The sequence below is a fragment of the Pseudomonas sp. UMAB-40 genome (assembly GCF_900095275.1).
GTDB lineage: Bacteria > Pseudomonadota > Gammaproteobacteria > Pseudomonadales > Pseudomonadaceae > Aquipseudomonas > Aquipseudomonas mandelii_B.
Genome location: NZ_LT607559.1, coordinates 23,136 through 78,106 on the forward strand (window position 1 = coordinate 23,136; position 54,971 = coordinate 78,106).

The following is a 54,971-nucleotide window of genomic DNA, read 5'->3' on the forward strand; positions in this document are numbered from 1 at the left end:
TGTGTCGAACTTCGAAGACAAGGACCTGCTCAAGCGCATGCCGCTGAAGATTGGCGAGCACACGGCGCCTTATGGGTCGTTCTTCAAGAAGATCGAATACCTGACGGACAACAAAGGGCTGATTTACTGGGGCAAGATCAAGGAGATCAAGGATTACACCCAGAGCTTTCGCATCGATTTCGAACAGAAGGTCTGGTTCAAGCAGGCGGATGAGGCGAAGAAGAAGCCGTATTCGGTCAACGTTTACCTGAGCAAGAAGCTGATCGAGAACTACCGCAAGCGCAAAGCGTTTCTGGAAGAGATCAAGCATGCCATCGACAGTGAGGCCGAGTTGTATTGCTTCTTTTATGGCGTCACGCCGGAGTTGAAGCAGGTGCCGAGCAAGAAAAACCCCGAACAGACGTTCGGGGTGTTCAGTGCGAATATTGAGAACCTGGATCACTTTATTATTCGTGAGGCGCCGGGGTTCAAGGGTTAAAAAACCGGGCTGCGGCGTTATCACCACAGCTCATTGCGCTTCGAGTTTAAGCTGCCTTTCGAACGCCCATATTTCCCGTTTTACTTCCATACGCCGCTCACGGGCTGCCTGAACCGTAGACTCATCCAGGCCGCCATAACGGCGCAACCAATGAACGATCATTTCCTCATCGGGGTAGTAATTGTCCTTGTGCACTTTGCTACTTCGTGGGGCGTCGTTCATATCGCCATCGAAGCGCGCGGCCGAGAACTCGTCCGAGGGCAACGTTCCCCATTCAGCGGCGTAATCCTCAAATACCCAGGAAATTTCATTGAGGTGTTTTTGCGCACCGCGATGACCGCGTTTGTAAAACACGTACTCACCGCAACTTTTCAGGAAACGCTCCATCATCGGCTCGTCATCGATCCAGCGAAGGATGTCGTGCTGCCCCGCATGGCGCATCAGCCCGTTTATCCAACGCTCGGCAAAACGATGAACAAAACCGTCGATATCCGCTTTTTTCGCGTCCGCGAAAATCATGCAATAACGGGTTTGCACGTGGATGACGAACAACACGTGTTTGCGTTGCACGGTGATGGCGTGGACCAGCCACTGTTCGGCGGATTGGACTGGCTCATCGTCCTCGATAACGGGCGATGGTGGTTTCTCCACTGGGCTGATTTTCTTGCCCTTGTGGACGCGACTGAAAAAGTTGCTGGCAGCTTCGGTGCAATTGAAGATCAACATCCCTAGTCCTGTGATTAATACTGCGTGTGATGGTCAGTCCCCTCGCACGGACATGACATCCTCCCGCGAAAAATGATGTCAGCGCAAAAATTCATTCTTGCGAAAAAAACTGCGGATACCAACCCTGAAATAGAGCGGTGATTTAGCTGGCCCACATACTCAGCATCACCAAAACCAGCAAACCGATATACACCCGCGCATGTGTTCGATCCGGTATCCGCCCGATCCAAGGCGTGGCCAACCGAATCCCCACCAACGATCCCATCGTCAACACCGCAAACGCCATCAGATCCACATACCCGATAAACCAAGCTTCCAGATCAAACTCGGTAACCCCCGCCATCGCCATGTAAGTCAGCGTCCCGACCAACGCCACCGGCAGGCTTAGCGGATTGGCCATGGACGTCGCTTGACTCATGCTCAATCCGCATCGACGCAATAACGGCACGGTCATGACACTGCCACCCACGCCGAGAAACGTCGCGATCGCGCCGATTCCTACGCCACCGCCAGACACTTCCGCCCTCCCCAATCGTCGTGGGATTGCGGTGTCGGATGCTGTCAGAAAACCGCGTCGGAACAGGCAATCGACGATGGTCACGCCCAGGTACGCGATGAAGGCATAACGAATCACCTCGCCACTCACCCACATCGCGGCGACCGCTCCGACGATTGCGCCCAGGCCGATGAACCCGCCCAGCGGCCACAGATAATGACGAATGAGATTACCGGCGCGACGGTGTTTGCCGGTGGCGATGAATGCGTTAACGATCATTACGCAGGTCGAAGTCGCCACGGCAATGTGCATTGCCGATTGGCTGACGGGGTCATCGGCACCATGGCTAGCCATGAGCATGCGATAGAGCAATGGCACCACAACGAAGCCGCCGCCGAAACCGAACAGCACCGCAGTGACGCCAGTCACGCACCCGAAAAATGCCAGCAGGAGATAGAACATCACGCGTCGTCCATTGATTGAGAGCGGTCGACAATAGAACGATGCGCCTTGGCCTGCTTCAGCAAGTCAGCCAATAATGTTCGCGTTTACGCCAACTGCTGGAAACCGCTCAATGCGCAATGTTTCGATCAATCTGCTGGATGACACGCCCCGCTCGGTGGTGGCGGTCGGTACGGATTATTCCCACGGCCATGTGTTGCCCCGTCATACGCATCGGCGAGCACAACTGCTGTACGGCGCGACGGGGGTGATGCAGGTCAGCACGCACGACGGCAATTGGGTGGTGCCGCCGCAGCGGGCGGTGTGGATTCCGGCGGGGGTGGCGCATGAGGTGCTGATGCTGGGGGTGAGCACGCGCAGTTTGTATATCGAACCCGGGGTGGTTGATCTGGGGGATCGTTGCCAGGTGATCAGTGTGTCGCCGTTGATGCGGCACTTGTTGATGGAGGCGGTGGAGATCCCGCTGGCGTATGACGAGGCCGGGCGCGATAGCGCGCTGATCGACTTGCTGCTGCATGAACTGGCGCGCAGTGCTCACTTGCCGTTGCACATTCCTTTACCGGTCGACGCGCGATTGCTGGGGTTGTGCCAAGGCTTTTTGCAGCGGCCGGATGCGCATCAATCGCCGCAGCAATGGGCCGATCATTTGCACATCAGCTTGCGCACGTTCAATCGGCTGTTCCGCCAGCAGACTGGCCTGAGTTTCAGCCAATGGCGCCAGCGGGCCTGTGTGGTGCTGGCCCTGGCGCGGTTGGCGGCGGGTACGCCGGTGACGCGTATTGCGCTGGATTTCGGTTATGACAGCCCGGCAGCATTCTCGACGATGTTTCGCCGCGTATTGGGACAGGCACCGTCCGTCTGGATGGAGGGGGCGACATAGCAAAAATCAAAAAATGAGTTTGATCCGGGCGCAAAACAACTGTACAAAACAACAGTACTTTTTGGATTAGCACTCTCGAGCCCGGAGAACACCATGGCCTCTCTTGCGATGAAAATCACCCTGGAACGTATCGCCCTTTTCCAATTCACCCCGGCCCACTGTGCCCAGGCCCGAGCGATGCTGGGTTGGAGCGTGGAAGAGCTCTCGCAGGAGTCCGGTGTCTCCGTGGACGCCATTGTTCGATTTGAGGATGAACGCGATGTGCTGGATGTCACCCGGCTGGCGTTGGCGTATCGGTTTGAATCCGAAGGCCTGGTGTTCTTCCCGGGATTTGCGCCGGGTCGGGGGATGAATGTGAGAGGGTCGACGCCTGATCCGGTGGGTCGGGCGGACTACGCGATGGTTGAGTGAGGAGTCAGCAGATGAATGGAATCAATGAATGCGACAGGCGCGGTGATCCGTCTTCGGGTGCTGCCGATGTGGGTGAGATGAGGGCCAAGGCCGAATACCTCATGAAGATAGGCATGCTGCTCGACACCGGTCAGTTGGGCAAGGTGGAAGCGGCGCAAAGGCTTGGGCTGTCAGCGGGGGAAATGGATGAAATTCTCGACGGAAACGTTCGCGACCTGACGGTGGCGAAGATCGCGGGCCGCTCCATGGCGAGCGGCCCGACGGCAGAGGATCAGGCGTTCTGAGTGGCAACCTGATCGCTTTCATTTTCCAGTCCGGACCACCAGGTTCTTCCCCGCTGCGGATACATGACGTTGAACGCCTCGCCCATTTGCGGCGTGGTGATCGACACATTGCGTTCCCAGGCCAATGCGAGAATCCGGTCGAAGGGCTCGAACCAGGCGTGCATCGACAAATCGAAGGTGCCGTTGTGAATCGGCAGTAACCAGCGCCCTTTGAGGTCGATGTGCGCTTGCAGGGTTTCCTCAGGCTGCATGTGAATGTGCGGCCACTCGACGTTGTAGGCGCCCGTTTCCATGAGGGTCAGGTCGAACGGGCCGTGCTGTTCGCCGATGCGTTTGAAGCCATCGAAATAGCCGCTGTCGCCGCTGAAGAAGATCCGCGTGTCGCCATCGATCATCACCCACGAGGCCCAGAGCGTGCTGTTGCCATCGAACAGACCGCGCCCGGAAAAGTGCTGCGACGGTGTGGCGATGAACTGGATGCCATGCACTTCCGTGCCCTGCCACCAATCGAGTTGGCGCACTTTGCTGGCATCGACGCCCCACTTGATCAGGGTGTCGCCCACGCCCAGTGGGGTCAGGAAGTAGTTGGCCTTATCCGCGAGTTTGAGCACCGTTTGATAATCAAGGTGGTCGTAGTGGTCGTGGGACAGGATCACCGCTTCAATCGGCGGCAGTTCTTCGAGGCTGATCGGTGGCTGGTGAAAACGCTTGGGGCCGGCCCACTGCACGGGTGAAGCGCGCTCGGCGAAGACCGGGTCGGTGATCCAGAATTTGTCCCGCAGTTTCAGCAGTACGGTGGAGTGGCCGAGGCGATAGACGCTGTGGTTGGGGGCCGCAATCAACGCGGCCTGGGTCAGGGCTTGCACCGGGACGGACGCCGTCGGGCGAGTGTTGCGCGGTTTGTGGAAAATCATGTTCCACATGATGCGCAGCATCTTTCGAAAGCCTTCACGTTGCACAGGCACATGATTTTGGAACAGCCCTTGTGCCTGACGGGAAGCTTCAGGCGTGGAGGCATTGTCCGCAGGGGAAATTGAATTGGCCATGACTGAGTGACTCCAGAAAACCGCAAAGCGGTATTTCACGGTGGGACGATAATTGGCCAAAGCACGCACGCATCAGCCGAAGATTCTATTGTTCACTGTGCAGGATTAACGAAACATTACACTGCACAGTGTAGTTTCTAGGTTGCATCAAAGCCGATCACAAGTAAACTGCCGAGTGTAATTCTTCTCTGCCCACTGCCGAAGCGTACTTATGACAGCTCCACAGCGCCTCACCGACCGAAAACGCGAAGCGATCATCCAGGCGGCGATTGCCGAATTCCGTGCCAACGGTTTCGACATCACCAGCATGGACAAGATCGCCGCCACTGCTGGCGTGTCGAAGCGCACGGTGTACAACCACTTCCCCAGCAAGGAAGAATTGTTCGCCGAAATCCTCAATCAACTGTGGGCGCGGGTGACGGCAGAGCAGGAAACGTCCTACCGCCCTGACCTGCCCCTGCGCGAGCAAATGCGCCTGATGTTGCAGGCGAAATTGCAGATGCTGGGCGATGACAATTTTCTCGACCTGGCGCGGGTGGCGATTGCTGCCACCATCCATTCTCCCGAGCGCGCGCAGAACATGGTGGCCCGAATGGGTGAGCGTGAAGAGGGTCTGACTGTGTGGATTCGCGCCGCCCAGGCGGACGGTCGATTGAAACCGGTCGACCCCGAATTTGCCGCGCAGCAGATCCAGGGAATGCTCAAATCCTTTGCGTTCTGGCCGCAGATTTCCATGGGGCTCCCGGCGCTGTCAGACGAAATGCAAAGCACCGTGGTGGAGTCGGCGCTGGACATGTTCCTGGCCTGTTATCAGCGCTGAATCGAGCTGCCATAAATGACAATCTCTGCCGAAAGATCAATCACGGGACGCGCTGAATAAACCGCAGCAATGTGTTTCAGAATGAAACTGGCGCTGGGGCTATAGTGAGCGTCAGTCCCAGCGCCATGCAGAGAGCATCATGACCACCCCGACCCACGAAACCAAACCCGCCGCTGCCGTCGATCACCTGCGCTTCCACCGCGCCCACGCTCACTTGGCGCCGACGTTCGGCAACGACAAATTTGCCCTGCGCGCCGAGGCCTTTGCACGGTTTTTCGGTACACCGACCTTTTTGGGCGCCCAGACGCTGATTGTGGTGCTCTGGGTCTGCCTCAATGTCTTTGGCGTGACCCACTTCGACGTTTACCCGTTCATCCTGCTCAACCTGGCGTTCAGCCTGCAATCGGCTTACGCCGCGCCCCTGATTCTGCTGGCCCAGACCCGTCAGGCCGCGCGGGACAAAGCCCAGTCCGACGCCGACGCCCTGCACCGCGAATCCCTCGCCGTGGCCAACAGCGAACGCCAGGCACAAGCGGCGCAGAACACCGCGCAACTGCTGGCGTTGCTTGAGCAAAACACCCGGCTCACCGAAATGACCAAGACCCTGACCGAACGCATCGAGAACCTGACCTCGGAAATGCATCAGCATTTAGTGAAAGATCATCCGAAGGATTAGCACCCGGTCACGGCAATCGAAGCGCCCGCCCCAACTCATCAAACAAGGTCACCACCGAACGCAACGCGCGGCAGTCCGGACGTGTCAGCAACCATAGGGCGGTGTCGTAGCCGTGCAACGGGCCGGTCAGCGGTTGCAGTTGGTCTCCGATCAAAAAGTCCGGCAACGCCGCGACGCCCAGCCCGGCACGCACCAACTCGGTCACCGACAACATGCTGTTGCAGCGATAACCGGGCGTGACGCCGGGCAATTGCTGGCGCCGCCACGCAACGGTGGGGTGGTCGGGTAGAAAGTCATCTGGCGCGATCCAGGTCAGCGAGGCCAGGTCTTCAGGATCGACCGATTTCAGGTACGCCGCGCTGGCACAGACCCGATAGGAAATATCCGCCAGTCGTCGGCCAACCAGATGCCCGGGCGGTGTGCGAGTCAGACGCAAGGCGATGTCGGCATCGCGGCGGCTGAGGTTGGCGAAGTCGTTGGAGGTGCTCAGTTCGAGGGTCAGCGCCGGGTAGGACGGCATGAACTGCGCCAGCGCCGGCAGCAGCAACCCTTGCAGAACGGAGTCGGTACAGGTCAGCCGCACCGTGCCGCTGATGACTTCACCGCCCTGCTCCACCCCAATGCGTGCCGCGTCCAGCGCTTGTTCCGCACGCTCGGCTTGCTCGGCCAGGGTCTGGGCGAGCGTGGTCGGCAGGTAACCGGCACGGCTTTTTTCGAACAGTTGCTGACCCAGCGCGGATTCCAGTCGGCGAACCGCGCGAAACACCGTCGACACGTCGACTTTCAACAGCGCCGATGCCCGGGCCAGAGAGCCGCCGCGCACCAAGGCGAGAATCAGCGCCAGGTCTGGGTAGTCGAGTCGATAGTGCGTCGCTGCATTGATCACTTGGGATAACGCCAATATTGAATGCGTGAACGCCAATCTATAGTGGGTGCCAGGAATCAACAAGCGTCGAGATCACTCATGGAAACCACCGCCATTCGCATCGCCCTGATCGGTGACTACGACCCACAGGTCACCGCCCACCAAGCCATTCCCGTGGCGCTCGGCATGGCTGCCGAACAGCTGAACGTGGAGGTGCAATTTCAGTGGCTGGCCACCGATCACATCAACGCCGCCACCCCGTTACACCACTTCGACGGTTTCTGGTGCGTGCCCGCCAGCCCTTACCGCGACATGGACGGCGCGTTGCGGGCGATCCGTTTTGCCCGAGAACAGCAGCGACCGTTCCTCGGCACCTGCGGCGGTTTTCAACACGCGGTGCTTGAGTTCGCCCGAAACGTGTTGGGTTGGGAAGACGCCGAACACGGCGAAACCCATCCCGATGCAGCACGCACGTTACTCACGCCGCTGACCTGTTCATTGGTGGAAGCAACGGACAACATTCATCTGGTCAAAGGCTCGTTGATCGCCAATGTGTACGAAAGCGCTGAGATCGTTGAGGGATACCGCTGCCGCTATGGCGTGAATCCGGCGTTCGAGCGTGAGTTATTGACCCAACAGTTGTGCGCCGTTGGCCATGACTCGACCGGCGACTTGCGGGCGGTGGAGCTCCAGGGTCATCCGTTTTTCGTCGCCACCCTGTTCCAACCCGAACGCGCCGCGCTCAAGGGCACGCTACCGCCGCTGGCACGGGCGTTGGTTGAAGCCTGCAAGCGGCAACAGCCATGATTGCCGATACGCCATCAGCGCCGTACTACGCGGTGATTTTTACCTCTCTGCGCACCGACGGCGATCAAGGCTACGCCGAGGCCGCCGAACGCATGGTGGAACTGGCCCGTGAGCAGCCGGGGTTTCTCGGTGTTGAGTCGGCTCGGGGCGAAGATGGGGTGGGGATTACGGTGTCGTACTGGGCCAGCGAGGCAGCGATTCTGGCGTGGAAACATCATCCTGAGCACAGTGAGATTCGTGATCGGGGGCGGTCGACGTGGTATTCGGCGTGTCATACGCGGGTGTGCAAGGTTGAGCGCGACTATCGGTTTCAGCAGTAACAGTTGTGCTGCCCTTTATGCCGCCCTCGCAGGCAAGCCAGCTCCCACGGGTTTTGTGTACGACACATAACCTGTGGGAGCGGGCTTGCCCGCGATAAGGCCAGCACAAACACCACAAAAGCCTCAGCCCTGAACAAGACTCCGCACCGCCGAAATCTCCGGCACTTCCCGCCGATTCATGTACACCCGCAACGGCTCGGTCACATTGATCCGGTCATCGATATTCTGGTCCAGCAACAATTGAATCAACTCACGCTTGAGCGTCATGGCCTGTTGCGGTCCCGATACCCAGACAAATTCACTGGTGGGAATAATCCCGTCATCCGCCACGTCCATGCCAAACGAGTCTTCGCTGAAACGCACAATGTAGTGGCCGGTCTTGCGATTGAGGCCGACGAAGCCTTTGAGTTGGTCGGCGGCCTGGCAGATAAGCTCGGAAGTGATGCGCATATAAACCTCACAAAAGGTCGTTAACGACCGGTGAACGATGGTTTACACGCAAGGACAAGCAATCGGATTTCCCTCTGCCGGGGAAACGCCGGGGCCAAGAGTACTGCAAAGAACTGCACAAAAGCGCTGAAAAAATCTGCTTTAAACACGTTTATGTCGGTCTGGCGATAGCGCTGGCGGCGCTCAGTTGTTAAAAGAGACGTCTTTGAAAACTCAACGCGAAAGGACCTCGAACATGCCTGTTACCTTCACCAAAAGCGCCCTGCTGCTGAGCATGCTGCTGGGCTTCGGCCAGGCACAGGCCGCCAACGAGCCCAGCCCGACGGCTCTGGCAACCCGTTTGGGCATCCCGCACCCGGCGGTGATCGCCCACCGTGGCGCGTCCTACGATGCACCGGAATCCACCGCCGCGTCTTATAAACTGGCCCGTGACCTGGGCGCCGACTACCTGGAACTGGACCTGCAACGCAGCAAGGACGGCGTGCTGTTCGCCCTGCACGACAACAACCTGCAACGCACCACCGACGTTGCCACCAAATTCCCCGATCGCAAGGACAGCCCGGCCAACGCATTCACCCTCGCCGAACTGAAAACCCTGGATGCCGGTAGCTGGTTCAACGCCGCATACCCGGATCGCGCACGTCCTTCCTTCGTCGGCCTGAAGATCCTGACCCTCGACGAAATCATCGACATCGCCCAGGGCAATCCACTGCACAAGCCCGGCCTGTACATCGAGACCAAAGAGCCAAAGCAATTCCCCGGCCTCGAGCGCGACCTCAAGGATAAATTGCAGGATCGCGGCTGGCTAAGCCCGGCCGGTTCCAAACTGGCGAAAAGCAATCTGGCGGTCGGCCAGGGCAAAGGCAAAGTCGTGCTGCAAACCTTCGAGAAGAGCAGCCTCGAACTGCTCGAGAAGGAAATGCCGCAAGTGCCGAAGATCCTGCTGTTATGGGTTGGCGAAGGCAGTATCGAGCCGAAATCCAAAGTGACGTTTGCCGAGTCCGGCGACAAGGACAAGGCCACTTACTACGCCAAACAGGAACCGAAAGACAAAGCCGAGTTCCAGCAATGGGTCGAGTACGCCAAGGCCCAGGGTGCGATCGGCACCGGTCCTTCGGCCGCGTTGACCAAGGGTGGCGATCAGAGCTATTCGGACCTGGTGAAACCGTGGATGAACCAGTACACCCACGATCAAGGCCTGCTGGTGCACGTCTACACCATCGACGAAGCGGTTGATTACCAGAAAGTCATGGACGCCGGCGTGGATGGCATCTTCACCAACCGCGCCAGCGAATTGCTGAAGTTCTACAAACGCCCGGCGGCGGGCACCGTTGGGCAGTTGCTGCAGAACAATGGGTATTGATCGGTAGCTGACACGACACCGCGTCGATTTCTTCGCGGGCAAGCCTCGCTCCCACAGAATTTTTGGATGCCGACATTTTTGTGGCAACCCCGGAACCTGCAGGAGCGAGGCTTGTCCGCGAAATCTTCCAAACGACACGGTCTTTGGAATTAAGGGTGAATTAAGTTGCCACAGTTAATCTGGACTCACTTAAACAGATCACCCCAAGGAAAGAACCTCATGAAAACCCTGACTGCCCTGTTCACTGCTGCTGCCCTGACCCTCACCGCTGGCCTGGCTCAGGCTGACGTTCGCGTCGACCAGATCCCTGAGCTGGTCAAGAGCGGCAAGATCAAGCCACTGGAAGAAATGAACCAGGCGGCGCTGAAACTGCACCCGGGTGCGACCATCACCGACACCGACCTGGACAACCACTTCAACAACTACGAGTACGAAGTGGAACTGAAAACCGCTGACGGCAAAGAATTCGACGTGGACTTCGATGCCACCACCGGCAAAGTCCTGAGCGACAAACAAGACACCTGATACCCGTATAAAACAAAGCCGCACGATCTTCGGATCGTGCGGCTTTTTTGCATGCCGCATTCACGCAATCAACACGCGCCATTACGGCACCAGCCCGCTAGAATCCCTCAACGGTGATTACGCAGAGATTGATTGATATGGGGCAAACAGCGGCAGCAGACATTGCCACAATCGGTCGGATCAGCGCGGTGCCGGCGATTCTCCAGGTGATCCGTGAACTGACGGGGCTGCGTTTCGCCGCAGTGGCCCGCGTCACCGAAGACTCGTGGACCGCTTGCGCCGTACTCGATCAACTGGACTTCGGTTTGCAGGTCGGCGGCGAGCTGGATGTGGTCACGACCCTGTGCCACGAAATTCGCCAGGCGCATCATTCGGTGGTAATCGACAACGCCAGTGAAGACCCGCTCTACCGCGATCACCACACGCCTCGCCTCTATCAATTCGAAAGCTACATTGCCGTGCCGATCTTCCGCACCGACGGGCGTTTTTTCGGCACCATCTGCGCCCTTGATCCCAATCCTGCGCCGCTCAAGTCCAGCACGATCCAGAGCACCATGGAATCCTTTGCGCGGATGCTGGCGCTGCAGATCGAGGCCGAAGAAAACCTGCAAAAAACCGAAGCGGCACTGATCGCGGAACGCAAGAACACCGAGCTGCGCGAACAGTTCATCGCCGTGCTCGGCCATGACCTGCGCAACCCGTTGTTCGCCATCAGCGCCGGCGCCGAAATGCTCTTGCGCAAACTCCCCGACCCGGCCAATCAGCAAAGGGCCCGGCACATCCTCACCAGCGCCCGGCGTGCGACCAGGCTGGTCGATGACGTACTGGATTTCGCTCGTGGTTCGTTGGGCAGTGGCATTCCGGTGAACATCGCACCGTGCCCGGACCTGGGCGACGCCTTGCGGCACGTGATTTCAGAAGTCCAGAACATCTATCCCCAACGCACCCTCCACACCACCATCGGCGACCTGCACGGCATTCAGTGCGATCGCGAGCGGGTCGCGCAGTTGCTTTCCAATCTGGTGGCGAACGCCGTTGCCCATGGCGATCCCGAGGGCTCGGTAGACGTCAGCGCGCAGATCAAGGATGGGCAATTCGTGCTGAGCGTAAAAAATCAGGGGCAAATCGCCGAGGAAGCATTGCCCCATCTGTTTCGCCCTTACTCGCGACCGGCCAGCGGAACACCGCAGACCGGGCTCGGGTTGGGGTTGTACATCGCCAGTCAGATTGCGCAGTCCCATGGTGGGAAGCTGAACGTCGTCTCCACCGAGCAACTGGGCACGACGTTTACCTTTAGCCTTCCCGTACAGATTTAAGCAGGACCGAGATCGACTGCGTACCGACTCGGGCCTACAGCCCCTGCCATCAAGCGCTCAGACGCGCCGTCACTTCATTCAACTGCCCCGACAACCCATGCAAATTACGGCCGGCCGCTTCGGTGCGCTGCACGTTGTCCAGGTTGGTGCTGGCAATGCTGGTGATTTCAGTCAGGTTGCGTGAGATGTCCTCGGCCACCGAGGTCTGTTCTTCGGCGGCGGTGGCGATCTGGCGGTTCATGTCGCGGATGGCTTCCACGGCATGGGTGATCCGCTCCAGCATGGCGCCAGCCTGGGTCACTTGCTCGACGCTTTCTTCGCTGCGCGACTGGCCGCTTTCAATCGCCTGAGCCGCGTCCACCGCACCGGTTTGCACGGTCTGGATGATCTGGTTGATCTCGATGATCGACGCCGCCGTGCGCTGGGCCAGGCTGCGCACTTCATCGGCCACCACCGCAAAACCGCGTCCGGCTTCACCGGCACGGGCCGCTTCGATCGCCGCGTTGAGCGCCAGCAGGTTGGTTTGTTCGGCGATGCCGCGAATCACTTCCAGCACCTTGCCAATGCGTCCGCTGTCGGTTTCCAGCTGGCGAATGACCGTGGCGGTATTGGCGATTTCGCCGCGCATCCGGGTGATGGTGTGAATGGTGCCCTGCATGACTTTTTCGCCGTGCTGGGCGGACTGGTCGGCATCGTCGGCGGCACGTGCCGCATCGGCGGCGTGACGGGCGACTTCCTGGGCGGTGGCCGACATTTCGTTCATCGCCGTGGCCACCTGATCGGTGCGGTTGAACTGCTCGTTGGTGCCACTGGCCATGAGGCCGGCGATCGAATTCAATTCACCGCTGGCGCTGTCCAGGTCCTTGGCGCTGCGCTGCAAACGGCTGAAGGTTTCGGCGAGGAAATCACGCAAGGTGTTGGCCGCGATCGCCAACTTGCCCAGCTCATCCTGACGGGTGCTGGCCACGCGGTCGGCAAACTTGCCCTGGCTGAGTTGCGCGACGTAGTCGATCAGTTTGCGGATCGGTTCAACCAGGTTGCGGTTGACCAGCCACAGGCTCAACAGGCCGATCAACAGACCCGAGGCGAGCATCACAATGATCCCCAGCAACACCGTGCGATCGGCATCGGCGCTGATCTGCTTCGATTGCTCGGCCCCCTGCTTGCGCAATTCGCTGACCAATTCGGTCATCTGTTCGCTGGCGGCACGGTCGACACCTTTGACCGCAGCGTCGCCAGCCGTTGGGTCGGCGCCGGCCGCCACATAGGCATCACGGCCCTTTTGATAGGCAGCGCCCAGCAGACGGTGTTCGTCACGCAGGCGTTCGATGCGGGTTTTCAGTTGCGGCTCGATACCTTTTTGCCCGGCGAGCTCACCGAGAATGCCCTGCACATCGCGCTGACGGTCCTCGAACTGCTTCCAGTATTTGTCCAGGTCGGCCGGTTGCTTGCCACGCAGCAGGACGTTTTTCCATTCCTGTACCTGCACCTTGAATTGCAGGTTGGCTTCGTCGATCAACTGCGAGGTGTGCAACGGGCCTTCGATCAGGTTCGCGTAGCTCTGAACACCGCTGGACAGAAAGTGAAAGCAAGCCAGCGCGATCAGCAACATCGCCAACAGACTGCCGCTCAGCAACGCGAGGATTTGTGCTCTCAGGGATTTTTGCAGCATCGAGTAATACTCATGACAGGGGTGAGACACGCCGTAACCAAGCGTGAAAGGTGTCCGGACTTCCCTGTCTGCGACGTCGGCGGCTGGCCGAGGGCGCGCAACTTAACCTAAGCGTGATCGGCGTGCCAGAGCGGTTCTTGAGATGTATCCGACCACCGGCAACGCAATCGTTTGCGGTCACTTTTTCGTCACAAAATCGTCATCCAGGCTTGCGATGATGCGGCTCAAGTGAACCCAGCCGTCACCCTGCTACATCGAGCGATTGCCCCTCTTGCGAGCCCTCATGAACCACAGCATCGACCAAAGCCATCGCGACCCGGACCTGTTTGGTCTGCTCTACGGTTTCAGTTTTCGCCCCGGTGAGCGTGGTCGGGAGATCGACTCGGCCAAGGCGTTGCAATGCCTGCAACAACCGGACGACAGCGATGAATTTCTGTGGCTTCACCTGAACCTCGCGCATGCCGCGTGCGAGCGCTGGATGAAAAGCCATCTGGAACTGCCGGACGAATTTTTCGAAGCGTTGCACGAAGGGTCTCGATCCACGCGCATCGAACATGTGGATTCGGCGTTGCTGGCCGTGGTCAACGATGTGGTGTTCAACCTCAGCAGCATGGTGTCGTCGGATGTGTCGACGCTCTGGGTCTGTGCCCGCAGTCGGCTGATCATCAGCGCCCGCCTGCAACCGCTGCACTCGGTGGACAAGCTGCGGTCCTCGGTGAAGGCCGGTGAGTGCTTTCGTTCACCGCTGGAATTGCTCGTGCATTTGCTGCGCGATCAGGGCGAGGTGCTGACCCAGATCGTGCGCAAGACCAGCCTCAGTGTCGATCAGATCGAAGATGAGTTGCTGTCATCACGGCTGTCGACCAACCGTGCAGAACTGGGTGCCAATCGCCGGGTGCTGGTGCGTCTGCAACGGTTGCTGGCGCTGGAGCCGGGTTCGTTGTTGCGACTTCTCAACCGGCCGCCGCAGTGGTTGCAGAAGGAGGACGTGAAGGAGCTGCGCAAGTCCACCGAGGAGTTTGCGCTGATCATCAACGACCTCACGGCGCTGGGTGAGCGGATCAAGCTGTTGCAAGAAGAGATCGCGGCCAACCTGAACGAGCAGAGCAACCGCACGCTGTTCACCCTGACGGTGGTGACGGTGCTGGCGCTGCCGATCAACATCATTGCCGGTTTTTTTGGCATGAACGTGGGTGGGGTGCCATTGTCGGGGGATCCAGAGGGGTTCTGGATTCTGGTGGCGCTGGTCGCGACGTTTACCGTGATTGCGGGGCGTTGGGCGTTTCGCAAGCGCCAGGATTATTGATCCTCAAAACGCCATCAAACCCCTGTGGCGAGCCTCAAAACCGAAGTGAATTCTGATTAACGGATCAGCAAACAACCCAAACCCTGACCCAAGGCAGTCTCTCTGTAACATTTGGCAACGATCATGACGGACACTCCTTCCTTCCTCAGGATTGTCCTTCATGGCTACGCCCTCCTACACCGCCGAAACCCAGGCTCCCGCCCGTAGCGCCAGGCCCCAATTCGATAAAAAACCCAGCCTGTTCACCCTCGTGGTGTTTTTCGGGGTGCTGGCCAGCGGGCTGTTGTTCACCGCTTACAGCCTGATGCACGACATGAACGAACTCGGCACGGTGGTCACCACCTGGACGCCGTTTCTGCTGTTGGGCGTGGCGCTGTTGATCGCACTGGGTTTTGAATTCGTCAACGGTTTCCACGACACCGCCAACGCCGTGGCCACGGTGATTTACACCAACTCGATGCCGCCGAACTTCGCGGTGGCCTGGTCCGGGTTCTTCAACTTCCTGGGGGTGCTGCTGTCGAGTGGCGCAGTGGCGTTCGGCATCATCGCCCTGCTGCCGGTGGAGTTGATTCTGCAAGTCGGTTCCTCCGCCGGTTTCGCGATGATCTTCGCCTTGTTGATCGCGGCGATCCTGTGGAACCTCGGCACGTGGTGGCTGGGCTTGCCCGCCTCGTCGTCGCACACCTTGATCGGTTCGATCATCGGCGTCGGCGTGGCCAATGCCCTGATGCACGGCCACGACGGCACCAGCGGCGTGGACTGGGCGCAGGCGACCAAGATCGGTTACGCGCTGCTCTTGTCGCCGCTGGTCGGCTTCGGCTTTGCCGCGCTGTTGTTGCTGGCTTTGCGTGCATTCGTCAAGAACCGCGCACTGTACAAGGCACCGGTCGGCAACACGCCACCGCCGTGGTGGATTCGCGGCATGTTGATTGTGACCTGCACCGGGGTCTCGTTCGCCCACGGTTCCAACGACGGACAGAAAGGCATGGGCCTGATCATGCTGATTCTGGTCGGCACCCTGCCGATGGCCTATGCGCTGAACCGCACCATGCCGGCCGACCAGGCGCTGCAGTTCGCCGCCGTCGCCGAAGTCACCCAGCAAGCGCTGGTGAAAAGCGCGCCGATGCCGGCCCCGGCCGATCCGCGCCCGGTGCTCTCCGAATACGTGCGCAGCAAGGAAGCCACACCGCAACTGATCCCGGCCCTTGCTGCCCTCACGGGCAGCATCGGCGCAGAGGTCAAGGGTTACGGCTCGTTGTCCAAAGTGCCGGCCGAGGCCGTGGGCAACGTGCGTAACGACATGTACCTGACCAGCGAAACCATTCGCCTGATGGACAAGAACAAAGTCGGCCACTTCGACGCCGACACCAGCGGCAAGCTGCAACTGTTCAAGCAACAGATCGATAACTCGACGCGCTTTATTCCGCTGTGGGTGAAGATCGCCGTGGCGATTGCGCTCGGGCTGGGCACCATGGTCGGCTGGAAGCGCATCGTGGTGACGGTCGGCGAGAAGATCGGCAAGACTCACCTGACCTACGCCCAGGGCGCCTCGGCGGAAACCGTGGCCATGCTGACCATCGGCGCGGCGGATATGTTCGGTTTGCCGGTGTCGACCACTCACGTGTTGTCCTCGGGGGTGGCCGGGAGCATGGTCGCCAACGGCGGCGGCTTGCAGATGAAGACCATCCGCAACCTGCTGATGGCCTGGGTGCTGACCTTGCCGGCGGCGATTCTGTTGTCGGGCAGCCTGTATTGGTTGTTTACCCAACTCTTCTAGCCCCACCACATACCCCTGTGGGAGCGTGGCTTGCCCGCGAAGAACGATGACGCGGTCTTGCCGAATGACCGCGTTATCGTTCTTCGCGGGCAAGCCACGCTCCCACAGGGATTTTTTTGTCCGGAGAAGGCATTTCGTCGCAAATTCAGGCGTTTGCCTTTTTATTGATCCACCACCCGCCGGATTGCACTTCAGTTTGCTAACGTGTGGCCGACTCTTAAGAGACTCGATGCATTCAGGAGTGGAATCGTGAATCTGTACATCAATCAGCTTCAACACAAAGCTGACTTCAAAGAAGCCATCTACGCCGGCGACATCTTCCTGAACACCCAGCTGCGCGCCGCCAAAGAGCTGTGCGCGTTCGCCCAGGAAAGCATCACCGCCGCCTTCGACGGTGAGACCAACCACAAGGCCCTGCACACGCTGATGCCGGTGGAAGAATTCGTGGTACTGGTGACGCGCCTCAAGGGCCAATTCACCAACAGCCAGCGCGCCAAGGACCTGATCCTGTCGTTTATCGACGAGATCGGCGTCGACCCGCACGAATACATTTTCGACGTGCCGCGCATTCGCGTGGTGCCGAACTATGACTACCTGCACGCCGGTGTCAGCTATGCCTACAAACCGCATCGCGACACGTGGTACGGCAGCGTCGATTGCCAGATCAACACCTGGATGCCGGTGCACACCATCAGCCCCGACCAGACCATGATGATCAACGCCGGTTACTTCGACGTGCCGGTGAAGAACACCTCCAGCGAATGGAGCCTCAACGACTGGATCAGCAACCAGCGGCATAAGGCCAAGGACAACCTCAAAGAGGAAGTCCGCGTGCACCCGGTGCCGATGGAAGCGATCAACACCGCGTCGGAAGTGCGCATCGCCGGCAATACCGGTGAAATGCTGATCTTCTCCGGCTCGCACCTGCACGGCACGGTCGCCAACCACACCAATCAAACCCGCTTCAGCGTGGACTTCCGCCTGATGCACCTCGACGACCTCAAGCACAAGCGCGGCGCGATCAACGTCGACAGCGCCTGTCCTGATGTCGGCGCCGGTTTCAAAGACTATTTCCACGCCCACGACTTCTCGAATTTCCAAGGAATCCAGCAATGACCAAGCGTCGCATCACGCCTGCCGAGGCCCAGTACAACGAAACCCGTGCCAACGTTCTGAAACGGGTCGATGCCGAGTACGTGGCCGACGCACCGTTCGTCTTCGCCAACCGCATCGGCGTGACCGCTGCGCTGTCGCGCATGGAACTGTTCAAGAAAGTCGCTGAAGTACCGGGCGCGATCATCGAGTGCGGCGTGTACAAGGGCAACTCGCTGATGCTGTACATGCACTTGTCGATGATTCTCGAGCCTTACGCGATCAACCGTTCGATCGTGGGCTTCGACACCTTCGAAGGCTTCCAGAGCATCGACAAGAAAGAAGACCCGGCCGACGTCAACGAGACCATGTTCTCCGACACCGACCAGTCGCTGATCCAGGATATGATCGACGCCAACGACCTGCTGCGCCCGGTTAACCGCATCCCGCGTTGCGAACTGGTCAAGGGCGACATCGTCAAGACCGTGCCTGAGTGGGTCAAGACCCGTCCGGACCTGGTCGTGGCCATGTTGATCCTCGACACCGACCTGTACGAATCGACCAAAGTCGCGCTGGAAACCTTCCTGCCGTACATGCCAAAAGGCGCGATCGTGGTCTTGGACGAAGTCGCTTACCGCAACTTCCCGGGCGAAACCAAAGCCCTGCGTGAAGTGCTGGACCTGAACAAGATCGAGCTCAAACGCCTGCCGTTTGATAGCTGCGTAGGTTATTTCCACGTCTAACGCATAACACGCCCCTGTAGGAGCCGGCTTGCTGGCGATCCAGACAACACGGTGAAACAGACACACCGCGTTGCCTGGATCGCCAGCAAATCGGCTCCTACACGGATCGCGTTAAGTTGTGGACTGTATGACGTTTGCCAGCCAGTCCATGAACGCCCTCACCCGCAGCGGCAAATGCCGTTGCCGGGCGTAGAGCAGCGAGACCTCCATCGACGGTGCGCTGAACTGCGGTAACACCGCCACCAGATCACCGCTATCCAAATGCGACTGCATGCCCTTGACCGGCGCCTGAATCAGACCAAATCCCCCCAGGCACGCCGCTTCATAGGCGTCGGTGCTGTTCACAGTGACGCTGCCCGCCATCGGCAATCGATGCAACATGTCGTCCACCTCGTACAAAAAACCCTCCGAGCGCGAACCCAGTACGCCGACGTAATGGACCAGTCGATGGTGTGCCAGATCCTCAAGACTTTCCGGCACGCCAAAGCGCTGCAAGTAGGCGGGACTGGCGCAATTGACCATCGCAAAATCACACACGCGGCGAGCGACCACCGATTGATCCGGCTGCGCACCGACCCTCACGACGCAATCAAAGCCTTCCCGCTGCAAATCGACCCGACGATCAGTGGTACTGATTTCCAGTTCGAGGTTGGGGTGCAGCGCCATGAATTCCGGCAAGCGCGGCAGCACCATCTGGCGGCCCAAAAAGTTCGGCATGTCAAAGCGAATCCGCCCGGTGAGCGACGCCGCATCCTGACGAAACAGCCCTTCAATTTCATCCATGTGCGACAACAAATCCCTGCTGCGCTCGTACAGCACCAGGCCGTCCTGCGTTGCCTGAACCCGGCGCGTAGTGCGTTGCAACAAGCGCGTCCCCAACAACGCTTCCAACGCCTGAACGTGTTCCGAAACGGTCGACCGGGGCACGCCCAGACTTTCGCCCGCCAAGGTAAAACTCGACATCTCGCTGACACGAACGAAGGTGCGCAGCAGTTCCAGCTTGTTCATGGGCGGCCCCTCTATTGTTCGGTTTAACCGACCAGTGATTCCAGTTTCAGTCTGTTTATCACCATACGCCGGATAAATAAACTTCCTCCACACCGTCACTCACCACCCTTGAGGAAGTCCCATGAACACTAAAATCGCACTGATCACTGGCGCCAGCCGCGGCCTCGGCAAAAACGCAGCCCTGCATCTGGCCGCCCAAGGCGTCGACATTATCGGCACCTACAACAGCAAGGCCGATGAGGCGCAGGCACTGGTCGCCGACATCGAACGCCTCGGCGCTCGGGCGGTGATGCTGCAACTCGATGTGAGCCAAAGCGAACATTTCGAAGCGTTCGCCACCCAGGTCGCCGACGTGTTGCACAGCCGTTTTGATCGCCAGCACTTCGACTTTTTGCTCAACAATGCCGGCATCGGCCTGACCGCGAACTTCGTCGACACCACTGTCGCCCAATTCGATCTGCTGATGAACATCCACCTGAAAGGGCCATTCTTCCTCACCCAGAACCTGCTGCCGCTGATGGCGGACGGTGGGCGCATCCTCAACGTGTCCAGCGGTCTGACCCGTTTCAGCTTGCCGGGTTACGGCGCTTACGCGGCGATGAAAGGCGCGATGGAAGTGCTGACCCGTTACCAGGCCAAGGAACTGGGTGCCCGCGGCATTTCTGTGAACACCCTGGCACCGGGCGCCATCGAAACCGATTTCGGCGGTGGCACGGTGCGTGATAACAGCGACGTGAACAGCTACGTCGCCAGCAATACCGCGTTGGGTCGGGTGGGTCAGCCGGATGACATCGGCGCTGCGATTGCATTGCTGCTGGCACCGGGTAGCCAGTGGATCAATGGCCAGCGCGTTGAAGCGTCGGGCGGGATGTTTTTGTAACTCGAACTTGTGGCGAGGGGGCTTGCCCCCTCGCCACAAAAACAACAGCGATCAACTGACTGCGCGAGGCATCAGGACGCGCTCGCGCACCACGTCATACGCCCAGTGATAAACGTAGGTGTATGGCAGGAAAAACAGCAACACGCCAATGTCCAGCAGGAACGCCTGCCACAGGCTGACGTTCAGCCACCAGGCAATCAGCGGCACCCCCATCGCCACCAGCCCGCCTTCGAACAGCAGCGCATGGACAACCCGTACCCAGGCGTTATGGACGATTCCATAGCGTTTGAGCAAGCGATCGAACAGACCGTTGAAGACCACGTTCCAACCCAGAGCAAGCGCGGCAATCACAACGGTGACAGCGCCCATTTCAATCATCGGTTTGTCCATGATCCACGCCAGTAGCGGCGTACAGATCAGGATGGCCAGCACTTCGAAACCGATGGCCTGGAAAATACGTTCAGTAATGGATTTGTTGACGCTCATGATCGGGACTCCCTGAGTGACTGTGGTTGCCATGATCCGGTCTCACGCCGATACTTCATAATCAATAACCATCGATCAAGGCGATAGTTCATGGCCTCTCAGGAAGTGTTGCAAGCGTTTGTCCAGGCGGCGACGCAAGGCTCGTTTTCTGCGGCAGCGCGCAAGCTGGGACGCAGTCAGTCGACTATCAGTGCAGCGGTCGCGAGCCTTGAAATCGATCTGAACCTGGTCCTGTTCGACCGCAGCAGCCGCAAGCCGAGCCTGACCCCGGCCGGGCACGTGATGCTGCAGCGGGCCGAGGAGATCCTGGCCGCCACCAGCCGCCTGGAAATGACTGCAAGCCAACTGTCCCAAGGGGTTGAGCCGAAGCTGACGGTGGCGATTTCCGACACCTATCAGTCCGACCGTTTCGAAGCGGCGCTGAGTGCGTTCGATCAGCGTTATCCGGACCTTGAACTCGAATGCCTGATCGCTGAATGCGATGACCTGGTGGCGCTGGTGCAAAGCGGTCGGGCGCATGTGGCCTTCGCCGAAAAACAGGACAGTTACCCGCCGGACCTGGTCAGCTCGACCGTGGAGGAGCGGACGGAGATTGCCCTGTTTGTGGCCCGCGAGCATCCATTGGCGGCGCTGGACCTCGTCGATCAAGACGTGTTGCAACAGCATCGGGAGTTGCGTCTGGCGACGATCGTCAATCCGTATGAAAGCCGTGCGAAGGGCCGCGTCTGGTCGGCGCCGAGTTACCTGATGCTGCTGGAAATGGCCCAGGGCGGGTTTGGCTGGGCACCGTTGCCGCGATGGTTGGTGGAGCGGTTTGGCCCGGGGACATTGCAGGAACTGGACGTTCGGGGCTGGCCGAAACCGGTGTTTGTCGATGCCTTGTGGTCGCGGCTGCATCCGCCGGGGCCGGCGGGCAGTTGGTTGCTCGGCAAGATGCTGGAATGAAGGTCATTCAGCCCTTATCGCGAGCAAGCCACGCTCCCACAGGTTCTGCGCCAACCCTGTGAGAGCGGGCTTGCCCGCGATGGGGCCAGCAGGCTTACATCACTTCAACGCCTTGATCCGCGCCTCGATAAACCGCCGCTCCGGCACCTGCTGCGTCAACGCCAGCGCCCGCTCATACGCCACCCGCGCCTCTTCACTCCTTCCCAACTGCCGACAAAAATCCGCCCGCGCCGAATGCGCCAAGTGGTAGTCCAGCAAATCCCCCCGCTCCAGAATCCCGTCAACCAACACCAACCCCGCCAACGGCCCGTCTCGCCTGGAGATCGCCGCTGCACGGTTCAATTCGATCACTGGCGAGGGCACCGCCGCCAGCAGCACGTCATACAACCCCACAATCTGCTGCCAGTCGGTCTCCCCCGCCGTGGGCGCTTCGGCGTGCACCGCCGCAATCGCGGCTTGCAGGCAATAAGGCCCGAACCGCCCGGTGGTCAGCGCCGCTTCCACCAGCGCACAACCCTCGGCAATCATCCCGGCATCCCACAACGAGCGGTCCTGTTCATCCAGCACAATCAACTCACCGCTCGCCGACGTCCGGGCCGGGCGTCGTGATTCATGCAACAGCATCAATGCCAGCAGCCCCATCACTTCCGATTCCGGCAGCAACTCCATCAACAACCGCCCGAGCCGGATCGCTTCGCGTGTCAGGTCCTCGCGGGTCAGTTCGGCACCGACAGAGGCCGAGTAACCTTCGTTGAACACCAGGTAAATCACCCTGAGCACACTGTCGAGACGCTCGGGCAGTTCCGCCAGTGTCGGCACTTGATAAGGGATTTTGGCGTCACGGATTTTCGCTTTGGCGCGCACGATGCGCTGGGCGATGGTCGCCGGTGCCGAGAGAAAGGCGCGGGCGATTTCTTCCGTGGTCAGGTCGCACACTTCGCGCAGGGTCAACGGCACCTGGGCGTCCGACGCGAGGGCCGGGTGACAACAGGTGAAGATCAGCCGCAAGCGATCATCTTCCACGTCTTCCTCACTCCAGTCGGCCTGCTCCAGCTCCTCCAGTTGAGCGATCAACATCGGCCGGGACGCGGCAAAGCGCGCGCGCCGACGCAACACATCAATGGCCTTGAAGCGCCCGGTGGACACCAGCCAGGTGCGCGGGTTGTCCGGCACGCCGTCACGCTGCCAACGCTCGACCGCGACGAAAAACGCCTCGTGCAAGGCCTCTTCGGCGAGGTCGAAATCGCCGAGCAAGCGGATCAGCGTCGCCAGAATCCGCCGCGAGTCCTCGCGGTAGACCTGCTCGACCCGAGCCGTGACCGACGCATCAGTCATCAGTCCGGCATGCCTTCAGTCACCAGCGTCACCAACCTATCAAGGCTTTGTCCCCAGCCATCGTAAAACCCCATGGCCTCATGGGCCTGGCGGTCTTCTTCGGACCAGTGCATGGCCCGGGCGGTGTAGAGGGTTTTGCCGTCCCTGTCTTCGAGGGTCACTTCGGCCGACATGAAGGGTTTGCCCGAAGGAATCCAGCCGGGAATAAACGCGTCGGTGAACACCAGTCGCTCAGGCGCGACGATCTCGAGGAAGACCCCCATGGTCGGATACTCAGTCCCGTCCGGCGCGCGCATCAGGGTGCGAAACTGGCCGCCGACCCACAGGTCCATTTCGCATTCCGGCGTGGTCATGCCATGCGGCCCCCACCACTGAACGAGCAGGGCCGGCTCGGTCCAGGCGCGGAAGAGCTTGCGGCGCGGCGCGTCGACCAGACGACTGATGGACAGCTCGAATTCGGCAGGCTGATGTTTATAAGGTTGCGGACTCATGCAGGTCTCCTGTCTTGTGATTGTTATTCAGGGATTCAACTGGCGAACGGGACGCACCTCGACGCTGCCGACCCGGGCCGCCGGGATATTGCCGGCGACCTGGATTGCTTCGTTGAGGTCTTTGGCGTCGATCAGGTAGAAGCCGGCCAGTTGCTCCTTGGTTTCGGCGAACGGACCGTCGGTGATCGACAGCTTGCCGTTGCGCATACGCACCGTGGTCGCGGTCTGCACCGACTCCAGCGCCTCGGCCGCGATCATCCGGCCGCTGCCCTGAATCGCCTCGGCGTAGGCCATGCACTCGGCGTCATGAGGGCTGTCGGGCAGCGAGTGCAACGCCTGTTCGTTGCTGTAGACCAGGCATAGATACTTCATGTGGGCTCTCCCGGATCGAACTGATCAACTATGGCTGCTGATTGGCATTTTCGCGCTGCTTCCCGATAAACAGCCCGACAATCAGGGCTCAAGGTTGAACAGCGTCGTGCCGCTGGTCATGTCGAACGGGGCCGACCAGTGTTCGTGGACGATGCGCCATTGCCCGGCATCGCGCCGATAGCAGGCGGTCACACGCATCCAGCAGGCCTGGGTTTCACCTTGTTCGTTGGTGCCGCCGCAATGGGCCAGCCAATGGGCGAAGGCGATGTGCTCGTCCGCGACGATGTTCATGTGGTCGAAGTCGAACTTGTGCTCGCCCTGGCACATTTCCATGCACTCCTCCCAATGCGCGCGGTATGCCGCCTTGCCCCGGAATTGCAGGGCCTTGACCGCATCGTAGGAGACGATGTCGTCGGCATACAACGGCATGAGTTTCTCGACGTTTTTGGCGATGACTGCCTCACGATAGGTGTCGATCAGGGCCTGGATTTCATGGGTAGCGCTCATGGTGGTTCTCCGTGGTTTTTGTTGTGAAGACACCCTTAGTCGTCTGGCGCACCGCCAAATCGACAGTCGAAATAAAAATAATCCATGAACGCAAACTCGCTAGAATCCGACACACATTTACGTTGGAAAAAGGACACTCCAGTGACAACCCGACTCGTGCCTTACGAAAGCCTGAATGCGCGCCAGCGCCAGCAGGTCGAGGCCATCGAAGTGCATAAAGAACAGATCAAGTTCTCCGGCGACATCCACGGTGCCTTGCACACCTTGCTGTCCAAACCCGGCCCCGGCGTCGAAGGATTTGCGCTGCTGGCCGAGGACATCCCCGTGGCCTTCCTGCTGCTCAAACGCCCGCCCGTGTTGCCGGCCTGGGCCGATGAACACAGCGCGACCTTGCATGCGTTGCAAGTCGATCACCGCGCTCAGGGCAAAGGTTATGGGAAGGCCTGCCTGCAAGCCCTGCCCGACGTGGCTCGGCAGGCGTTTCCGGAAATCAAAGCGCTGGAACTCTCGGTGGATGCGGACAACGAGGCTGCTATCGCGCTCTATGCAAAATTTGGCTGGGTCGACAGCGGCGAGGCGTACAGGGGCCGGATCGGTTATGAACGGCGCATGAGTCTGATTTTCTGAGGTGGTTATGCTCGACAGCATCGAAGCACTGGAGGCGATCTACGGCCAACCCCACGACCGCGCCGTGCGCAAGCAGATTGCCTTTCTGAACGAGGACTATCAGGCCATGGTCCGCGCCTCACCGTTGGTGATCATCAGCTCGGTCGGCCCCGACGGCCTGGACGGTTCGCCCCGGGGCGACACACCGGGATTTGTGCGAATCATCGACCCGAAGACCCTGGCGATCCCGGATCGTCCGGGCAACAACCGCATCGACACGCTGCGCAATGTGGTGCTCGATTCGCGGGTGTCGCTGCTGTTCATCATTCCCGGCATCGGCGAGACGTTGCGGGTCAACGGCACGGCGCAGATCAGCGCGGAACCGGCGTTGCTGGAGAGCTTCGCGGTGAACGGCAAACCGGCGCGCACGGTGATGCTGGTGACGGTGGACGCGGCGTACTTCCATTGCTCGAAAGCGATTGTGCGTTCGGACTTGTGGAACCCCGAGAAGCACCTGGAGCGCTCGGCACTGCCGACGGCGGGAGCGTTTCACAAGCGCTTGAACGCCGGGCAGTTCGATGCCGAAACGTATGACCGGGAAGCGCCGGCGCGGGTGCGGGACAGTCTTTACTGACACGCCCCTAACCAATGTGGGAGCGAGCCTGCTCGCGATGACGGCATAACATTCAACAGAAGTGTCGACTGTCAGACCGCCATCGCGAGCAGGCTCACTCCCACAGGGGATCTTCGGTGGTGGGTAGAGGTTGGTTACAACGCCAACACCATCTCATGCCACGCCATGCCGCCATGGTCGGAGGCCGAAGGCTTGATGTAGGCAAAGCCGAATCCGGAATACAACGGAATGTGCCGCTCCTTACACATCAGGTGGATGCTGGCCTTGCCCATCGCGCGCATGCGCTCGATGAATTCGCCCATCAAACGCTTCGCCAGCCCCTGCCCCTGATAATCCGGGTGCACCACAACCGACATGATCACGACGTGCGGCCCGGCCGGGTCGTGGCCAATCAGTTCCTTGAACGCTTCGTCTGACATTTCAACCTGAAACGCCGCACCGGCGTTGATGAAACCGGCTACAACGCCGTCCACTTCGGCGACGATAAAACCGTCGGGCCAAGTGGCAATGCGCGTGGCGATTTTTTCCAGGGTGGCGGCTTCGTCGCCTTCGTAGGCAACGGTTTCGATGGCGTAGCAGCGGTCCAGATCAGCAGACAGGACGTTTCGGATAACAGGGTTCGACGAGTTCATGGTGGATCGCAGCGACCTTGGGGCGAGTGAGAGGACAGGATAACGCTCGCCGATTCTAGCAATACTTGCTTCCTTTCGAACGCGCCCTATCCACCTCTCGTATGAAGTGCATAGGGTTCAAGGACGGCTCCGTAAAGCTTTCATATAACCGCTACCCAATGCTTCGGGTTCGTACTATTTATCTGTGCCTCGACGATTGACGACGCCCAGCCAAGGCAGGTTGAGCGCTCCTCGTCCCACCCACAGGACTTTGATCATGAGCACGACTCAAATCGGCCTTCTCGTGTTATTCAGCATTTCCTCGTTCGGCTTCATCACGCTGTACATCGATTTTCTGCACCAGCGCCGGATCAAGAAAGACAAGTGAGCGACCCACGGCCAGGCGCTGCAACCTGCGCCTGCCGTGCCTTACAGCCCCACCAGGCGGTAACCCACCTGCAATTCAGTGATGAAATGCTGCGGCTGCGCCGCATCGGCCTCCAGTTTTTGCCGCAAGTGCGCCATGTGCACCCGAAGGTAGTGCGCACGATCGACGTAATCCAGACCCCACACTTCCAGCAATAGCTGGCGATGAGTCATGACCCGGCCTTGCCCGCGAATCAGCGCGCACAGCAAGCGATACTCGATGGGTGTCAGATGCACCGATTGGTCCTCGCGCCGGACCTCGTGCGTGGCCAGGTCCACGTCGATCAGGCCGAACGTCACCTTGCTGGTGACGGCGGCGGTCCCGTTTTGCACATGCCGACGCAACTGGGCGCGGATACGTGCGAGCAACTCGGGCACGCCGAAGGGCTTGACCAGATAATCGTCCGCCCCCGCATCCAGTGCCGCCACTTTTTCCTCTTCACGATCACGGGCCGACAGCACCAGAATCGGCACCGTCATCCAGCCCCGCAACTCACTGATCAATTGTTTGCCGTCACCGTCGGGCAAGCCCAGATCGACAATCACCAAATCCGGTTGACGGCTGGCGGCATGGATCAGGGCGCGTTTGACGTTGTCGGCCTCGAACACCTGAAAACCTTCGTCCTGCAGCGCGATACCGATGAAGCGGCGGATGTTGGCCTCGTCCTCGACAATGAGGATGCGTGCACTGGTCATAGCGATTCCATGGAAGGCGGGTGACCCGCCGGTAGTGTGATGACAAAGCGAATGCCCGAGGTGGCCTTAGGTTGCGCCTCGATCGTTGCGCCATGGGCCTGGACAATCCGTTTGACCAACGCCAGCCCAAGGCCGATGCCGGCCACGGCCGACTCCTGCTGACCCCGGGTGAACGGCTCGAACAAACTCTGAGGCGTGCTGCCCTGAGGACAACCGGGACCGTCGTCGATCACCTCCAGCACAATGCTGTCCTGCTCTTGCCGGGCCGTCACCTGCACCAGCGTTCCGGCCGGGGTGTATTTGGCGGCGTTATCCAGCAGGTTGACCAGCACGCGTTCGATCAACAGCGCATCGACTTCCACCAACGGCAACAGCGGCGACAGCGCGGTGCGCACCACATGCCGCGCCAACGGCTCGCGCAGTTGACGCAAGGCGCTGCCGACGATTTCCTCCAGCGAGTGCCATTGTCGGTTCAGTCGCACACCGCGCTCCTGCATCCGGGCCATGTCCAACAGGTTTTCGATCAACCGCTGCATGGCGCTGGCCTGATCGCGGATACCGTCCAGCAACGGTGTCAGCGGTCCGGGCGGCGCATGGGGCGCCGCTGCATCGGCCGCACCGATAATGGTGGTCAGTGGCGTGCGCAGGTCATGAGAGATCGCGGCCAGCAGCGTGTTACGCATGCGCTCGCCCTCCATCTGCACTAACGTGCTTTGCGCCACTTCGACGAAATGCACCCGTTCCAGCGCGATTGCCAGTTGGCTCATGCAGGCCTCGAGCAAACGCTGCTCTTCAGGCTCGTTCAACCGTTCCGGTTCAGCCAGCTCCAGCACCAACACCCCGCGCACGCGCATCGGGGCCTTCAACGGCAAATAGCGGCCTTGCGCGGCCGCCAGCGTATGGGTGCCCTGGCCAGCGGGTTGCCCATGGTCGTAAACCCATTGGGCAATGCTTTCATCAATCGGGAATGCACCCGCGCCACGAGCACGGACACTGTCTGCGGCGTCGGGCAGTGTCAGCCCGACCCGCGCCTCAAACACGCCACTGAAGGTGATTAGCGCCACCTCCGTGATCTGCTCCACCGTCAGCGCCGCCGACAAGTCGCGAGCCAGCCTCGCCAGCGAAGTCGCACGCCGCTCACGTCCGGCCGCCGTGCGAGCCTCATGGCGCAAGCGTGCCGTGAGCTGGCCGGTGATCAACGCAATCCCCAGCATCAGGGCGAAGGTAAAAAAGTACTGGGTGTCGTTGACCGTGAACGACCAGCGCGGCTGGACGAAGAAGAAATCAAAACACAGCACCGCCAGCATCGCCGCCCAGACACCCGGCCCTCGCCCATAGCGCAAGGCGACCAGCACCACCGTGAGCAAAAACAGCATGACCACGTTGGCCAGATCGAACACCTGCAACAGCAAGGCTGCCACTGCCGTGGCGGCGAAACAGGCCAGGCTGGCCCACAGATATGCCGGCGCCCTACTGGGCGGCAGCGCGGCATCAGTATTCACCGCCACCGCAACCACGACGGGCAGCGGACCATGAGCGATGACAATCTGATCAATCTCGGGATGCCGACGGCTGATGCGGTCACTGACCGACTGGTGCCAGAACTGCCAGACCTTGCGCGGGTAGTGCCCCAGCACCAGGCGGTTGGCGTTGTGCTCACGGGCAAACGCCACCAAGGCCTCGGCGACGTCCATGCCCGACAAGGTGGCGGTGTCGGCACCGAATTCGGCGGCCAGCGCCAGGGTCTTCATGGCGGCGGCATAACGGCTCGCCCCCGCGCCACGCCGCTGCGCCGAAGGCACATGGACGACAATCCAGTCCGCCTCGAGCTTTTGTGCCAAGCGCGCTGCTTCCCGCACCAGTCGCTCATCCGAAGGGTAGCCTGCGACGCCCACCAGTAAACGCTCGCGCGCGGGCCAAAGGGTGTTGATGGACCGCTCGCGGCGATAGTCGCGCATCTGGGCATCGACACGATCGGCGGTGCGCCGCAGCGCCAGCTCGCGCAAGGCCAGCAAGTTGCCCTTGCGAAAGAAATGCCGGGACGCGCGCTCCGCCTGAGGTGGCAGGTAGACCTTGCCTTCCTTGAGCCGGCGCAGCAGGTCATCGGGTGGCAGGTCGATCACCACCACTTCATGGGCAGCGTCGAACAGATGATCGGGCACGGTCTCTCGCACCCGGGTGCCGATGATCCCGCTGACAATATCGTTGAGACTTTCCAGGTGCTGGACGTTCAGGGTGGTCCAGATGTCGATGCCGGCGCGCAGCAGTTCTTCGACATCCTGCCAGCGCTTGGGGTGACGCGAACCGGGCACATTGCTGTGGGCCAGTTCATCCACCAGCAGCACCGCCGGACGCCGCGCCAGCGCGGCATCCAGATCGAACTCGCTGAGGGCACGCTCGCGATGCATCACGTTGTAGCGCGGCAGCAGTTCCAGACCGTTGAGCAGTTCAGCGGTTTCCCGGCGGCCATGGGTTTCTATCACCCCAGCCACCAGGTCACGGCCCTGGGCTACTTCGCGTTGGGCCGCGGTGAGCATGGCGCAGGTTTTCCCTACCCCGGCATTGGAACCGAAATAGATGCGCAGTTTCCCGCGCAGGGCAGCCTGTTCGTCTTGTTGCAGCTTCTCCAGCAGCGCGTCGGGATCAGGACGGCCGTCACGTGAAGCGGTGGACGTATCAGTTTCGAGCATGACAATCCTTTTGAACGGCCCGGTGCCACAAAGGGCACCGGGCCGTCAGTCCTTTCAAACCAGGCCAAGCCCGGCCAACAGCATGTCGATCACCTTGATGCCCGCGAACGGCACCAGCACGCCACCCAGGCCATAGATCAGCAGGTTGCGATTGAGCAACGCCGCCGCGCCGATGGCTCGGTAGGTCACGCCCTTGAGCGCCAGCGGGATCAGAAACACGATGATCAGGGCATTGAAGATCACCGCGCTGAGAATCGCCGAATTCGGGCTGCTCAGGTGCATCACGTTCAGGGCGCCCAGTTGCGGATAGGTCGCGACGAATGCGGCCGGTACGATAGCAAAATACTTGGCCACATCGTTGGCCACGCTGAAGGTGGTCAACGCGCCGCGCGTCATGAGCATCTGTTTGCCGACTTCAACCACCTCGATCAACTTGGTCGGATTGCTGTCCAGATCGACCATGTTGCCCGCTTCCTTGGCGGCCTGAGTCCCACTGTTCATGGCCACCGCCACGTCTGCCTGAGCCAGTGCCGGCGCATCATTGGTGCCGTCGCCGGTCATCGCCACGAGCTTGCCCTGGGCCTGGTAGTCGCGGATCAGTTGCAGTTTGTCTTCCGGCCGGGCCTCGGCAAGAAAGTCGTCAACTCCGGCTTCCACGGCAATCGCTGCCGCCGTCAGGCGGTTGTCGCCGGTGATCATGACCGTCTTGATGCCCATGCGCCGCAGCTCGGCAAAACGCTCCTTGATGCCACCCTTGACGATGTCCTTGAGCTCGACCACGCCCAATGCCTTTTCACCATCGCATACGACCAGTGGCGTACTGCCCCGGCGCGAGACTTCATCGACCTTAATCTGCAATCCCGGCGGAAAACTGCCGCCCAGCGCCTCGACGTGCTGGCGAATGGCATCTGCCGCGCCCTTGCGGATGCTCCGGCCACCGGCCAGATCGACGCCGCTCATGCGGGTTTGCGCGGTGAAATGCACGAAGCTCGCCCCCAAGGCATTGAGGTCCCGCGCCCGCAGGTCGAACTTCTGCTTGGCGAGCACCACAATGCTGCGTCCTTCCGGCGTTTCGTCGGCCAACGAGGCCAGTTGCGCCGCGTCCGCCAGTTCCGATTCCTTGACCCCGGGTGCCGGCAGGAAACCGCTGGCCTGGCGATTACCCAAAGTAATGGTGCCGGTCTTGTCCAGCAGCAAGACATCCACATCACCCGCCGCTTCCACGGCTCGCCCAGAAGTGGCAATGACGTTGGCTGACATCATCCGACTCATGCCCGCCACACCGATCGCGGACAACAGACCGCCAATGGTCGTAGGGATCAGGCAGACCAGCAGCGCCACCAGAACCGTTGCGCTAACCACGTCGCCGCCGCTCATGCCCACCGCGAACATCGAGTACGGGCCCAGGGTCACGATCACCAGCAGAAACAGAAACGTAAGGCCCACCAGCAGAATGGTCAGTGCCACTTCGTTAGGTGTCTTCTGGCGTTTCGCGGATTCGACCATGGAAATCATGCGATCCAGAAACGACTCGCCGGGATTGACGCTGATACGCACCACCAACCAGTCCGACAGCACTTTTGTGCCGCCGGTGACCGATGAAAAATCGCCGCCCGCCTCACGAATCACCGGTGCCGATTCGCCAGTAATCGCGCTTTCATCCACCGACGCCACGCCTTCGATCACCACCCCATCGAGGGGCACCAGATCGCCGGCTTCAATCAACACCACCGCGTCCTTGAGCAGTTCGCTGGAAGGTATCGGCATCCAGGCGGAACCGTGCCGGGGTTGCTGCAACAGTTTGGCCAGGGTCTGGCGCTTCATCCCGCGCAGGCTGGCTGCTTGCGCCCGGCTGCGACCCTCGGCCAGGGCTTCGGCGAAGTTGGCGAACAGCACGGTGAACCACAGCCACAACGTGATGCTGAGAATGAAACCACTGGGGGCTTCTCCCTTGCCGACTAGTGATTGAACCCACAACAGCGTGGTGAGAATACTGCCCAGGTACACCACAAACATGACCGGGTTCTTCCACTGCGCCTGGGGCAGCAACTTCTTGAAAGCATCCAGGCACGCCGTGAGCAACAACCCACGGTCAAACAAAGGCAAACGAGCTTGCTTACTCATGGTTGTTTCTCTTACTCACTGGCCGCAAGGGGTGGCTGATGCGCAGGCTTCAAAGCATCCAGCGCGAGGTTGAGTTGCAGCACATTGACCCGGGGTTCGCCGAGCAGGCCGAAGGTGCGTTGCTCGGTGTGGGTATTCACCCATTTCAACAGCTCGGCTTCGGGCAGGTGGCGCAGACGTGCGACGCGCGCCGCCTGAATCTGTGCGTTGGCCACCGAAATGTGCGGGTCCAGGCCTGAAGCCGACGAGGTGACGGCATCCACCGGCACCTGTGCATCGGCTGCCAGGCCATTCTGTCGGCGATAGGCTTCGACGCGCAGGGCCACGGTGTCGATCAACTTCTGGCTGGTAGGGCCAAGGTTGCTGGCGCCACTGGAGCCTGCGTTGTACGGCTGCACCACGCTCTTGCTCGGGTCCAGTGGATCGGCGCCAAGCGTCATGCTTGCGCGCCCCTGGAAATACTCGGGCCGGGTGAAATGCTGGCCGATCACCGCCGAACCGATCACCAGACCGTCCCGTTCAACCAGACTGCCCTGGGCTTGAAGCGGGAACAGCACGTTGGCCACCAGGGTGGTAAACAACGGGTAGGCCAGCCCGGTCAGCAGCATGAAGAACGCCGCCGACATCAGCACCGGACGCAACAGGCCGACAAACAGAAACTGCACTTTGGTTTGTGGTTGTATTTGAGTCATCACTGCGCCCTCACTTGTAGGTCTGGCCAGACAGCAACTGCAGTTGCTCGACCAGTGGGCCGAGCGCGAGCGCCGGCAGGAAAGTCAGGCCGCCCACCACCAGCACCACGAACACCACGAGGAACATGAACAGCGGTGTGGCGGTCGGGATGGTGCCGGCACCGGCCGGGATGTTCTTTTTCATCGCCAGGGAACCTGCGACCGCGAGCATCGGCAGCATGGTGAAGAAGCGTCCGAGCAACATGGCAAGACCAATGGTGGTGTTGAAGAACGGCGTATTGGCGTTCAATCCGGCGAACGCCGAACCATTGTTGGCCGTCCCCGAGGTGTAGGCATACAACACCTCACTGAAGCCATGGGGCCCCTGGTTGTTGAGGCTGTTCAAGGTGTCCGGCCAGAGTGCCGCCAGGGCGGTGAAGCCGAGAATGCAGATCGGGTGCGCCAGTACCGAGAGCATGACCAGCTTGATCTCCCGTGCCTCGATCTTCTTGCCGAGGAATTCGGGACTGCGGCCGATCATCATCCCCACCAGAAACACTGTCAGCAGGGCGTACTGGATCAGGTTGATAAAGCCCACGCCGTCGCCGCCAAACACGCAGTTGAGCATCATCTGCGCCAGCGGCACGAAACCGCCCATGGGCGTCAGCGAGTCATGCATGGCATTCACCGAGCCGGTGGTGGCGCCGGTGGTGGTGGTCACGAACAGGCTGGTGTCGGCAATCCCGAAACGCAGTTCCTTGCCTTCCATGTTGCCGCCACTCTGGGTGGCCGACAGCACCTGGTCCGCACCCACTCGGGTCAGCAATGGGTTACCACTTTGTTCAGCCGTGTAAACGATGCTCAGAAAACCGACGAACATCACCAGGAACGTGCCGAAGAATACCCAGCCCTGACGCCGACGCATCAGCATGCTGCCGAAGGTGTATGTCAATGCTGACGGGATCAGCAACATGCTGAGGATGTGCAGCATGTTCGTCAGCGGCGTCGGGTTCTCGAACGGGTGCGCAGCGTTCATGCTGAAGAAGCCGCCGCCGTTGGTGCCGATGTGCTTGATTGACTCGAAGCTGGCCACCGCGCCGACGATCAATTGCTGCTGCGCGCCTTCCAGGGTGGTGGCCAGGGCCTGGGAGCTCAGGGTTTGGGGCATGCCTTGCCAGACATACACCAGCGCCATGGCGAAACACAGCGGCAACATCACCCGGTACAGCGTGCGGGTGAAGTCCACCCAGTAGTTGCCGATATCAGCGGAATTCGACCGACTGAGGCCGCGAATGAAACCCGCCGCCGCCACAACGCCCGCTGTTGCGCCGACGAACATCAGGAAGGTAATGACCGCCATCTGGCTGAAGTTGGACAGGCTGGTTTCACCTGAATACGCCTGCCAGTTGGTGTTGGTGATAAACGACGCCGCGGTGTTGAACGCCAGATCCGGTGTTTGTGCGCTCAGCCCCAAGGGGTTGAGTGGCATGAAACCTTGCAGGCGCAACACGATGTAACCCAGCAACATCATTGCCGCGTTCGACAGCAACAGGGCCGAGCCGTAACGCGCCCAGCCCATGGTTTCGGTCGAATCGATCCCCAGCAAACGATACGTGGCGCGCTCGGCCAAGGCATGCTTTTGCCCGGTGAAAACCCGCGTCAGCCACTTCCCCATCAAGACGGCGAGCCCGGTCATCAACCCGAGAATCACCGCAAATTCCAGCATAGTGCTCAACATGTCGATGCTCCGTTCAAATCTTGCCCATGGCGACGATGACCATGGCTGTCGCAGCAAAAAACACCACGCTAACCCCCATGAAAATCAGGTCGTACATTGCCGGTTTCCTTTCTCAAGACCGCCCTGACGGGCGAATAAAAACGCCTGTGCCGCAATGACTGCGGCCATCAGAACTTTTCAGCACGAATAAGGGCGTAACCCAGGTAGGCGAACAACAGGGCGGCACACAGGCCGCTGGCGACGTAGATGAACTCGAGTGTTAACAAGACAGCTCCCCCTGACTAAACGAAGGCACCCGCAATCGGGTCCCGGTAGCGCGCGCCAGAGCATAAAACGCACTGGATACGCGCTCTTATCTGCGCCGTGCAGGTTAGGTGAGGGGGTATCAAGGACGGACACTGATTGGGGGCAGCGGTATTAAGACGGCGTATAGATCGAGCGGAACGGAGGTTGTGCGGGGGGGATGCGAGACGTCAGCGAACGCTACGAACGGGCACTGTGAAGTGCCCGTCCGGGGCTCGGTTCATTACGGTTTGAGCGGTAGCCAGATTTCCAGCACGCCGGTGTTGAGCTTCGGGTTGAAGTCTTCGCTGTAGCGTTCGAACTCCGGAGCGTCCGCCGCTTGATGGCCAGACTGAGGCAGCCAGGTTTTCCAGATGTACTGAAAGGTCGCGGGCAACTGGTCCAGTGTGCCTTTGTGCTCGAACACCGCGTAATGCTGGGGTTGAACCTCGACCCAGCGGTACTTCTCGGGCAGGTCGTCGAGTTTGTCGATCTCGACGCCAGCGATGTATTCAAAACCACCCTTGCCGTCGGGATTACAGCAAATGCCGTAGGTCACTTCACCTTTTTGGCCGGGAATCTGGCCAATCTCGGGAATGAATTTCTCCCAGAGTTCGGGAATGCCTTGTGTGGTCTGCTGGGTAAATCGACCACCCAGCCCTGCAATGAGCAGAAAGTGCCCGTGTTCGAAGCGTGGCTCGGCCGGTTTTACGCCTGTTTGCTCATCCATGACTCAACTCCTGAGACGAAAAAAGTGGGTTCGGCTGGGAGTATAGAAGCCAAACCCGATTCGCAAAATTACAGGGCGTGCAACTGCTCGACGGCGCCGGCACCAACAAACTCGTTATAGCCCGATAGAATCACGTACACCGCGAAATAGCAGAAGATCGCCGCCGATGCCATGTAGGAGTAACGCAGCAGTTTGTCGCCCAGCAACTTGCCGCCGTGGCTCGCGGCGAAGCACAACGCGACGCACCAGAGCACCCACCCGCCGAGAAACAGCGCCGAGCTGACGGCATCACCGCCACCGGAGCGCGCGATCAACGTGCCGCCCACGGCCGCAAACCAGAGAATGGCGCTGGGTGACGACATGGCGAGGAAGATCCCGCGGAAAAACTCTTTGCGGTGAGAGTTCTGCCCCACCTCGGCGGACTGCGCCAGCACCGCTTCATGGTGAATCGCCGAATAAATCATCTTCGCCGCGAAGTACACCAGCAACGCTGAACCGCCGATCCACAGCACCCAACGCACGGTTTCGTATTGCAGCAAAACGGTCATGCCCGCCAACGCCAGCACCGCGTAAATCAGGTCACCGACGCAGGTGCCCAAGCCCAGGGCAAAGCCTTGAAAATAGCCGCGTTGCATCGCCAGGGTGATCATCGCGATATTGGCCACGCCGATATCCAGGCACAGCGAAAGGCTCAGCAGAAAGCCGCTGGTAAATTCCATCAACCGGGTTCCTTCGGACAAATTTGTTTACAGAGTCGCTGGACAGTGTGCCACAACAGCCCTTACATTCCGCCACAGGCCACCGCAGTGGCCAGCGTCGCTCGGACGGTTCCGGGCGCTCACGTTACCGAGGCAACAATGGCTAACCCAGGTTCGCCGCGCCGCTTTGCGCGCATAGATCGACTCCCCCCTTACGTATTCAATATCACTGCCGAGCTGAAGATGGCCGCCCGTCGTCGTGGCGAAGACATCATCGACTTCAGCATGGGCAACCCAGACGGCCCGACTCCGCCACACATCGTCGAAAAACTGGTCACCGTCGCCCAGCGCGAAGACACCCACGGCTACTCGACATCCAAGGGTATTCCGCGTCTGCGCCGGGCCATTTCCAATTGGTACAAGGATCGTTACGAGGTCGACATCGACCCGGAAACCGAAGCCATTGTCACCATCGGCTCCAAGGAAGGCCTGGCGCATCTGATGCTGGCCACCCTCGACCAGGGCGACACCGTGCTGGTGCCGAACCCGAGCTACCCGATTCACATCTACGGCGCGGTGATTGCCGGCGCCCAGGTGCGTTCGGTGCCGCTGATCCCGGGCGTGGACTTCTTCGCGGAACTGGAAAGCGCGATTCGCGGCTCGATCCCGAAACCGAAAATGATGATCCTCGGCTTCCCGTCGAACCCCACCGCCCAATGCGTGGAGCTGGATTTCTTCGAGCGGGTGATCGCCCTCGCCAAGCAGTACGACGTTTTGGTGGTGCACGACCTGGCCTACGCCGACATCGTCTACGACGGCTGGAAAGCCCCGTCGATCATGCAGGTGCCGGGCGCCAAGGACATTGCGGTGGAATTTTTCACCCTGTCCAAGAGCTACAACATGGCGGGCTGGCGCATCGGCTTCATGGTCGGCAACGCTGAACTGGTCAACGCCCTGGCGCGGATCAAGAGTTACCACGACTACGGCACGTTCACCCCGCTGCAGGTCGCAGCCATTGCGGCGCTGGAAGGCGACCAGCAGTGCGTCAAGGACATCGCCGAGCAGTATCGGCAGCGTCGCAACGTGCTGGTCAAAGGCCTGCATGAACTGGGCTGGATGGTCGAGAATCCGAAAGCGTCTATGTACGTCTGGGCGAAGATTCCCGAGGCGTATGCGCATTTGGGCTCGCTGGAGTTCGCCAAGAAGCTGCTGGCCGAGGCCAAGGTTTGCGTCTCGCCGGGTGTTGGATTTGGTGAGTATGGGGATGATCATGTGCGCTTTGCGCTGATCGAAAACCAGGACCGGATTCGTCAGGCCGTGCGCGGGATTCGCGGGATGTTCCGGGCGGATGGGCTAGTCACTAAAACCAACGCCTGATACCGAACCTGTAGGAGCCGGCTTGCTGGCGATGGCATCGACTCGGTTAGAAGTTAAACCGAGTCGTCTGCATCGCCAGCAAGCCGGCTCCTACAAAAGCGTTGCGGTGTTGCTTAAACGAACATCGACAGCAGCAGGATAAAGCCCAGCGCAACGATGGACAGGATGGTTTCCATCGCGGTCCAGGTCTTGAAGGTTTCAGCCACGGTCATGTTGAAGTACTGCTTCACCAGCCAGAATCCCGCGTCGTTGACGTGAGACAGGATCAACGAACCGGCACCGGTGGCCAGCACCAGCAGCTCACGGTTCACACCTGGAATCATCCCCACCACCGGCACCACGATGCCCGCGCCAGTAATGGTCGCCACGGTGGCCGAACCGGTGGCCACGCGAATCACCGCCGCCACCAGCCAGGCCAGCAGGATCGGCGAAATCTGCGCGTTCACTGCCATGTGGCCGATCACGTCACCCACACCGCTGGTCACCAGCATCTGCTTGAAGCCACCACCGGCACCGATGATCAGAATGATCGCGGCGGTTGGCGCAAGGCTGGCGTCGAGCAACTTCAGAATCTTGTTCGATCCCATGCCCTGACGGTGGCCGAACGTGTATAGCGACAGCAGCAAGGCCAGCAACAGCGCCGAGATCGGGTGACCGACCAGGTCCATGAAGGAGCGTGCGAAATTGCCTTCCGGCAGCACCACGTCGGCAAAGGTCTTGAGCAACATCAGGAACACCGGCAGCAGCACGGTGATCAGGGTGATGCTGAAGCTCGGCAGCTCGGCGGAATCCGGCTCGCGAGCCAGTTGATCCACCAGTTCCTGGTTAGGATGGCCGGGGATGTATTTGGCGATGAAAGTGCCGTAGATCGGGCCGGCAATAATAGCGGTCGGCAGCGCAACGATCAGGCCATAGAGAATGGTTTTACCGATGTCGGCACCGAACACGCCAATGGCCAGCAATGGACCCGGGTGCGGCGGTACCAGGCCGTGCACGGCGGAAAGGCCGGCCAGCAGCGGGATGCCGATCTTGATGATCGACACGCCGGTACGCCGGGCGACGATGAACACCAGCGGGATCAGCAGCACGAAACCGATTTCGAAGAACAGCGGAATGCCGACCAGGAACGCGGCGAACATCATCGCCCACTGCACCTTGTCCTTGCCGAACGCCCGAATCAGCGTCTGGGCAATCTGATCCGCCCCGCCCGACTCGGCCATCATTTTGCCGAGCATGGTGCCCAGCGCCAGGATGATCCCGACGAAACCGAGCACCCCACCGAAGCCGTCCTGGAACGCCTTGATGATGGTGCCGATCGGCATGCCGGAGGTCAGCCCGAGAAAGGCTGCGGCGATGATCAGGGCAATGAAGGGGTGGAACTTGAACTTGGTGATCAGGACGATAAGCCCGATCACCGTGACCACTGCATCGAGCAGCAGGAACGTCTCGTGGGACATGCCAAACATTAGGGGTGTCTCCTGGTTGTTGTTGTTATTAAAGCGGGTAATTCGCGAGCCATGAGGACAGCGCTATCTCTTCGGAAAAAACTCATACGGCCTGTTTCAGGCCATGGGCCTGCCACCAGTCATGAGCTTGCTTCGCCAATTGGTCGACGCTGTGGTTCGAAGCGTCCAGAGCCAGGGTCAGGGGCTCGCCAACGGGCGATTCAAGGGTGGCGAACTGACTGTCGATCAGGGTCGAAGGCATGAAGTGGCCCGGCCGATGGGAGACACGATCAGCGGCGACTTCAGGGGTCAGCTCAAGGAACACGAAGCCCAGGCCCGGCAAGGCGCTGCGCAGACGTTCGCGGTAACTGTGTTTGAGGGCCGAGCAGGTCAGCACCGGGCGCTGGCCTTGAGCGTCGACGCGGCGCAATTCATCGCACAGGCTGTCGAGCCAGCCGGCACGGTCTTCGTCGTTCAGGGGGATACCCGCGCTCATCTTTTCGATATTGGCGGCAGGGTGGAAAGTGTCGCCTTCAATGGCGGTCGCGCCGCTGAGTTGGCACAAGGCCTCGCTGACGCAAGTCTTGCCGCAACCGGCAACGCCCATGATGACCAGGGCGGTGATGGAATGATTCATGTAACACCTCAGCGCGCAGACAGCGCTACCTTTGCCAGATATGACACTGGATCAAAAGCAGAAGTTGCCGACGCCTTCTTGTCATTTTTGTGGGTTGCAGCATGTTCGTTCCCAATGCCAAAAAGCGGGGATCAGGCAAACCCCGCTCACGCATTTGCAGCTGCATCGAGACAGCGCTACCTTAGTGCCTCGAATTTTGTTTGGCAAGCCGTCCGATGATCTCCCCTAAAAACGATAAAAATACGCGCACCACTGGCCGCCCTACCCTGAACGAAGTGGCACGCCTGGCCGGTGTCAGCCCGATCACCGCCTCCCGCGCCTTGCGCGGCGTCAGCACGGTGGCCACCGAACTGGTGGAAAAAGTGCAGAAAGCGGCGCTTGAACTGAACTACGTGGTCAACCCTGCTGCCCGCGCGTTAGCCTCGGCCCAGAGCCATTCGGTGGTGGTTCTGGTGCCGTCACTGTCCAACTTGCTGTTCATCGATACGCTGGAAGCCATTCATCAGGTTTTGCGCCCCAAGGGCTTCGAAGTGCTCATCGGCAACTTCCATTACTCGCGCGACGAAGAAGAAAACCTGTTGCGCAATTACATGGCGTACCAGCCTCGCGGTTTGCTGCTGACCGGTTTCGACCGCACCGAAAGTTCGCGCAGGATGATCGAGGCGAGCAACATTCCCTGCGTGTACATGATGGAACTGGACAGTGCCGCCGGGCTCAATTGCGTCGGTTTTTCGCAACTTGCGGCGGGTGAAACAGCGGCTCAACATTTGCTGTCCCGTGGGCGCAAGCGCCTGGCCTACATCGGCGCGCAACTGGATCAACGCACCTTGCTGCGCGGTGAAGGCTTTCGCAAAGCCCTGCAAAAGGCCGGTTTGTATGACCCGGACCTGGAAGTGCTGACGCCACGAGCGTCGTCCGTCGGACTGGGTGGCGAACTGTTCCTGCAACTGCTCGCCAGTCATCCCGATGTCGATGCCATTTTCTTCGGTAACGACGACCTGGCCCAGGGCGCTCTGCTTGAAGCGATGCGCTGCGGGATCAAAATCCCCGAGCAAGTGGCGATCCTCGGTTTCAACGACCTGCCCGCCTCGGCGCACATGGTGCCGCGCCTGAGCAGCATCAGCACCCCGCGCGAGGCGATTGGCCGGCGTTCGGCGGAGTTGATGCTGACCTTGCTGGCGGGCAACACCGTGGCCAAACCGGTGCAGGACATGGGGTTTGAGTTGAAGGTGCGCGAGAGCACCTGACCCATGTGGGAGCGAGCCTGCTCGCGATGGCGGTGGGTCAGGCATCATCAATGCTGACTGTCAGGACCTCATCGCGAGCAGGCTCACTCCCACAAGGGATTGCCTCAGCGCCCCATCAGTTCGACAAACGCCATCGCGCCTTTCTGCAACGGCTGGCTCTTGAGCCACACCGCATGCACCGGCAGCACCAGACCGTTCTCGATGTTGCGGAAAATCAGGCGCTTGAGTCTTCCCGCATCGAGCAACGGCTGCACCACGGATAGCGGGAAATTACCCCAGCCCAACCCGGCTTCGACCATTTCCAGCGCCATGGCGAGGGTGTCGGTGCGCCAAAAGGATTCGCCTACCAAAGGCCGGGTTTCGCTGATCGGCAGGTCGCGACTGGCAACGATGATTTGCCGCACCTGAACCAGATCTTCCAGAAACAAATCCTCGCCCTGAAACAGCGGATTGTCCGCCGCCAGTGTGGCGATCACGCTCTCGGTGCCGACGAACTGGAATCGCTCCAGCACGTTCATGCTCAATCCCGCGAACGCCAGGCAAACGCTGACGCGACCGCTGTGGAGCATCGCCAGCACATCGTCCTGGGGCGCGCTGAGCACTTCGATTTCCAGAAGCGGATGACGCTCGGCGATGACCTTGATCGCGGCCAGCAAACGGCGCTTGTCGAGGTCCGCCACGACACCAATCGACAACTTGCTCTCCAGCCCCAGCGACAGCTCGATCGCATGCACTTGCAGCTGCTTGAGCTGTTCGGCGATCAACCGCGCGTGCGGCACCAGCGCACTGGCCATCGCCGTCGGCACCGGTTCGCGATGGCTGCGATCGAACAGCGGATATCCGAGCTCGGCTTCCAGGTTGGCAATGCCCATGCTCACCGCCGACGGCACTTTGCCCAGCGCACGCGCCGCCGCCGAAAACGAACCGCGCTCGATCACGGCCAGGAACAATTCGATGCTGTCGCTGTTGAAATTCATTCCTCTTCCTATCAATAAAACTGAAAGCTTCTGACTTTTTCTGTCAGGCCTATTGAAGCTATCTTTCGCCGCCTTCGCCAGTGCAACTGGCTTCAAATTCGCGAGAAAGAGGCAAAACTCCATGCAAGGCGTTAAACGCAAACTGGTCTACGTGTCGCTGTTCGAAGTCTTTGGCATGACCTTCTCGGCGCTTGGCCTGGCGCTGCTGTCCGGCACCTCCCCCGGCAGCACCGGGCCGTTGGCCGTCATCATCACCACAATCGCGGTGACCTGGAATTTCATCTACACCACGCTGTTCGAGCGCTGGGAAAGTCGTCAGCCTTCACGCACACGCACCGTTAAACGGCGCATCGCCCATGCCGTGGGATTTCAACTAACCTTGATAGTGTTTCTCATCCCGCTGATCGCCTGGTGGATGAACATCAGCCTGGTGCAAGCTTTCCTGCTGGACCTGGCGCTGATCATTTTCATCCCGTGCTACACCTTCGCGTTCAACTGGCTGTTTGATCGCACGTTTGGTTTGCCCGCCTCGGCACTGCCGGATCCGGTTTGAAAACCGTGCAATGTCTGTCAGATTCCTGAAGCGTCGAATCGCTAACGGAGTAGCTCAATGGAACATGCACTGAAGATTTTGGGTAAAGCGTCATCCATCAACGTCAGAAAGGTCCTGTGGACCTGTGAGGAACTGGGCGTGACCTACGAACGTGAGGACTGGGGCGGCGGTTATGCGTCCACCCACACGCCGGAGTTTCTCCGACTCAATCCCAACGCGCTGGTGCCCGTGATCATCGACGACGCCGGTGTGCTGTGGGAGTCCAACACCATCTGCCGTTATCTGGCCGGCAAACACCAGAACACCGATCTGCTCCCCCACGAACCGGCCGCGCGCGCTCGGGTCGAGCAGTGGATGGATTGGCAAGCCACTGAACTCAATGCCTCATGGAGCTACGCATTCACGGCATTGGTGCGCAAAGATCCGGAATTCCAGGACCCGCATCACATCGCTGCCGGTGTGCGCACCTGGAACCAGAAGATGGGCATCCTCGAGCACCAGCTCGCAGCGACCAAAGCTTACGTCGCCGGGCCACGCTTCACCCTGGCCGATATTGTCATCGGGCTATCCGTCAACCGATGGTTGATGACGCCGATGGAGCGGCCCGATTACCCGGCCATCGACGAGTATTTCCAACGATTGGCCCAACGTCCGGGCTTCCTCAAGTACGGCTGCAACGGCTTGCCTTGATGCCCGCGCTGTTTGCCGCCATACGGCAAAGGTTCACCGCAAAACCCAAGTCGACCGCTCGGCCAACACGCTCCAACTGACTGTTTTATAGAGGTTTTTCTTTATAGGCATACTATTTGCTGAAAGCACCGCACCACAAATACCTACAAGGTCTACTCATCATGTTGGTCAGTGCTAAACAACAAACGTTAACGGTGCCGCTCCCCAAGAAGCCCGGCGAAGATCCTACCGCCGAAGCCGCTGCCGGACTTCAGGGTGCGATGCTGCAAACGTTGCAAAGCAACGTTCAGGCGAAAGCCGCGCAGATACAGCAATCGGCCACTCAAAACGCCACGCAGCAAGTCAGTGAGGCGAGCCGAATCAGCGACAACGTCGATGAAGCGTTCGCGAAAACCCGTGTGGGGCTGCAAGCCTCGTCCGCCAAACTTCCAGCCGAGACTCAATTAGCCACGGATGCCTTCAAGGAATACATGAGCAAAACCCCGGAAGAGCGCATGCAAGACGCCATTCTGGAAGAGATGGGTTTGACGAAAGAAGAAGTGGAGCAAATGCCGCCGGAGAAACAACAGGCGATTGCTAAAGAGATGGCCGAGCGCATGGAGGACAAGATCAAACTGGCGCAAGCCGAGAAAGAAAACGCCAGCAGTGAGAAAGGCAGCAGCCAGGTGGTCGACAAGTTCCTCGCTTCGCTTTGACAGCGCTGGTATCGCGCAATCCATGTAGCCGCTGGCGCAGCCTGCGGCTACAAAGGGCGCGTCGCGATGGGGTCAGTTCAGTTGCAACGTCTCGCTGAACTGGCTGATCGCATCGACCACATGCCGCGACCCCTGCTGAATCTCCAGGATCACCTCCCCCGCCTCGTTCGCCAGTTCCACCCCAAGTCCGGTTCGGCTCAAGCTCGACTGCATGCTCGATACCGCGCTCAACGACAGATCGTGGTTCTTGCGCACCACGTCGACAATCTCCAGCGTCGCCTGGCTCGTGCGTGCCGCGAGGCTGCGCACTTCATCAGCGACCACCGCAAAACCCCGCCCATGCTCCCCCGCCCGGGCAGCTTCGATGGCTGCGTTGAGCGCCAGTAAGTTGGTCTGGTCGGCAATGCCACGAATGGTCTGCACGATGGTGCCGATGATGTCGGACTGTTTGCTGACCGCATCGATACTGAGCGCGGCTTCGTTCAGGTCCCGGGAAATGTCCTGGATGATCTGCACCGTTTGCTGGACCACCTGAGAACCTTTCTGCGCACAGGCATCGTTTTGCACGGAAGTGCTGTGCGCCGACTCCGCAGCCGTTTGCAAGGTAGTGACTTGCTGGGTGATGTCGCTGGCAAACTTCACCACTTTGTAGAGCCGGCCCTTGGCATCGAACAAGGGGTTGTAGGAGGCTTCGAGAAACACGGTATGGCCGTGTTTGTCTTTGCGTTCGAAACGATGCGAGTGATATTCGCCGCGATTGAGTGACGCCCAGAACGCTTTGTAGGCCGGCGACTCGGCTTCGGCGCGGTGGCAAAAGAGACTGTGGTGCTGCCCCACCACTTCGTGGAGCGAGTAATGCATCGTCTTCAGGAAGTTTTCGTTGGCCGTGATGACTTTGCCCTCGGGGGTGAATTCGATCACGGCCATGGAACGACCGATGGCAGCCAGCAGGCTTTCGTTTTCATGCTCCTGATTGATGCGCGCAGTGATGTCCGAGGCGACTTTGATCACGCTTTTAACCTGACGGTCGGGACCGAACACCGGCATGTAACTGGCCTCGAGCCAGACCTCCTTGCCGCGCTTGTTCAGGCGCAAGAAGGTGCCGCTGACGGGTTCGCCACGGGCCAGATCCCGCCACAACTTCGCGTAAGTCTCGCTACGATAAAAAGTTTCTTCGCAAAAGATCCGGTGATGTTTGCCGCGCACTTCGTCGGCGCTGTACCCCATGACGCTGCAAAAGTTGTCGTTGGCATCCAGCACGATGCCGTCCAGAGTGAACTCGATCATCGCCATCGATCGACTGACCGCCGCCAACTTGGCATTGGCCTCCGTCAGCGCACAGCTGAATCGTTGGATTTCCAGCAGGTCAGCCTTGTGATGTAGGTTAAACATGGTCGTATCACCTTCAGCGCGTTCTTTGATTGATGAAAGTTCTTTGGTCTTTCAACGGAATCCACCACATCGTTCTATGGAACAGGCACACGCGTTCCTCCATGGGAGGAAGTGTCAGGTGATCAATGATGTTCAATCGGAGGGTCCATGCAGCAACACTCTTATCAAGACATCCTTCTCTTGATAGCCCGGGACCGGGCCAGCCCTAACGTTTTCATAAGTAACTCCCTTTACCGGCCAGCTCCGTTTTTGCTCCGTGTCGGTGCCTTGGGGTGGGCACTCTTGCTGCGCCCTCTTCATATGGCGAGCGACATGATTAGCTACGAGTCAGCTTAGACAGGCACGTCAGGGACGCAAGGCCACTAGTCGGCCAGTATTGAGGACAAAATCGGTTCAGCGAGGGTGTTTGGCGTTTATTGCTGAATGGGTGTAAGCCTCTAGATCATCGCGGGCAAGCCCGCTCCCACAGGGATCTTTGTGAACGCAGTAGCTGCGAACACTCTAAACCACTGTGGGAGCAGGCTTGCCCGCGATGGCGGCAGCTCAATCGCTGCAAAAACATCAGGGAAAACTACAAACTCGCACTCACCTTGGTGGCCACCTCCCCCGGCACCCAGGCTTTCCAGATCTGCGGCTGATCGCGCAAGAACGCCTCGGCCACGTGTCGCGGTTGCTGACGTTTTTCGCTCATCTGCCCCAGCGTCTGGTTCAGCAGGTCGATCGGAAAATCGACTTTTTCAAAGAACGCCACCAGGTCCGGGTATTGCGCCTTGAACGGCGCGGACACACCAATCGCCAGGCTCGCCGGCATCGAGCGCGTGCCTTTCGGATTCGGGTTATTGGCATCAGCCAGGGTCTTCCAGGCTTCGGCATCGAACGGCGGCTCGTCGAGCTTTACCAGTTTGAAGCGCCCGAGCAGCGGTGTTGGCGACCAGTAGTAAAACAGCACCGGTTTACCACGACGGATCGATGAAGCGACCTCGGCGTCCAGCGCCGCGCCGGAGCCGGTACGGAAGTTGACGTAGCTGGCGGTCAGGTCATAGGCCTTGAGTTTCTGGCTGTTGACGATCTCTGAGGTCCAGCCGGTCGGGCTGTTGAGGAAACGACCGCGGCTCGGGTCTTCCGGGTCGCGGAACACATCCTTGTAACGGGCCAGGTCGGCGACGGACTTCAGCTCCGGGGCCAACGGCTTGATGCCGCGCTCCGGGTCGCCCTTGATCACGTACTCGGGTACCCACCAACCTTCGGTGGCGCCTTTGACCGTGTCGCCCAAACCGAACACCTTGCCCTCGGCGGACGCCTTGACCCACGCCGGACTGCGCCCGGCCCACTCTTCACCGATCACCTGAATGTCGTTCTTGGCCAACGCCGCTTCGAGGCTGACGGTGCTGCCCGGCAAAGTATCGGTCGGGTAGCCGTAACCCTTCTCGACGATCAGCCGCAGGATTTCGGTGATCAGGCTTCCGCTCTCCCAGGTGATGTCTCCGAAGTGAATCGGTGTGGTTTTTTCGGCTGCCGGAACCTGGAAAGCCACCAGGCTCAGGGCCAGCAGCGAACTGCCGAGCAGGGTTTTGATCGATCTCATGCGGACCTCTGGGTCAGGGATTGGTTGGCGCTGTGCTGGGCGCACAAGGCGTGGGTGCGGGTCATGTAGACGCTGACCGAGCGCTGGGAAATGCCCAGCTCGGCGGCTATTTGCGGGTACGTCAGACCGTCGACGCGGGACATCAGGAACGTCGCCCGGACTTTGCCCGGCAAGCGATCAAGGGTGCGGTCCAGACTGTTCAGGGTTTGGGATAACTGCAGCAACTCCTCAGGCGATCGCCCACCGACAAGGTCGGTCTGCTGCAGGTGTTCCAGGTGTTGGCGCTCGAGATCGCGGCGACGCCAGAGCTGATAAACCAGGCGTCGGGCGATGGTGGTGAGCAAGGCACGAGGCTCGCGGATGGGTGTCAGCGCTGGCGACTCGAGCAGGTGCACGAAGGTTTCGGCGGCGATGTCTTCGACACTGGCGTGGGTGCCCAGGTGCCGGCGCAGGCGTGCGCAAAGCCAGGGGTAATGGGCGCGGAACAATCCGCCCACGTTGTTGCGATGGGATGCGTCGGCGCCGGACATAGAGGCTCCAAGGGTTTAGGGGTCGCTGAATGTCCGGTGTTCCGGTGACGCGATCCTAGCAAGGGACCTTATTCTTTAATAATACTTAAAAAGTATTTTTATATTCCTTTAAAGAATTTAGATGATGAGTGCCTGATCTATCGCTTTCGCGGGCAAGCCACGCTCCCACAGGGTTCACCGACACCCTGTGGGAGCGTGGCTTGCCCGCGACTGATGTCATTGTCGACACAACTTTTATGCCTCATCGCAACCGCCCATACCCCAACGCTTCAGCCTCCTGCTCATAGTCGAGAATCACTTGATAGTCGGTCTCGGTGGCCGGCAGCACTTCTTCCAGACCAAGGATTTGCGCGACGTCGGGCAACTCATGCAACGAGGTGTTCATCACCTGCCGAAGCGCCTCAACCTGTTCATCGGTGAGCGTCGCGGCCGTGATGTACGGCAAGGTCGGACTGAACGCGCTTCGGGCTACGACGCGCAGGCCGGCGACTTCTTTGTCGGCATGTCGCGCCAGATAGGCGAAGGTCACGCTGTCGATGGCCGCCAGGTCTGCCAGCCCTTCGCGCAGCCAGCGCAGACTCTCGCGATGGCTGCCGCTGAGGGCGACACTGGAAAAAAACTGCCCGTCGCGATGCAGCGGCGCCAAGCGGTGGCGCAACAGGTTCATGCCGCTGTTGGAGTCTTCGCCATTGATTACCCCACGACTGCCAAGCAACTCAGGCAAGGTCCGTCGTGGATCATCGGCGCGGCTCAGCAGCAGGCTGCAATGGTTGCCGCCGTTGCTGTCGGGCAATTCATAACGAGGCCGACCGATGACCCGGACCTTGCCGCGCAATGCGGTCATCAGCGGGTAGCCGCAGGTTTGGGTCAGCAGCAGATCCGGCGATAACCAGAGTTCGGGCAGCGACAGGCCTTCGGCATTCAAGCGGGCATGGCCCAGGTGTTCGAGGATGCGCGAGAGCCAACACTCGTTCGCCGCGCGGATCGCCTCGGGGGCGACGTACATCCGGAGTTCGGCGATGTGTTCAGTCATCAAAATCTTCCAGCCAACAAATAACCCTGTGGGAGCGGGCTTGCCCGCGATAGCGTTGGATCAGTCACCCAATGTGTTGAATGGTAAATAGTAATCGCGGGCAAGCCCGCTCCCACAGGGTTCAGTGGTGTTCATGGATCAGTGGAATGGATGCCGCGGGCTATCAATGGCCTTCACTCCATTCTCCCGCCACAACTGCCCATAACCCTGCACCAGAAACCCGCCGCTGCGCGCTACCCATTGCTCGCGGTGCGCCCGGTAGGCGCGTGGCAAGTCATACCAGGGCAGGCCCGGCAAGTCGTGATGCACCAAGTGAAAATTGAGGTTCAGGAACAACCAGCGCCACGGCCAGGCCGCCTCGTTCAGCACGGTACGCTGCTCGGGTTCGGCGTGCGGACGGTGTTCATAGTAGGAGCGAATCATCGCAATCGACAGCGCCGGCACGCTGATCAGCAACAGGTAATGCCAGACCGGCAACACACTGTAGCGCGCGATAAACACCAGCATCAGCACGGTCAGCGCGCCGTGGGTCAGCCACATCAACCACGCCTGTCGCTCACCGTTGATCAGCCGTTGCAGTTCTTCCTTCGCCAGCGCCAGCAAGGCCAGCGGCGCGCCGAGCATGAAGCGCCCGAGCACAGTTTTGTTCAGCCAGTGCAGGCTTTGTTCGAAGAGCGAACTGCCCTGCCACTGCTCGGCCGTCAGGTAACGGCTTTCCGGGTCGCGGCCGGGCAGGGTCAGGTCTTCGTCGCGGTGATGCAGCAAATGGCTGTCGCGATACAGGGTGTAGGGATACCAGACGGCAAACGGTGCGTAGCCAAGGATTTTGTTCAGCGACGGCCAACGGGTCGGATGCCCGTGAAGCAATTCGTGCTGCACTGACAACCAGAGCACCACCAGCGGAATCAGCAGAAAAGTGCTCCACCACACCCCCAGCCGATCACTGCTCAGGACAATGCCGAACCAACTGACATACACGCCGGCCAGCAACAGCCAGGTCGGCCACTCGGTGCGAGCGGTGAGGCGTTGGCGCAGGGTTTCGATTTCTTCTCGGTGGGCGGCATCGAAGTAATGAGGCATGGCGTTGCTCAGATCGGGGACCAGTCCCCCTCTGTGCAATGGCGCAGGGAAATCTTGCAGATTATTTTGCTATTTCGACAATCAGCTGTAGCAGCTGTCGAGTGAAACGAGGCAGCTGCTACAGGGGGAACAGAAGGTAACTGGACCTCAATGACCGAACACATCCACCTTCTTGGCCTTCTTGTCTGCGCGCTTTTCATCGGCGGTTTTCGCCGGTTTCTTCTTTGCCGCTTTTTTTGAATCCATGCCTTTGGCCATGATACGTACTCCACTCATACGGGATGTGAGATCAGGTATACACCTATCCCCGGCCGCGCGTTCTTTTATAATCGCCCGCTTTGCGCACCGACAGATCAAACCCATGCCCGAGACCCAGTACTCCCTGCTCGCCGAGCCGTTATGGCCATTGATGAACAAGTTTTACCGCGCCCACCAATCGCCGATGAAAGCGGTTCGTGACGCTCAACTCTGGGTGGCCAGGCGCGAGGAAATCATTGGCGCGCTGTGTTTGCGACCGGTGGCGGGCGGGCATTGGTTGACGGGGTTGTTTGTCGATCCGGCCTGTCGCGAACAAGGGATCGCGGCGGCGTTGATCGCCGAAGCGGTGCGCGGTCTCGAACAACCCGTCTGGCTGTTCTGCCACCCGGACTTGCGGGGCTTTTATGAACGCCGAGGGTTTTCCTTCGATCCGCATATGCCCTACGCCATGACCGAACGCTTGAGCCGTTACGCGCGCAGCAAACCGATGATTGCCATGGGCTTGGATCCAGCCAGGTAACCCACGCCAGCCTTTAGAAGATCAAATGTGGGAGCGGGCCTGCCCGCGATGAGGCCTGTACGTTCAACATGGATGTTGTCTGACAGATTGCTATCGCGGGCAAGCCCGCTCCCACAAGGTCTTGCGGTGTCCAACGCTCAGTCGTCGGCGTTAGGGTCGAGGTCCGGGAACATCACTTCGGTGAACCCGAATTTGCTGAAGTCGGTAATCCGCGAGGGGTACAACCGGCCGATCAGGTGATCGCATTCATGCTGCACCACCCGCGCATGGAATCCCTGGGCGATCCGCACGATCGGATTGCCCTTCGGGTCGAACCCTTCGTAGCGAATCTGCTGGTAACGATCCACCGCGCCGCGCAGGCCTGGCACCGACAGGCAACCTTCGAAACCCTCTTCCATCAGCGGACTCAACGGCGTGATCAGCGGGTTGATCAGAATGGTCTGCGGCACCGCTTCAGCGTCCGGGTACCGTTCGCTGTGCTCGAACCCAAAGATCACCAGTTGCAGATCGACTCCGATCTGCGGCGCAGCCAGGCCAACGCCGCCGACGCTTTCCATGGTCTGGAACATGTCGTCGATCAGTTGCCACAACTCAGGGCTGTCGAACATCTCGGCCGGGACCAGCGGGGCAATGCGCAGCAGGCGCTCATCGCCCATTTTCAGAATTTCACGGATCATTTTATGACTTCGTCAGTGTGCGGCTTGATCGAGTGATCCCGACCCAGTCCAGAAACGTGGTGTTTGGGTTCGTGATCGAGTTCACCGGGGACTTTTTCGCCATCATTCTTGCCCTCGGTCGACATGTGTTCGATCACCGCATTCATCTCCGCGCCCAGCAACAACACCGCGGCGGAAATATAGAAGTAGAGCAACAGGACGATGATCGCGCCGATACTGCCATACATGGCGTTGTAGTTGGCGAACTCCTTGACGTACAGGCCAAAGCCCACGGAAGCGAGGATCCACACCACCACCGCCAGCACAGAGCCTGGGGTGATAAAACGAAACTCCTGTTTGACGTCGGGCATGACGTAGTAAATCAGCGCCACGGCCACCATCAGCAAAATCACCACCACGGGCCAGCGCACAATGGTCCACAGGGTCACGATGAAGTCTTCCATGCCGACTTGCGCGGCAATCCAGCCCATCACTTGCGGCCCGAGCACCATCAACGCAGCGGCAATCAACAGCATGCCCGCGATGCCAACCGTGTAGATGATCGACAGCGGAAAACGCTTCCACGCGGGCCGGCCTTCGACCACGTCGTAGGCGGCGTTCATCGCGCTCATCATCAGCCGCACGCCGGCGGACGCGGTCCACAGGGCAATCACGATACCAATCGACAGCAAGCCACCCTTGGACTGCTGGAGTTGGTCGATCACCGGGTTCACCTGTTCCAGCGCCTGGGGCGGCAGGACCAGTTCGGATTGCAGGCGCAACCAGGAAAAGAAATCCGGCAGGTGCAGGAAACCGATCAGTGCGATGAGAAAAAGAATGAAGGGAAACAGCGAAAACAGCATTTGATAGGCCAATGCCGAGGCATAGGTCGACATCTCGTCGTCGACGAACTCGGTGACCGTGCGCATCATGACACGGTGCAGGCGCAGGCCTTTCATGTGGGGGAAAAACATTAGCGTCTCCTTTCGCCGCAAAAATGGGTTGAAGTCGAGGCGACTCAGGGGCCGTTTTCTACATCAAAGTAGCCTACTTGGCGACTTTGAAACAATTTCCGTGTGCAAGTTCAGGCTGACACAAAAACGGCCATCCGTGGATGGCCGTTCCTGTTGCTCATCAAAGGCCGAATCAAGCCTTGTCGACGCCTTTCTTGATCGCGTCCTTGGCTTTGCCGACCGCTTGCTGGGCCTCGCCTTTTCTTTCCTGCACGACCCCCTCGGCGCGCATTTTGTCGTTACCGGTGGCCTTGCCGACGCCTTGCTTGACGTTGCCGACGGCTTCGTTGGCCATGCCTTTTACTTTATCGCCAGTGCTGCTCATGGTGTTTCTCCTGTGAACAATTCAACGGAAAAAGTCGTTACACAAAGATTGACCGGGGGCATTTGCACGGAGTTTCATTTATTTTCACGACGACATTTCATCGTTCAGTGCAGGTTGGGCTTTATGTTTGCCGACCAACCCCCGAGAATGCGCAACGTATTCAGGCCATGGCGCTGAAGATCCAATCCCGTAGGAATGTTATGAAACTCGATAAAAAGCAGGCCATTGCCCGCAGAAACCAGGAACTTGGCGGTGCTGTGCTTGGCGTCAACAACTGCCATTTCACCGAACTGAACCGCAACCGCAACATCTGGTGGTTCGATATCCCGGTGGCGCGCCTGGCCATTGGTCAGTACGAATGGGTTCACCTGCTGATGCACACGCCGGAAACCGACGAACTGCTGCACTTGAAAGTGCCGACGGTGTTCCTGCGCGAGAAGCTTGAAGGCCTGGTGGTGCGCAACGAAGGCAAGCGCAAAGCCGCTTTGAGCCTGGAACTGAGCGCCGACAAGGACTCGTACCTGCAGGACATGCGTCCGGCGGGCACCAATGTCAATTTCGCGCCATTTCGCCTCTAAGTCGATCGCTCCCACGCAGAGCGTGAGGACGATCAGTCAGGCAACAAAAAGCCCCGCATCTGCGGGGCTTCTTGTTTGTTACGCGCCGACTTTCTTGGCGTTGAGCTTCTTCAGCTCTTCGTCGCGCAACTCGCGGCGCAGGATCTTGCCGACGTTGGTGGTCGGCAGCGCATCGCGGAACTCCACGGAACGCGGGACCTTATAACCGGTGACGTTGGCACGCATGTGCTCCATCACCTGCTCCTTGGTCAACGTCACGCCCGGTTTGGCGACAATGAAGATCTTGATTGCTTCGCCCGACTTCTCGTCCGGTACACCGATGGCCGCGCATTGCAGCACGCCCGGCAGGGTCGCCAGCACATCTTCCAGTTCGTTCGGGTAAACGTTGAAACCGGAGACCAGGATCATGTCTTTCTTGCGATCGACGATGCGCATGTAGCCGTCCGGCTGGATCAACGCGATGTCACCGGTTTTCAACCAGCCTTCGCTGTCGAGCATTTCATCGGTGGCGTCCTGACGCTGCCAGTAGCCCTTCATCACTTGCGGACCTTTCACACACAGTTCGCCGATTTCGCCCAACGGCTGTTCAACGCCGGCATCGTCGATGACTTTGCACACGGTCGATGGAACCGGAATACCGATGGTGCCGATCTGGATGTGCTGAATCGGGTTCACGGTGGCCACCGGGCTGGTTTCGGTCATGCCGTAACCTTCGCAGATGGCGCAACCGGTGACCGCTTTCCAGCGCTCGGCTGCCGCCAGTTGCAGGGCCATGCCGCCGGACAGGGTGACTTTCAGCGCCGAGAAATCCAGCTTGCGGAACGCTTCGTTGTTGCACAGTGCCACGAACAGGGTGTTGAGGCCGACGAAGCCGCTGAACTTCCACTTCGACAGTTCCTTGACCATCGCCGTCAAATCGCGCGGGTTGCTGATCAGGATGTTGTGGTTGCCGATCAGCATCATCGCCATGCAATGAAAGGTGAACGCATAGATGTGGTACAGCGGCAGCGGCGTGATCAGGATCTCGCAGCCTTCGTTGAGGTTGGAACCCATCAGCGCCTTGCACTGCAGCATGTTCGCCACGAGGTTGCGATGGGTCAGCATCGCGCCCTTGGCCACGCCGGTGGTGCCGCCGGTGTATTGCAGGACGGCAACATCGCTGCTGGCCGGGTTGGCTTCAGCCACTGGCTGGCCGTGGCCCTTGCTCAGCACGTCGTTGAACTTGATGGCCTTGGGCAAGTGATACGCCGGGACCATCTTCTTCACGTACTTGATGACGCTGTTGACCAGCAGGCGTTTGAGCGGTGGCAGCAGGTCGGCCACTTCGGTGACGATCACGTGCTTGACGCCGGTTTTCGGCACGACGATTTCCGCCAGATGCGCCATATTGGCCAGGCAGACCAGGGCTTTGGCACCGGAATCGTTGAATTGGTGTTCCATTTCCCGCGCGGTGTACAGCGGGTTGGTGTTGACCACGATCAGCCCGGCGCGGATCGCACCGAAGACGGCCACCGGGTACTGCAACACGTTGGGCAGTTGCACGGCGATTCGATCACCGGGCTGCAAGTCGGTATGCTGTTGCAGATAAGCGGCAAAGGCACCGGACAATTCGTACAGTTCACCGTAGGTGATTGTCTTGCCCAGGTTGCTGAATGCCGGTTTGTCGGCGAAGCGCTGGCAGGAACGTTTCAACACTGCCTGAATATTCGGATACTCGTCTGGATTGATCTCGGCAGCAATCCCGGCAGGGTACTTATCCTTCCAAAAGTCTTCGTTCATGGAAGCCCACTCCTCAGCAACGCGAATTCAGCACCGCATTTGATGCGATTATTATTGGTGTGTGTTTGTCGGTGAATCTAGCGCTTTTATAAGCCCGAGACGTCACAAAGCGCGCCGAGAGTAGCAGCTTTGCCAAGGGTCGACTAGAGCCAAAAG

At 59.8% G+C, this 54,971-nt stretch carries 58 protein-coding genes and 2 pseudogenes; 26 read left to right on the plus strand and 34 right to left on the minus strand.

What is annotated here, in order from left to right; translation table 11 throughout:
* Positions 1–478 (plus strand): annotated as a pseudogene (locus K0F88_RS32385) (hypothetical protein); the annotation flags it as partial.
* A gap of 30 nt (positions 479–508) precedes the next feature.
* Here the strand turns inward: K0F88_RS32385 and K0F88_RS13950 are convergent.
* On the minus strand, positions 509–1,204 hold the full coding sequence (locus K0F88_RS13950; protein ID WP_219095425.1) for a hypothetical protein: 696 nt from the start codon (positions 1,202–1,204) through the stop codon (positions 509–511).
* Positions 1,205–1,346: 142 nt separating this feature from the next.
* The gene (locus tag K0F88_RS13955; RefSeq protein ID WP_094471091.1) at positions 1,347–2,162 is read right to left on the minus strand and encodes a sulfite exporter TauE/SafE family protein; all 816 of its coding nucleotides are present in this window, start codon (positions 2,160–2,162) and stop codon (positions 1,347–1,349) included.
* 112 nt (positions 2,163–2,274) lie between these two features.
* Between K0F88_RS13955 and K0F88_RS13960 the strand changes: the two genes are divergently transcribed.
* The 3 genes from K0F88_RS13960 to K0F88_RS13970 all read left to right on the plus strand — a co-directional run bounded on the left by K0F88_RS13960 (position 2,275) and on the right by K0F88_RS13970 (position 3,737).
* Positions 2,275–3,042, plus strand: coding sequence for a helix-turn-helix transcriptional regulator (locus K0F88_RS13960; protein WP_094471090.1), 768 nt, complete (start codon positions 2,275–2,277; stop codon positions 3,040–3,042).
* Between the two features lie 93 nt (positions 3,043–3,135).
* The gene (locus tag K0F88_RS13965) at positions 3,136–3,453 is read left to right on the plus strand and encodes a helix-turn-helix transcriptional regulator (protein ID WP_094471089.1); all 318 of its coding nucleotides are present in this window, start codon (positions 3,136–3,138) and stop codon (positions 3,451–3,453) included.
* A gap of 11 nt (positions 3,454–3,464) precedes the next feature.
* Positions 3,465–3,737: an XRE family transcriptional regulator gene (locus tag K0F88_RS13970; protein WP_141213502.1), complete on the plus strand. Its 273-nt coding sequence runs from the start codon at positions 3,465–3,467 to the stop codon at positions 3,735–3,737.
* Here the strand turns inward: K0F88_RS13970 and K0F88_RS13975 are convergent.
* Positions 3,725–4,783 carry an MBL fold metallo-hydrolase gene (locus K0F88_RS13975; RefSeq protein ID WP_219095426.1) on the minus strand — a complete coding sequence of 353 codons (1,059 nt, stop codon included), beginning with the start codon at positions 4,781–4,783 and terminating at the stop codon, positions 3,725–3,727. The two genes, K0F88_RS13970 and K0F88_RS13975, sit on opposite strands and share 13 nt — an antisense overlap.
* A 211-nt stretch (positions 4,784–4,994) precedes the next feature.
* Between K0F88_RS13975 and K0F88_RS13980 the strand changes: the two genes are divergently transcribed.
* Complete coding sequence (locus tag K0F88_RS13980) at positions 4,995–5,603, plus strand: TetR/AcrR family transcriptional regulator (protein ID WP_094471087.1); 609 nt, start codon at positions 4,995–4,997, stop codon at positions 5,601–5,603.
* Positions 5,604–5,742: 139 nt separating this feature from the next.
* On the plus strand, positions 5,743–6,279 hold the full coding sequence (locus tag K0F88_RS13985; RefSeq protein ID WP_219095427.1) for a DUF1003 domain-containing protein: 537 nt from the start codon (positions 5,743–5,745) through the stop codon (positions 6,277–6,279).
* A 7-nt stretch (positions 6,280–6,286) separates the two neighbouring features.
* Here the strand turns inward: K0F88_RS13985 and K0F88_RS13990 are convergent, their stop codons facing one another.
* Positions 6,287–7,228, minus strand: a complete 942-nt coding sequence (locus K0F88_RS13990; RefSeq protein WP_219095428.1) for a LysR family transcriptional regulator — start codon at positions 7,226–7,228, stop codon at positions 6,287–6,289.
* A gap of 15 nt (positions 7,229–7,243) precedes the next feature.
* Here K0F88_RS13990 and K0F88_RS13995 point away from each other — a divergent pair, with 15 nt between their 5' ends.
* Positions 7,244–7,951, plus strand: a complete 708-nt coding sequence (locus K0F88_RS13995) for a CTP synthase (protein WP_094471084.1) — start codon at positions 7,244–7,246, stop codon at positions 7,949–7,951.
* Positions 7,948–8,271, plus strand: coding sequence for an antibiotic biosynthesis monooxygenase (locus tag K0F88_RS14000; protein WP_094471083.1), 324 nt, complete (start codon positions 7,948–7,950; stop codon positions 8,269–8,271). Before K0F88_RS13995 ends, K0F88_RS14000 begins: the two co-directional genes overlap by 4 nt.
* A gap of 123 nt (positions 8,272–8,394) precedes the next feature.
* Here K0F88_RS14000 and K0F88_RS14005 read toward each other — a convergent pair whose 3' ends face one another.
* Positions 8,395–8,721, minus strand: coding sequence for a DUF2025 family protein (locus tag K0F88_RS14005; protein WP_219095429.1), 327 nt, complete (start codon positions 8,719–8,721; stop codon positions 8,395–8,397).
* 235 nt (positions 8,722–8,956) lie between these two features.
* Between K0F88_RS14005 and K0F88_RS14010 the strand changes: the two genes are divergently transcribed.
* From K0F88_RS14010 to K0F88_RS14020, 3 genes are all read left to right on the plus strand, one after another.
* The gene (locus K0F88_RS14010; RefSeq protein ID WP_219095430.1) at positions 8,957–10,084 is read left to right on the plus strand and encodes a glycerophosphodiester phosphodiesterase; all 1,128 of its coding nucleotides are present in this window, start codon (positions 8,957–8,959) and stop codon (positions 10,082–10,084) included.
* A gap of 219 nt (positions 10,085–10,303) precedes the next feature.
* Positions 10,304–10,609, plus strand: a complete 306-nt coding sequence (locus tag K0F88_RS14015; protein WP_010457288.1) for a PepSY domain-containing protein — start codon at positions 10,304–10,306, stop codon at positions 10,607–10,609.
* A gap of 137 nt (positions 10,610–10,746) precedes the next feature.
* A complete protein-coding gene (locus K0F88_RS14020; protein WP_094471080.1) occupies positions 10,747–11,925 on the plus strand; it encodes a GAF domain-containing sensor histidine kinase in 1,179 nt (392 codons plus the stop codon).
* 49 nt (positions 11,926–11,974) lie between these two features.
* On the opposite strand, the gene K0F88_RS14025 is transcribed toward K0F88_RS14020, so the two are convergent.
* The gene (locus K0F88_RS14025; RefSeq protein ID WP_219095431.1) at positions 11,975–13,597 is read right to left on the minus strand and encodes a methyl-accepting chemotaxis protein; all 1,623 of its coding nucleotides are present in this window, start codon (positions 13,595–13,597) and stop codon (positions 11,975–11,977) included.
* Positions 13,598–13,880: 283 nt separating this feature from the next.
* Between K0F88_RS14025 and K0F88_RS14030 the strand changes: the two genes are divergently transcribed.
* The 4 genes from K0F88_RS14030 (at position 13,881) to K0F88_RS14045 (ending at position 18,515) form a co-directional block, all read left to right on the plus strand.
* Positions 13,881–14,903 carry a transporter gene (locus tag K0F88_RS14030; RefSeq protein WP_219095432.1) on the plus strand — a complete coding sequence of 341 codons (1,023 nt, stop codon included), beginning with the start codon at positions 13,881–13,883 and terminating at the stop codon, positions 14,901–14,903.
* A 160-nt stretch (positions 14,904–15,063) separates the two neighbouring features.
* Positions 15,064–16,680 carry an inorganic phosphate transporter gene (locus tag K0F88_RS14035; RefSeq protein ID WP_219095433.1) on the plus strand — a complete coding sequence of 539 codons (1,617 nt, stop codon included), beginning with the start codon at positions 15,064–15,066 and terminating at the stop codon, positions 16,678–16,680.
* Positions 16,681–16,929: 249 nt separating this feature from the next.
* A complete protein-coding gene (locus K0F88_RS14040) occupies positions 16,930–17,796 on the plus strand; it encodes a hypothetical protein (RefSeq protein ID WP_219095434.1) in 867 nt (288 codons plus the stop codon).
* Complete coding sequence (locus K0F88_RS14045; RefSeq protein ID WP_046031989.1) at positions 17,793–18,515, plus strand: TylF/MycF/NovP-related O-methyltransferase; 723 nt, start codon at positions 17,793–17,795, stop codon at positions 18,513–18,515. Before K0F88_RS14040 ends, K0F88_RS14045 begins: the two co-directional genes overlap by 4 nt.
* Positions 18,516–18,626: 111 nt before the next feature.
* Here the strand turns inward: K0F88_RS14045 and K0F88_RS14050 are convergent, their stop codons facing one another.
* Positions 18,627–19,523 (minus strand): LysR family transcriptional regulator, encoded by an 897-nt coding sequence (locus tag K0F88_RS14050; protein ID WP_094471075.1) that lies wholly within the window; start codon positions 19,521–19,523, stop codon positions 18,627–18,629.
* Positions 19,524–19,644: 121 nt separating this feature from the next.
* On the opposite strand from K0F88_RS14050, the gene K0F88_RS14055 reads away from it, so the two are divergent.
* Positions 19,645–20,403, plus strand: coding sequence for an SDR family NAD(P)-dependent oxidoreductase (locus K0F88_RS14055; RefSeq protein WP_094471074.1), 759 nt, complete (start codon positions 19,645–19,647; stop codon positions 20,401–20,403).
* A 51-nt stretch (positions 20,404–20,454) separates the two neighbouring features.
* Here K0F88_RS14055 and K0F88_RS14060 read toward each other — a convergent pair whose 3' ends face one another.
* Complete coding sequence (locus K0F88_RS14060; RefSeq protein ID WP_094471073.1) at positions 20,455–20,889, minus strand: multidrug/biocide efflux PACE transporter; 435 nt, start codon at positions 20,887–20,889, stop codon at positions 20,455–20,457.
* A gap of 90 nt (positions 20,890–20,979) precedes the next feature.
* Between K0F88_RS14060 and K0F88_RS14065 the strand changes: the two genes are divergently transcribed.
* On the plus strand, positions 20,980–21,834 hold the full coding sequence (locus tag K0F88_RS14065; protein WP_094471072.1) for a LysR family transcriptional regulator: 855 nt from the start codon (positions 20,980–20,982) through the stop codon (positions 21,832–21,834).
* A 99-nt stretch (positions 21,835–21,933) separates the two neighbouring features.
* On the opposite strand, the gene K0F88_RS14070 is transcribed toward K0F88_RS14065, so the two are convergent.
* The 4 genes from K0F88_RS14070 to K0F88_RS14085 all read right to left on the minus strand — a co-directional run bounded on the left by K0F88_RS14070 (position 21,934) and on the right by K0F88_RS14085 (position 24,539).
* The gene (locus tag K0F88_RS14070) at positions 21,934–23,169 is read right to left on the minus strand and encodes an RNA polymerase sigma factor (RefSeq protein WP_219095435.1); all 1,236 of its coding nucleotides are present in this window, start codon (positions 23,167–23,169) and stop codon (positions 21,934–21,936) included.
* Positions 23,169–23,660 carry an SRPBCC family protein gene (locus K0F88_RS14075; protein WP_094471070.1) on the minus strand — a complete coding sequence of 164 codons (492 nt, stop codon included), beginning with the start codon at positions 23,658–23,660 and terminating at the stop codon, positions 23,169–23,171. The genes K0F88_RS14070 and K0F88_RS14075 overlap by 1 nt, the downstream gene beginning before the upstream one ends.
* 27 nt (positions 23,661–23,687) lie before the next feature.
* The gene (locus tag K0F88_RS14080; protein ID WP_219095436.1) at positions 23,688–24,032 is read right to left on the minus strand and encodes a YciI family protein; all 345 of its coding nucleotides are present in this window, start codon (positions 24,030–24,032) and stop codon (positions 23,688–23,690) included.
* Between the two features lie 81 nt (positions 24,033–24,113).
* Complete coding sequence (locus K0F88_RS14085) at positions 24,114–24,539, minus strand: nuclear transport factor 2 family protein (protein WP_094471068.1); 426 nt, start codon at positions 24,537–24,539, stop codon at positions 24,114–24,116.
* Positions 24,540–24,680: 141 nt separating this feature from the next.
* Here K0F88_RS14085 and K0F88_RS14090 point away from each other — a divergent pair, with 141 nt between their 5' ends.
* Together K0F88_RS14090 and K0F88_RS14095 are read left to right on the plus strand one after the other, a co-directional pair.
* Positions 24,681–25,166, plus strand: a complete 486-nt coding sequence (locus K0F88_RS14090; RefSeq protein ID WP_094471067.1) for an N-acetyltransferase — start codon at positions 24,681–24,683, stop codon at positions 25,164–25,166.
* A 7-nt stretch (positions 25,167–25,173) separates the two neighbouring features.
* Positions 25,174–25,779 (plus strand): pyridoxamine 5'-phosphate oxidase family protein, encoded by a 606-nt coding sequence (locus tag K0F88_RS14095; protein ID WP_094471066.1) that lies wholly within the window; start codon positions 25,174–25,176, stop codon positions 25,777–25,779.
* A gap of 134 nt (positions 25,780–25,913) precedes the next feature.
* Here K0F88_RS14095 and K0F88_RS14100 read toward each other — a convergent pair whose 3' ends face one another.
* The 9 genes from K0F88_RS14100 to K0F88_RS14140 all read right to left on the minus strand — a co-directional run bounded on the left by K0F88_RS14100 (position 25,914) and on the right by K0F88_RS14140 (position 36,466).
* Entirely contained in the window at positions 25,914–26,411 is a 498-nt protein-coding gene (locus K0F88_RS14100) for a GNAT family N-acetyltransferase (protein ID WP_094471065.1), read from the minus strand.
* A gap of 408 nt (positions 26,412–26,819) precedes the next feature.
* Positions 26,820–27,512 carry a response regulator gene (locus K0F88_RS14105; protein ID WP_219095437.1) on the minus strand — a complete coding sequence of 231 codons (693 nt, stop codon included), beginning with the start codon at positions 27,510–27,512 and terminating at the stop codon, positions 26,820–26,822.
* Positions 27,509–30,202 carry a sensor histidine kinase KdpD gene (locus tag K0F88_RS14110; protein ID WP_219095438.1) on the minus strand — a complete coding sequence of 898 codons (2,694 nt, stop codon included), beginning with the start codon at positions 30,200–30,202 and terminating at the stop codon, positions 27,509–27,511. The genes K0F88_RS14105 and K0F88_RS14110 overlap by 4 nt, the downstream gene beginning before the upstream one ends.
* Before the next feature lie 54 nt (positions 30,203–30,256).
* On the minus strand, positions 30,257–32,326 hold the full coding sequence (gene kdpB, locus K0F88_RS14115) for a potassium-transporting ATPase subunit KdpB (protein WP_219095439.1): 2,070 nt from the start codon (positions 32,324–32,326) through the stop codon (positions 30,257–30,259).
* 11 nt (positions 32,327–32,337) lie between these two features.
* The gene (kdpC, locus tag K0F88_RS14120) at positions 32,338–33,018 is read right to left on the minus strand and encodes a K(+)-transporting ATPase subunit C (protein WP_219095440.1); all 681 of its coding nucleotides are present in this window, start codon (positions 33,016–33,018) and stop codon (positions 32,338–32,340) included.
* Positions 33,019–33,028: 10 nt separating this feature from the next.
* Positions 33,029–34,735: a potassium-transporting ATPase subunit KdpA gene (kdpA, locus tag K0F88_RS14125; protein WP_219095441.1), complete on the minus strand. Its 1,707-nt coding sequence runs from the start codon at positions 34,733–34,735 to the stop codon at positions 33,029–33,031.
* A 167-nt stretch (positions 34,736–34,902) separates the two neighbouring features.
* Positions 34,903–35,001, minus strand: a complete 99-nt coding sequence (gene kdpF, locus K0F88_RS14130; protein WP_219095442.1) for a K(+)-transporting ATPase subunit F — start codon at positions 34,999–35,001, stop codon at positions 34,903–34,905.
* 260 nt (positions 35,002–35,261) lie between these two features.
* Entirely contained in the window at positions 35,262–35,747 is a 486-nt protein-coding gene (locus K0F88_RS14135) for a GyrI-like domain-containing protein (protein ID WP_094471064.1), read from the minus strand.
* A gap of 68 nt (positions 35,748–35,815) precedes the next feature.
* Positions 35,816–36,466 carry a LysE family translocator gene (locus tag K0F88_RS14140; RefSeq protein WP_219095443.1) on the minus strand — a complete coding sequence of 217 codons (651 nt, stop codon included), beginning with the start codon at positions 36,464–36,466 and terminating at the stop codon, positions 35,816–35,818.
* Positions 36,467–36,604: 138 nt separating this feature from the next.
* Here K0F88_RS14140 and alaC point away from each other — a divergent pair, with 138 nt between their 5' ends.
* Positions 36,605–37,822, plus strand: coding sequence for an alanine transaminase (alaC, locus tag K0F88_RS14145; protein ID WP_219095444.1), 1,218 nt, complete (start codon positions 36,605–36,607; stop codon positions 37,820–37,822).
* Between the two features lie 113 nt (positions 37,823–37,935).
* Here alaC and K0F88_RS14150 read toward each other — a convergent pair whose 3' ends face one another.
* Together K0F88_RS14150 and K0F88_RS14155 are read right to left on the minus strand one after the other, a co-directional pair.
* Positions 37,936–39,288: a GntP family permease gene (locus K0F88_RS14150; protein WP_219095445.1), complete on the minus strand. Its 1,353-nt coding sequence runs from the start codon at positions 39,286–39,288 to the stop codon at positions 37,936–37,938.
* A gap of 82 nt (positions 39,289–39,370) precedes the next feature.
* Positions 39,371–39,904: a gluconokinase gene (locus tag K0F88_RS14155; RefSeq protein ID WP_219095446.1), complete on the minus strand. Its 534-nt coding sequence runs from the start codon at positions 39,902–39,904 to the stop codon at positions 39,371–39,373.
* A gap of 215 nt (positions 39,905–40,119) precedes the next feature.
* On the opposite strand from K0F88_RS14155, the gene K0F88_RS14160 reads away from it, so the two are divergent.
* The gene (locus tag K0F88_RS14160) at positions 40,120–41,151 is read left to right on the plus strand and encodes a LacI family DNA-binding transcriptional regulator (RefSeq protein WP_219095447.1); all 1,032 of its coding nucleotides are present in this window, start codon (positions 40,120–40,122) and stop codon (positions 41,149–41,151) included.
* A gap of 104 nt (positions 41,152–41,255) precedes the next feature.
* On the opposite strand, the gene K0F88_RS14165 is transcribed toward K0F88_RS14160, so the two are convergent.
* A complete protein-coding gene (locus K0F88_RS14165; RefSeq protein WP_094471057.1) occupies positions 41,256–42,128 on the minus strand; it encodes a LysR family transcriptional regulator in 873 nt (290 codons plus the stop codon).
* A gap of 121 nt (positions 42,129–42,249) precedes the next feature.
* Here K0F88_RS14165 and K0F88_RS14170 point away from each other — a divergent pair, with 121 nt between their 5' ends.
* The 3 genes from K0F88_RS14170 (at position 42,250) to K0F88_RS14180 (ending at position 44,066) form a co-directional block, all read left to right on the plus strand.
* Positions 42,250–42,681, plus strand: coding sequence for a PACE efflux transporter (locus K0F88_RS14170; RefSeq protein WP_094471056.1), 432 nt, complete (start codon positions 42,250–42,252; stop codon positions 42,679–42,681).
* 57 nt (positions 42,682–42,738) lie between these two features.
* The gene (locus tag K0F88_RS14175) at positions 42,739–43,371 is read left to right on the plus strand and encodes a glutathione S-transferase family protein (RefSeq protein WP_094471055.1); all 633 of its coding nucleotides are present in this window, start codon (positions 42,739–42,741) and stop codon (positions 43,369–43,371) included.
* Positions 43,372–43,532: 161 nt separating this feature from the next.
* Positions 43,533–44,066 (plus strand): hypothetical protein, encoded by a 534-nt coding sequence (locus K0F88_RS14180; RefSeq protein ID WP_219095448.1) that lies wholly within the window; start codon positions 43,533–43,535, stop codon positions 44,064–44,066.
* 72 nt (positions 44,067–44,138) lie between these two features.
* On the opposite strand, the gene K0F88_RS32975 is transcribed toward K0F88_RS14180, so the two are convergent.
* From K0F88_RS32975 to K0F88_RS14205, 6 genes and pseudogenes are all read right to left on the minus strand, one after another.
* Positions 44,139–44,708, minus strand: a complete 570-nt coding sequence (locus K0F88_RS32975) for a methyl-accepting chemotaxis protein (RefSeq protein WP_257605256.1) — start codon at positions 44,706–44,708, stop codon at positions 44,139–44,141.
* Positions 44,682–45,458: pseudogene (locus K0F88_RS32980) on the minus strand (PAS domain-containing protein); the annotation flags it as partial. The pseudogene K0F88_RS32980 and the gene K0F88_RS32975, both read right to left, overlap by 27 nt.
* 571 nt (positions 45,459–46,029) lie before the next feature.
* On the minus strand, positions 46,030–47,043 hold the full coding sequence (locus K0F88_RS14190) for an ABC transporter substrate-binding protein (RefSeq protein WP_219095450.1): 1,014 nt from the start codon (positions 47,041–47,043) through the stop codon (positions 46,030–46,032).
* The gene (locus tag K0F88_RS14195) at positions 47,040–47,573 is read right to left on the minus strand and encodes a sigma-70 family RNA polymerase sigma factor (protein WP_219095451.1); all 534 of its coding nucleotides are present in this window, start codon (positions 47,571–47,573) and stop codon (positions 47,040–47,042) included. Before K0F88_RS14195 ends, K0F88_RS14190 begins: the two co-directional genes overlap by 4 nt.
* A gap of 241 nt (positions 47,574–47,814) precedes the next feature.
* A complete protein-coding gene (locus tag K0F88_RS14200; RefSeq protein ID WP_219095452.1) occupies positions 47,815–48,606 on the minus strand; it encodes a phosphate/phosphite/phosphonate ABC transporter substrate-binding protein in 792 nt (263 codons plus the stop codon).
* 138 nt (positions 48,607–48,744) lie between these two features.
* Complete coding sequence (locus tag K0F88_RS14205; protein WP_219095453.1) at positions 48,745–49,686, minus strand: fatty acid desaturase; 942 nt, start codon at positions 49,684–49,686, stop codon at positions 48,745–48,747.
* A 361-nt stretch (positions 49,687–50,047) separates the two neighbouring features.
* Between K0F88_RS14205 and K0F88_RS14210 the strand changes: the two genes are divergently transcribed.
* Positions 50,048–50,464, plus strand: a complete 417-nt coding sequence (locus K0F88_RS14210) for a GNAT family N-acetyltransferase (protein WP_094471051.1) — start codon at positions 50,048–50,050, stop codon at positions 50,462–50,464.
* Positions 50,465–50,601: 137 nt separating this feature from the next.
* Here the strand turns inward: K0F88_RS14210 and def are convergent, their stop codons facing one another.
* The 3 genes from def to K0F88_RS14225 all read right to left on the minus strand — a co-directional run bounded on the left by def (position 50,602) and on the right by K0F88_RS14225 (position 52,458).
* Positions 50,602–51,141 (minus strand): peptide deformylase, encoded by a 540-nt coding sequence (def, locus tag K0F88_RS14215; RefSeq protein WP_219095454.1) that lies wholly within the window; start codon positions 51,139–51,141, stop codon positions 50,602–50,604.
* Positions 51,138–52,094: a YihY/virulence factor BrkB family protein gene (locus K0F88_RS14220; protein WP_219095455.1), complete on the minus strand. Its 957-nt coding sequence runs from the start codon at positions 52,092–52,094 to the stop codon at positions 51,138–51,140. The genes def and K0F88_RS14220 overlap by 4 nt, the downstream gene beginning before the upstream one ends.
* Before the next feature lie 172 nt (positions 52,095–52,266).
* Positions 52,267–52,458, minus strand: coding sequence for a CsbD family protein (locus K0F88_RS14225; protein ID WP_094471048.1), 192 nt, complete (start codon positions 52,456–52,458; stop codon positions 52,267–52,269).
* Positions 52,459–52,658: 200 nt separating this feature from the next.
* Between K0F88_RS14225 and K0F88_RS14230 the strand changes: the two genes are divergently transcribed.
* Positions 52,659–53,036 carry a hypothetical protein gene (locus tag K0F88_RS14230; RefSeq protein ID WP_010457352.1) on the plus strand — a complete coding sequence of 126 codons (378 nt, stop codon included), beginning with the start codon at positions 52,659–52,661 and terminating at the stop codon, positions 53,034–53,036.
* 78 nt (positions 53,037–53,114) lie between these two features.
* On the opposite strand, the gene fadD1 is transcribed toward K0F88_RS14230, so the two are convergent.
* The gene (gene fadD1, locus K0F88_RS14235) at positions 53,115–54,815 is read right to left on the minus strand and encodes a long-chain-fatty-acid--CoA ligase FadD1 (RefSeq protein ID WP_219095456.1); all 1,701 of its coding nucleotides are present in this window, start codon (positions 54,813–54,815) and stop codon (positions 53,115–53,117) included.
* Positions 54,816–54,971 lie beyond the last annotated feature (156 nt).

Excerpts from the sequence above, each read along its gene's own strand:
- K0F88_RS13950 (WP_219095425.1), bottom strand. The coding sequence starts at position 1,204 with ATGTTGATCTTCAATTGCACCGAAGCTGCCAGCAACTTTTTCAGTCGC.
- K0F88_RS13955 (WP_094471091.1), bottom strand. The coding sequence starts at position 2,162 with ATGTTCTATCTCCTGCTGGCATTTTTCGGGTGCGTGACTGGCGTCACT.
- K0F88_RS13960 (WP_094471090.1), top strand. The coding sequence starts at position 2,275 with ATGCGCAATGTTTCGATCAATCTGCTGGATGACACGCCCCGCTCGGTG.
- K0F88_RS13965 (WP_094471089.1), top strand. The coding sequence starts at position 3,136 with ATGGCCTCTCTTGCGATGAAAATCACCCTGGAACGTATCGCCCTTTTC.
- K0F88_RS13970 (WP_141213502.1), top strand. The coding sequence starts at position 3,465 with ATGAATGGAATCAATGAATGCGACAGGCGCGGTGATCCGTCTTCGGGT.
- K0F88_RS13975 (WP_219095426.1), bottom strand. The coding sequence starts at position 4,783 with ATGGCCAATTCAATTTCCCCTGCGGACAATGCCTCCACGCCTGAAGCT.
- K0F88_RS13980 (WP_094471087.1), top strand. The coding sequence starts at position 4,995 with ATGACAGCTCCACAGCGCCTCACCGACCGAAAACGCGAAGCGATCATC.
- K0F88_RS13985 (WP_219095427.1), top strand. The coding sequence starts at position 5,743 with ATGACCACCCCGACCCACGAAACCAAACCCGCCGCTGCCGTCGATCAC.
- K0F88_RS13995 (WP_094471084.1), top strand. The coding sequence starts at position 7,244 with ATGGAAACCACCGCCATTCGCATCGCCCTGATCGGTGACTACGACCCA.
- K0F88_RS14000 (WP_094471083.1), top strand. The coding sequence starts at position 7,948 with ATGATTGCCGATACGCCATCAGCGCCGTACTACGCGGTGATTTTTACC.
- K0F88_RS14005 (WP_219095429.1), bottom strand. The coding sequence starts at position 8,721 with ATGCGCATCACTTCCGAGCTTATCTGCCAGGCCGCCGACCAACTCAAA.
- K0F88_RS14010 (WP_219095430.1), top strand. The coding sequence starts at position 8,957 with ATGCCTGTTACCTTCACCAAAAGCGCCCTGCTGCTGAGCATGCTGCTG.
- K0F88_RS14015 (WP_010457288.1), top strand. The coding sequence starts at position 10,304 with ATGAAAACCCTGACTGCCCTGTTCACTGCTGCTGCCCTGACCCTCACC.
- K0F88_RS14020 (WP_094471080.1), top strand. The coding sequence starts at position 10,747 with ATGGGGCAAACAGCGGCAGCAGACATTGCCACAATCGGTCGGATCAGC.
- K0F88_RS14025 (WP_219095431.1), bottom strand. The coding sequence starts at position 13,597 with ATGCTGCAAAAATCCCTGAGAGCACAAATCCTCGCGTTGCTGAGCGGC.
- K0F88_RS14030 (WP_219095432.1), top strand. The coding sequence starts at position 13,881 with ATGAACCACAGCATCGACCAAAGCCATCGCGACCCGGACCTGTTTGGT.
- K0F88_RS14035 (WP_219095433.1), top strand. The coding sequence starts at position 15,064 with ATGGCTACGCCCTCCTACACCGCCGAAACCCAGGCTCCCGCCCGTAGC.
- K0F88_RS14045 (WP_046031989.1), top strand. The coding sequence starts at position 17,793 with ATGACCAAGCGTCGCATCACGCCTGCCGAGGCCCAGTACAACGAAACC.
- K0F88_RS14050 (WP_094471075.1), bottom strand. The coding sequence starts at position 19,523 with ATGAACAAGCTGGAACTGCTGCGCACCTTCGTTCGTGTCAGCGAGATG.
- K0F88_RS14055 (WP_094471074.1), top strand. The coding sequence starts at position 19,645 with ATGAACACTAAAATCGCACTGATCACTGGCGCCAGCCGCGGCCTCGGC.
- K0F88_RS14060 (WP_094471073.1), bottom strand. The coding sequence starts at position 20,889 with ATGAGCGTCAACAAATCCATTACTGAACGTATTTTCCAGGCCATCGGT.
- K0F88_RS14065 (WP_094471072.1), top strand. The coding sequence starts at position 20,980 with ATGGCCTCTCAGGAAGTGTTGCAAGCGTTTGTCCAGGCGGCGACGCAA.
- K0F88_RS14070 (WP_219095435.1), bottom strand. The coding sequence starts at position 23,169 with ATGACTGATGCGTCGGTCACGGCTCGGGTCGAGCAGGTCTACCGCGAG.
- K0F88_RS14075 (WP_094471070.1), bottom strand. The coding sequence starts at position 23,660 with ATGAGTCCGCAACCTTATAAACATCAGCCTGCCGAATTCGAGCTGTCC.
- K0F88_RS14080 (WP_219095436.1), bottom strand. The coding sequence starts at position 24,032 with ATGAAGTATCTATGCCTGGTCTACAGCAACGAACAGGCGTTGCACTCG.
- K0F88_RS14085 (WP_094471068.1), bottom strand. The coding sequence starts at position 24,539 with ATGAGCGCTACCCATGAAATCCAGGCCCTGATCGACACCTATCGTGAG.
- K0F88_RS14095 (WP_094471066.1), top strand. The coding sequence starts at position 25,174 with ATGCTCGACAGCATCGAAGCACTGGAGGCGATCTACGGCCAACCCCAC.
- K0F88_RS14100 (WP_094471065.1), bottom strand. The coding sequence starts at position 26,411 with ATGAACTCGTCGAACCCTGTTATCCGAAACGTCCTGTCTGCTGATCTG.
- K0F88_RS14105 (WP_219095437.1), bottom strand. The coding sequence starts at position 27,512 with ATGACCAGTGCACGCATCCTCATTGTCGAGGACGAGGCCAACATCCGC.
- K0F88_RS14110 (WP_219095438.1), bottom strand. The coding sequence starts at position 30,202 with ATGCTCGAAACTGATACGTCCACCGCTTCACGTGACGGCCGTCCTGAT.
- kdpB (WP_219095439.1), bottom strand. The coding sequence starts at position 32,326 with ATGAGTAAGCAAGCTCGTTTGCCTTTGTTTGACCGTGGGTTGTTGCTC.
- kdpC (WP_219095440.1), bottom strand. The coding sequence starts at position 33,018 with ATGACTCAAATACAACCACAAACCAAAGTGCAGTTTCTGTTTGTCGGC.
- kdpA (WP_219095441.1), bottom strand. The coding sequence starts at position 34,735 with ATGTTGAGCACTATGCTGGAATTTGCGGTGATTCTCGGGTTGATGACC.
- K0F88_RS14135 (WP_094471064.1), bottom strand. The coding sequence starts at position 35,747 with ATGGATGAGCAAACAGGCGTAAAACCGGCCGAGCCACGCTTCGAACAC.
- K0F88_RS14140 (WP_219095443.1), bottom strand. The coding sequence starts at position 36,466 with ATGGAATTTACCAGCGGCTTTCTGCTGAGCCTTTCGCTGTGCCTGGAT.
- alaC (WP_219095444.1), top strand. The coding sequence starts at position 36,605 with ATGGCTAACCCAGGTTCGCCGCGCCGCTTTGCGCGCATAGATCGACTC.
- K0F88_RS14150 (WP_219095445.1), bottom strand. The coding sequence starts at position 39,288 with ATGTTTGGCATGTCCCACGAGACGTTCCTGCTGCTCGATGCAGTGGTC.
- K0F88_RS14155 (WP_219095446.1), bottom strand. The coding sequence starts at position 39,904 with ATGAATCATTCCATCACCGCCCTGGTCATCATGGGCGTTGCCGGTTGC.
- K0F88_RS14160 (WP_219095447.1), top strand. The coding sequence starts at position 40,120 with ATGATCTCCCCTAAAAACGATAAAAATACGCGCACCACTGGCCGCCCT.
- K0F88_RS14165 (WP_094471057.1), bottom strand. The coding sequence starts at position 42,128 with ATGAATTTCAACAGCGACAGCATCGAATTGTTCCTGGCCGTGATCGAG.
- K0F88_RS14170 (WP_094471056.1), top strand. The coding sequence starts at position 42,250 with ATGCAAGGCGTTAAACGCAAACTGGTCTACGTGTCGCTGTTCGAAGTC.
- K0F88_RS14175 (WP_094471055.1), top strand. The coding sequence starts at position 42,739 with ATGGAACATGCACTGAAGATTTTGGGTAAAGCGTCATCCATCAACGTC.
- K0F88_RS14180 (WP_219095448.1), top strand. The coding sequence starts at position 43,533 with ATGTTGGTCAGTGCTAAACAACAAACGTTAACGGTGCCGCTCCCCAAG.
- K0F88_RS14190 (WP_219095450.1), bottom strand. The coding sequence starts at position 47,043 with ATGAGATCGATCAAAACCCTGCTCGGCAGTTCGCTGCTGGCCCTGAGC.
- K0F88_RS14195 (WP_219095451.1), bottom strand. The coding sequence starts at position 47,573 with ATGTCCGGCGCCGACGCATCCCATCGCAACAACGTGGGCGGATTGTTC.
- K0F88_RS14200 (WP_219095452.1), bottom strand. The coding sequence starts at position 48,606 with ATGACTGAACACATCGCCGAACTCCGGATGTACGTCGCCCCCGAGGCG.
- K0F88_RS14205 (WP_219095453.1), bottom strand. The coding sequence starts at position 49,686 with ATGCCTCATTACTTCGATGCCGCCCACCGAGAAGAAATCGAAACCCTG.
- K0F88_RS14210 (WP_094471051.1), top strand. The coding sequence starts at position 50,048 with ATGCCCGAGACCCAGTACTCCCTGCTCGCCGAGCCGTTATGGCCATTG.
- def (WP_219095454.1), bottom strand. The coding sequence starts at position 51,141 with ATGATCCGTGAAATTCTGAAAATGGGCGATGAGCGCCTGCTGCGCATT.
- K0F88_RS14220 (WP_219095455.1), bottom strand. The coding sequence starts at position 52,094 with ATGTTTTTCCCCCACATGAAAGGCCTGCGCCTGCACCGTGTCATGATG.
- K0F88_RS14225 (WP_094471048.1), bottom strand. The coding sequence starts at position 52,458 with ATGAGCAGCACTGGCGATAAAGTAAAAGGCATGGCCAACGAAGCCGTC.
- K0F88_RS14230 (WP_010457352.1), top strand. The coding sequence starts at position 52,659 with ATGAAACTCGATAAAAAGCAGGCCATTGCCCGCAGAAACCAGGAACTT.
- fadD1 (WP_219095456.1), bottom strand. The coding sequence starts at position 54,815 with ATGAACGAAGACTTTTGGAAGGATAAGTACCCTGCCGGGATTGCTGCC.